Source organism: Megasphaera sp. AM44-1BH (assembly GCF_003467125.1).
Taxonomy (GTDB): Bacteria; Bacillota; Negativicutes; order Veillonellales; family Megasphaeraceae; genus Megasphaera.
This window is the reverse complement of sequence record NZ_QSFA01000001.1, coordinates 346,028-403,698: the sequence shown is the minus strand read 5'-3', so window position 1 is coordinate 403,698 and position 57,671 is coordinate 346,028. Positions and strand designations below refer to the sequence as shown.

The 57,671-nt window shown below is 50.5% G+C and carries 55 protein-coding genes, 1 pseudogene and 1 other annotated feature (2 of these 57 running past the window's edge); of the genes and pseudogenes, 40 read left to right on the top strand and 16 right to left on the bottom strand.

From position 1 onward, the window contains the following. Window positions 1-867 carry the 5' portion of a LysR family transcriptional regulator gene (locus DW949_RS01880; RefSeq protein ID WP_118021570.1) on the bottom strand. It extends 33 nt beyond the left edge of the window, so only the first 867 of its 900 coding nucleotides appear in the window; the start codon lies at window positions 865-867; the stop codon falls past the left edge of the window. A gap of 218 nt (window positions 868-1,085) precedes the next feature. On the opposite strand from DW949_RS01880, the gene megL reads away from it, so the two are divergent. Then, the gene (megL, locus tag DW949_RS01875; protein ID WP_233539451.1) at window positions 1,086-2,285 is read left to right on the top strand and encodes a methionine gamma-lyase; all 1,200 of its coding nucleotides are present in this window, start codon (window positions 1,086-1,088) and stop codon (window positions 2,283-2,285) included. 79 nt (window positions 2,286-2,364) lie between these two features. Here the strand turns inward: megL and DW949_RS01870 are convergent, their stop codons facing one another. The 6 genes and pseudogenes from DW949_RS01870 to DW949_RS01850 all read right to left on the bottom strand — a co-directional run bounded on the left by DW949_RS01870 (window position 2,365) and on the right by DW949_RS01850 (window position 7,839). Continuing rightward, window positions 2,365-2,646 carry a hypothetical protein gene (locus DW949_RS01870; RefSeq protein ID WP_118021569.1) on the bottom strand — a complete coding sequence of 94 codons (282 nt, stop codon included), beginning with the start codon at window positions 2,644-2,646 and terminating at the stop codon, window positions 2,365-2,367. Window positions 2,647-2,902: 256 nt separating this feature from the next. Continuing rightward, on the bottom strand, window positions 2,903-4,129 hold the full coding sequence (locus tag DW949_RS01865) for an FprA family A-type flavoprotein (protein WP_118021568.1): 1,227 nt from the start codon (window positions 4,127-4,129) through the stop codon (window positions 2,903-2,905). A gap of 22 nt (window positions 4,130-4,151) precedes the next feature. After that, window positions 4,152-4,805, bottom strand: a complete 654-nt coding sequence (locus tag DW949_RS13910; RefSeq protein WP_366516728.1) for an FAD-binding protein — start codon at window positions 4,803-4,805, stop codon at window positions 4,152-4,154. Window positions 4,806-4,943: 138 nt separating this feature from the next. Beyond that, window positions 4,944-6,065: pseudogene (locus DW949_RS13760) on the bottom strand (acyl-CoA dehydrogenase); the annotation flags it as partial. Between the two features lie 22 nt (window positions 6,066-6,087). Continuing rightward, the gene (locus DW949_RS01855; RefSeq protein WP_118021566.1) at window positions 6,088-6,495 is read right to left on the bottom strand and encodes an Rrf2 family transcriptional regulator; all 408 of its coding nucleotides are present in this window, start codon (window positions 6,493-6,495) and stop codon (window positions 6,088-6,090) included. A gap of 312 nt (window positions 6,496-6,807) precedes the next feature. After that, window positions 6,808-7,839, bottom strand: a complete 1,032-nt coding sequence (locus DW949_RS01850; RefSeq protein ID WP_118021565.1) for a mechanosensitive ion channel family protein — start codon at window positions 7,837-7,839, stop codon at window positions 6,808-6,810. Between the two features lie 274 nt (window positions 7,840-8,113). On the opposite strand from DW949_RS01850, the gene DW949_RS01845 reads away from it, so the two are divergent. Both DW949_RS01845 and DW949_RS01840 read left to right on the top strand, forming a co-directional pair. Continuing rightward, window positions 8,114-9,328, top strand: a complete 1,215-nt coding sequence (locus DW949_RS01845; protein ID WP_118021564.1) for a MalY/PatB family protein — start codon at window positions 8,114-8,116, stop codon at window positions 9,326-9,328. A 29-nt stretch (window positions 9,329-9,357) separates the two neighbouring features. Next, window positions 9,358-10,710 carry an acetyl-CoA hydrolase/transferase family protein gene (locus DW949_RS01840; RefSeq protein WP_233539450.1) on the top strand — a complete coding sequence of 451 codons (1,353 nt, stop codon included), beginning with the start codon at window positions 9,358-9,360 and terminating at the stop codon, window positions 10,708-10,710. 73 nt (window positions 10,711-10,783) lie between these two features. On the opposite strand, the gene DW949_RS01835 is transcribed toward DW949_RS01840, so the two are convergent. Next, entirely contained in the window at window positions 10,784-11,707 is a 924-nt protein-coding gene (locus tag DW949_RS01835; protein WP_118021563.1) for a metal ABC transporter solute-binding protein, Zn/Mn family, read from the bottom strand. A gap of 120 nt (window positions 11,708-11,827) precedes the next feature. On the opposite strand from DW949_RS01835, the gene DW949_RS01830 reads away from it, so the two are divergent. The 14 genes from DW949_RS01830 (at window position 11,828) to dnaB (ending at window position 25,902) form a co-directional block, all read left to right on the top strand. After that, window positions 11,828-12,505: a metal ABC transporter ATP-binding protein gene (locus DW949_RS01830; RefSeq protein WP_118021562.1), complete on the top strand. Its 678-nt coding sequence runs from the start codon at window positions 11,828-11,830 to the stop codon at window positions 12,503-12,505. Beyond that, entirely contained in the window at window positions 12,498-13,316 is an 819-nt protein-coding gene (locus DW949_RS01825) for a metal ABC transporter permease (protein WP_118021561.1), read from the top strand. Before DW949_RS01830 ends, DW949_RS01825 begins: the two co-directional genes overlap by 8 nt. Before the next feature lie 4 nt (window positions 13,317-13,320). Beyond that, entirely contained in the window at window positions 13,321-13,770 is a 450-nt protein-coding gene (locus DW949_RS01820) for a Fur family transcriptional regulator (RefSeq protein ID WP_118021560.1), read from the top strand. 1 nt (window position 13,771) lies between these two features. Further along, complete coding sequence (locus tag DW949_RS01815; protein WP_118021559.1) at window positions 13,772-14,542, top strand: serine hydrolase; 771 nt, start codon at window positions 13,772-13,774, stop codon at window positions 14,540-14,542. A 138-nt stretch (window positions 14,543-14,680) separates the two neighbouring features. Further along, the gene (locus DW949_RS01810) at window positions 14,681-14,995 is read left to right on the top strand and encodes a helix-turn-helix transcriptional regulator (protein WP_233539449.1); all 315 of its coding nucleotides are present in this window, start codon (window positions 14,681-14,683) and stop codon (window positions 14,993-14,995) included. Window positions 14,996-15,022: 27 nt separating this feature from the next. Further along, window positions 15,023-15,520, top strand: coding sequence for a histidine phosphatase family protein (locus DW949_RS01805; protein ID WP_118021558.1), 498 nt, complete (start codon window positions 15,023-15,025; stop codon window positions 15,518-15,520). Between the two features lie 30 nt (window positions 15,521-15,550). Continuing rightward, the gene (thiD, locus tag DW949_RS01800; protein WP_118021557.1) at window positions 15,551-16,351 is read left to right on the top strand and encodes a bifunctional hydroxymethylpyrimidine kinase/phosphomethylpyrimidine kinase; all 801 of its coding nucleotides are present in this window, start codon (window positions 15,551-15,553) and stop codon (window positions 16,349-16,351) included. A 20-nt stretch (window positions 16,352-16,371) separates the two neighbouring features. Continuing rightward, complete coding sequence (locus DW949_RS01795) at window positions 16,372-17,301, top strand: hypothetical protein (RefSeq protein WP_118021556.1); 930 nt, start codon at window positions 16,372-16,374, stop codon at window positions 17,299-17,301. A gap of 166 nt (window positions 17,302-17,467) precedes the next feature. After that, window positions 17,468-19,129 carry a ribonuclease J gene (locus DW949_RS01790; protein WP_118021555.1) on the top strand — a complete coding sequence of 554 codons (1,662 nt, stop codon included), beginning with the start codon at window positions 17,468-17,470 and terminating at the stop codon, window positions 19,127-19,129. Between the two features lie 85 nt (window positions 19,130-19,214). Beyond that, window positions 19,215-20,171: a DUF2232 domain-containing protein gene (locus DW949_RS01785; RefSeq protein WP_118021554.1), complete on the top strand. Its 957-nt coding sequence runs from the start codon at window positions 19,215-19,217 to the stop codon at window positions 20,169-20,171. 17 nt (window positions 20,172-20,188) lie between these two features. Continuing rightward, the gene (locus DW949_RS01780) at window positions 20,189-22,198 is read left to right on the top strand and encodes a DHH family phosphoesterase (protein WP_118021553.1); all 2,010 of its coding nucleotides are present in this window, start codon (window positions 20,189-20,191) and stop codon (window positions 22,196-22,198) included. Further along, on the top strand, window positions 22,195-22,641 hold the full coding sequence (gene rplI / locus DW949_RS01775) for a 50S ribosomal protein L9 (protein WP_118021552.1): 447 nt from the start codon (window positions 22,195-22,197) through the stop codon (window positions 22,639-22,641). Before DW949_RS01780 ends, rplI begins: the two co-directional genes overlap by 4 nt. A gap of 16 nt (window positions 22,642-22,657) precedes the next feature. Then, entirely contained in the window at window positions 22,658-24,565 is a 1,908-nt protein-coding gene (gene lonC, locus DW949_RS01770; RefSeq protein ID WP_118021551.1) for a Lon family ATP-dependent protease, read from the top strand. 11 nt (window positions 24,566-24,576) lie between these two features. Continuing rightward, entirely contained in the window at window positions 24,577-25,902 is a 1,326-nt protein-coding gene (gene dnaB, locus DW949_RS01765) for a replicative DNA helicase (protein WP_075581877.1), read from the top strand. Window positions 25,903-25,965: 63 nt separating this feature from the next. Here the strand turns inward: dnaB and DW949_RS01760 are convergent, their stop codons facing one another. Next, window positions 25,966-26,838 (bottom strand): epoxyqueuosine reductase, encoded by an 873-nt coding sequence (locus DW949_RS01760; RefSeq protein WP_118021550.1) that lies wholly within the window; start codon window positions 26,836-26,838, stop codon window positions 25,966-25,968. Continuing rightward, on the bottom strand, window positions 26,828-27,601 hold the full coding sequence (locus DW949_RS01755; RefSeq protein ID WP_118021549.1) for a GntR family transcriptional regulator: 774 nt from the start codon (window positions 27,599-27,601) through the stop codon (window positions 26,828-26,830). The genes DW949_RS01760 and DW949_RS01755 overlap by 11 nt, the downstream gene beginning before the upstream one ends. 159 nt (window positions 27,602-27,760) lie before the next feature. Between DW949_RS01755 and DW949_RS01750 the strand changes: the two genes are divergently transcribed. The 10 genes from DW949_RS01750 to crcB all read left to right on the top strand — a co-directional run bounded on the left by DW949_RS01750 (window position 27,761) and on the right by crcB (window position 36,346). Beyond that, a complete protein-coding gene (locus tag DW949_RS01750; protein WP_118021548.1) occupies window positions 27,761-28,270 on the top strand; it encodes a hypothetical protein in 510 nt (169 codons plus the stop codon). 160 nt (window positions 28,271-28,430) lie between these two features. After that, window positions 28,431-29,231 (top strand): amino acid ABC transporter substrate-binding protein, encoded by an 801-nt coding sequence (locus DW949_RS01745; RefSeq protein WP_118021547.1) that lies wholly within the window; start codon window positions 28,431-28,433, stop codon window positions 29,229-29,231. A gap of 17 nt (window positions 29,232-29,248) precedes the next feature. Further along, window positions 29,249-30,052, top strand: a complete 804-nt coding sequence (locus tag DW949_RS01740) for an amino acid ABC transporter substrate-binding protein (protein ID WP_118021546.1) — start codon at window positions 29,249-29,251, stop codon at window positions 30,050-30,052. A 93-nt stretch (window positions 30,053-30,145) separates the two neighbouring features. Next, entirely contained in the window at window positions 30,146-30,796 is a 651-nt protein-coding gene (locus tag DW949_RS01735) for an amino acid ABC transporter permease (protein WP_059077008.1), read from the top strand. An 11-nt stretch (window positions 30,797-30,807) separates the two neighbouring features. Next, a complete protein-coding gene (locus DW949_RS01730; protein WP_118021545.1) occupies window positions 30,808-31,575 on the top strand; it encodes an amino acid ABC transporter ATP-binding protein in 768 nt (255 codons plus the stop codon). A 114-nt stretch (window positions 31,576-31,689) separates the two neighbouring features. Next, complete coding sequence (locus tag DW949_RS01725; RefSeq protein ID WP_118021644.1) at window positions 31,690-33,129, top strand: glucose-6-phosphate isomerase; 1,440 nt, start codon at window positions 31,690-31,692, stop codon at window positions 33,127-33,129. A gap of 79 nt (window positions 33,130-33,208) precedes the next feature. After that, on the top strand, window positions 33,209-34,204 hold the full coding sequence (galE, locus tag DW949_RS01720; protein ID WP_118021544.1) for a UDP-glucose 4-epimerase GalE: 996 nt from the start codon (window positions 33,209-33,211) through the stop codon (window positions 34,202-34,204). Continuing rightward, entirely contained in the window at window positions 34,194-34,778 is a 585-nt protein-coding gene (locus DW949_RS01715) for a hypothetical protein (protein ID WP_118021543.1), read from the top strand. Before galE ends, DW949_RS01715 begins: the two co-directional genes overlap by 11 nt. Continuing rightward, window positions 34,762-35,910 (top strand): type II secretion system protein GspD, encoded by a 1,149-nt coding sequence (locus tag DW949_RS01710; RefSeq protein WP_233539448.1) that lies wholly within the window; start codon window positions 34,762-34,764, stop codon window positions 35,908-35,910. The genes DW949_RS01715 and DW949_RS01710 overlap by 17 nt, the downstream gene beginning before the upstream one ends. A gap of 58 nt (window positions 35,911-35,968) precedes the next feature. Further along, window positions 35,969-36,346, top strand: a complete 378-nt coding sequence (gene crcB, locus DW949_RS01705; RefSeq protein WP_118021542.1) for a fluoride efflux transporter CrcB — start codon at window positions 35,969-35,971, stop codon at window positions 36,344-36,346. Window positions 36,347-36,452: 106 nt separating this feature from the next. Here crcB and DW949_RS01700 read toward each other — a convergent pair whose 3' ends face one another. The 3 genes from DW949_RS01700 to DW949_RS01690 form a co-directional block, all read right to left on the bottom strand. After that, on the bottom strand, window positions 36,453-37,751 hold the full coding sequence (locus DW949_RS01700; protein ID WP_118021541.1) for a branched-chain amino acid transport system II carrier protein: 1,299 nt from the start codon (window positions 37,749-37,751) through the stop codon (window positions 36,453-36,455). A gap of 107 nt (window positions 37,752-37,858) precedes the next feature. Next, window positions 37,859-39,139 (bottom strand): O-acetylhomoserine aminocarboxypropyltransferase/cysteine synthase family protein, encoded by a 1,281-nt coding sequence (locus DW949_RS01695; RefSeq protein WP_118021540.1) that lies wholly within the window; start codon window positions 39,137-39,139, stop codon window positions 37,859-37,861. A 77-nt stretch (window positions 39,140-39,216) separates the two neighbouring features. Then, window positions 39,217-39,459 (bottom strand) — a binding site (T-box leader). Window positions 39,460-39,698: 239 nt separating this feature from the next. Continuing rightward, window positions 39,699-40,640, bottom strand: coding sequence for a carbon-nitrogen hydrolase family protein (locus DW949_RS01690; protein ID WP_118021539.1), 942 nt, complete (start codon window positions 40,638-40,640; stop codon window positions 39,699-39,701). A gap of 115 nt (window positions 40,641-40,755) precedes the next feature. Here DW949_RS01690 and DW949_RS01685 point away from each other — a divergent pair, with 115 nt between their 5' ends. The 5 genes from DW949_RS01685 (at window position 40,756) to cytX (ending at window position 46,486) form a co-directional block, all read left to right on the top strand. Beyond that, on the top strand, window positions 40,756-41,940 hold the full coding sequence (locus tag DW949_RS01685; RefSeq protein ID WP_158570612.1) for a CaiB/BaiF CoA-transferase family protein: 1,185 nt from the start codon (window positions 40,756-40,758) through the stop codon (window positions 41,938-41,940). A gap of 21 nt (window positions 41,941-41,961) precedes the next feature. Then, window positions 41,962-43,899, top strand: coding sequence for an ABC-F family ATP-binding cassette domain-containing protein (locus DW949_RS01680; protein WP_118021537.1), 1,938 nt, complete (start codon window positions 41,962-41,964; stop codon window positions 43,897-43,899). A gap of 97 nt (window positions 43,900-43,996) precedes the next feature. Then, window positions 43,997-44,830 (top strand): pyridoxamine kinase, encoded by an 834-nt coding sequence (locus DW949_RS01675; RefSeq protein WP_118021536.1) that lies wholly within the window; start codon window positions 43,997-43,999, stop codon window positions 44,828-44,830. A 92-nt stretch (window positions 44,831-44,922) separates the two neighbouring features. Then, the gene (locus tag DW949_RS01670; RefSeq protein WP_118021642.1) at window positions 44,923-45,300 is read left to right on the top strand and encodes a DUF488 domain-containing protein; all 378 of its coding nucleotides are present in this window, start codon (window positions 44,923-44,925) and stop codon (window positions 45,298-45,300) included. A gap of 19 nt (window positions 45,301-45,319) precedes the next feature. After that, entirely contained in the window at window positions 45,320-46,486 is a 1,167-nt protein-coding gene (gene cytX / locus DW949_RS01665; RefSeq protein ID WP_118021535.1) for a putative hydroxymethylpyrimidine transporter CytX, read from the top strand. Window positions 46,487-46,667: 181 nt separating this feature from the next. Here the strand turns inward: cytX and DW949_RS01660 are convergent, their stop codons facing one another. Together DW949_RS01660 and DW949_RS01655 are read right to left on the bottom strand one after the other, a co-directional pair. Beyond that, window positions 46,668-47,099: an Hsp20/alpha crystallin family protein gene (locus DW949_RS01660; protein ID WP_118021534.1), complete on the bottom strand. Its 432-nt coding sequence runs from the start codon at window positions 47,097-47,099 to the stop codon at window positions 46,668-46,670. Between the two features lie 241 nt (window positions 47,100-47,340). Continuing rightward, a complete protein-coding gene (locus DW949_RS01655) occupies window positions 47,341-48,804 on the bottom strand; it encodes a glycosyltransferase family 39 protein (protein WP_118021533.1) in 1,464 nt (487 codons plus the stop codon). Window positions 48,805-48,972: 168 nt separating this feature from the next. Here DW949_RS01655 and DW949_RS01650 point away from each other — a divergent pair, with 168 nt between their 5' ends. The 7 genes from DW949_RS01650 (at window position 48,973) to DW949_RS01620 (ending at window position 55,727) form a co-directional block, all read left to right on the top strand. Further along, window positions 48,973-50,445 (top strand): cell wall metabolism sensor histidine kinase WalK, encoded by a 1,473-nt coding sequence (locus DW949_RS01650; protein WP_158570611.1) that lies wholly within the window; start codon window positions 48,973-48,975, stop codon window positions 50,443-50,445. Then, window positions 50,442-51,134: a response regulator transcription factor gene (locus tag DW949_RS01645; RefSeq protein WP_118021531.1), complete on the top strand. Its 693-nt coding sequence runs from the start codon at window positions 50,442-50,444 to the stop codon at window positions 51,132-51,134. The genes DW949_RS01650 and DW949_RS01645 overlap by 4 nt, the downstream gene beginning before the upstream one ends. Before the next feature lie 89 nt (window positions 51,135-51,223). Beyond that, on the top strand, window positions 51,224-52,264 hold the full coding sequence (locus DW949_RS01640; RefSeq protein ID WP_118021530.1) for a 3-deoxy-7-phosphoheptulonate synthase: 1,041 nt from the start codon (window positions 51,224-51,226) through the stop codon (window positions 52,262-52,264). 31 nt (window positions 52,265-52,295) lie between these two features. Then, entirely contained in the window at window positions 52,296-52,709 is a 414-nt protein-coding gene (locus DW949_RS01635; RefSeq protein WP_118021529.1) for an amino acid-binding protein, read from the top strand. Between the two features lie 201 nt (window positions 52,710-52,910). After that, window positions 52,911-53,138, top strand: coding sequence for a hypothetical protein (locus DW949_RS01630; protein WP_118021528.1), 228 nt, complete (start codon window positions 52,911-52,913; stop codon window positions 53,136-53,138). A 336-nt stretch (window positions 53,139-53,474) separates the two neighbouring features. After that, the gene (locus DW949_RS01625) at window positions 53,475-54,371 is read left to right on the top strand and encodes an NAD(P)-dependent oxidoreductase (protein WP_118021527.1); all 897 of its coding nucleotides are present in this window, start codon (window positions 53,475-53,477) and stop codon (window positions 54,369-54,371) included. 27 nt (window positions 54,372-54,398) lie between these two features. After that, window positions 54,399-55,727 (top strand): MFS transporter, encoded by a 1,329-nt coding sequence (locus tag DW949_RS01620; protein ID WP_118021526.1) that lies wholly within the window; start codon window positions 54,399-54,401, stop codon window positions 55,725-55,727. A gap of 77 nt (window positions 55,728-55,804) precedes the next feature. On the opposite strand, the gene DW949_RS01615 is transcribed toward DW949_RS01620, so the two are convergent. Next, window positions 55,805-56,455, bottom strand: coding sequence for a Crp/Fnr family transcriptional regulator (locus tag DW949_RS01615; protein WP_118021525.1), 651 nt, complete (start codon window positions 56,453-56,455; stop codon window positions 55,805-55,807). 501 nt (window positions 56,456-56,956) lie between these two features. Between DW949_RS01615 and DW949_RS01610 the strand changes: the two genes are divergently transcribed. Then, window positions 56,957-57,671 carry the 5' portion of an NAD(P)-dependent oxidoreductase gene (locus DW949_RS01610; RefSeq protein ID WP_118021524.1) on the top strand. Its footprint extends 182 nt past the window's final position, so only the first 715 of its 897 coding nucleotides appear in the window; the start codon lies at window positions 56,957-56,959; its stop codon lies beyond the right edge, outside the window.

Here is a 57,671-nt window from a genome sequence, read left to right as displayed (position 1 = left end):
CCGTAGCGCAAAGGGACCGGGAATGGTTTTGGCATTTGTGATGTAGCCTATATTCATGTAATCGTCTACGTCGAGGCGGTGGGGGACGATTTTTACTCCGTTGAGCTGATCGCTGATGATGCCACTGCTGATGGTGTATCCGTTCAGACCGATGAGACAGTTGTAGAGAGTCCCCCTGTCGCGGACCATGATGTCTTTTTTACAATTGCGCGTGCTGAGGATTTCTTCGGAAAAATAAAAAGAATTATGCGTTCCCTGTTCGTAAGCCAGACGGGGATACGGATCCAGGTCTTCCAGTGTGACCGGGTCTTTGGCGGCCAGGGGATGGTTACTGCTCAGGAAAACATGGGGTCTGGCAATGAACAGACTATGGAATTTCAGATTATTTTCCCGCAGCGTCTTTTTCAGGATAGCTTTGTTGAAGTCATTCAGGTAGAGAACCCCGATTTCACTGCGCAGACGGGCCACGTCCTCTATGATTTCATACGTCGTCGTTTCGCGGATGCGGAAATCATACTGATCCCCGTCATAGTTCTTCAGCAATTCGATGAACGCTTCGGCTGTAAAGGAATAGTGCTGGCAGGAAACGCAGAATTGATGCTTCACCGGACCATGGTGAAAGTACTTTTCTTCAATGAGATTAGTTTGCTCTATGACCTGACGCGCATACGAGAGAAATTCCTCGCCTTCGGTAGTCACGGTGACGCCCTTGCGGGTACGGTGGAATATTTCAATACCCAGTTCTGTTTCCAGGTCCTTGATAGCACTGGTCAGGCTGGGCTGGGCAATGAATAATTCTTTGGCGGCATCACTGATCGTTCCGGTCTGGGCGACGGTCAATACATATTTCAGCTGCAGCAGTGTCATAATATCTCCTCCTGATACAGAATAACCATATGTTTGCTCATGTATCTATTATAGCAGGGAACGGATAAAATTTCTTGCGGATATAGATTTAATCTATCTTTAGAATAGGATTCATATATTTTTCTTCTTACATCATTTTTAGTATAGTAAATACAGAAATGGACAGGCCGGTCTGAAAAAATAATATTCGAATTTTTAAGGAAAATATGAGGGGATATATGATGGAACAGTTAAAACATATGGGATTTGGTACACAGACGATTCATGCCGGCGCGCAGAAAAACACCTTCGGGGCACTGCAGACACCGATTTATCAATCTTCGACATTCGTATTTGAAAACGCGGCCCAGGGCGGAGCCCGTTTTGCCGGCAAGGACCCCGGATTCATTTATACCCGCCTGGGCAATCCGACGAACCGCATGGTAGAAGAAAAAGTTGCATTTCTGGAAGGTGCCGGGGCGGCCCTGTCGGCCGGTTCAGGAATGGGCGCTATTGCCGCTGCTCTCTGGACGGCGCTCAAAGCCGGTGATCATGTCGTCGCTGCTGATACGCTTTACGGTGGCACCTTTGACCTCCTGGCTCATGGTATGACAAGGTATGGCGTACAAGTCGATTTCGTTGACATGACGGATCTGGAACAGGTCCGGGCAGCGATAAAAGACAATACGCGGGTTGTCTATGTAGAAACGCCAGTCAATCCCACACTGAAGATTACAGACATTGAAGGTGTTTCTGCTATTGCTCATGAACAACCGGGCCGGCTGGTCATGGTGGATAATACCTTCAGCTCGCCCTATCTCCAGCAGCCGCTGAAACTGGGAGCCGATGTAGCCCTCCATTCGGCGACGAAATATATCAATGGTCATGGCGACGTAGTTGCCGGATTTGTCTGCGGCTCCAGGGAATTTATCCATGAAGTGGCTGACTTTGGCATGAAAACGGCGACCGGTTCTGTCCTCAGTCCGCACGATGCCTTCCTCATTGCCCGGGGGCTGAAAACGTTGGAAATCCGTATGGAACGCCATTGTGCCAGTGCACAGAAAGTGGCGGAATTTCTGGAAGGCCATGAAGCCGTCGAGAAAGTATATTATCCCGGCCTTACGAGTTTCCCCCAGTACGAGCTGGCCAGAAAGCAGATGAAACTGCCGGGCGGCATGATTTCCTTTGAAGTACGGGGCGGACGGGAAGCAGGTGCCATCGTCATGGATCATGTCGGACTGTGCACGCTGGCCGTATCCCTGGGCGATGCAGAAACGCTCATTGAACATGCCGCTTCTATGACTCATTCTGCCTATTCTTCTGAAGAACTGAAAGCTGCCGGCATCAGTGAAGGACTGGTCCGGCTTTCCGTAGGCCTGGAAAATCCGGAAGACATTATTGCCGACCTGAATCAGGCACTGAACAGAACCTTGCAGTAAATCATGAAAAAGGGCTGTAACAACGGAATCGTGATCCGTGTTGTTACAGCCCTGTCTGTTACAGGTATACTTTCTCTGGTTATTTGGATAAGGCGATGATGGCAGCGACGGCGGCGACGCCGATAGCGATATTGGCTTTACGGTTGGCCTGATCTGCGTCTCTCTGGGATGAGGATTTATGATCTTTCTCCCAACGGCGCTGATCCCGTTCCTTCTGCAGCTGTTTCCAGTGGGCATCCCGTTCTTCATATCGCTGAGGCGGACGAGGACCAGCAGCCTGGGCAGTCAGAGCGGCGCCGCTGAAGGTCGTAAGGGTGATGACGAGGACTAATGCTATGCGTATGATATGGGTCCATTTCATATGAATCACTCTCCTTTTTTTGATTTTCTATAGTATATACAGCGGCCGTTACAATTTCGTGGCAGGGCCATTTCAGGAGAGCAACAATTCTTTTTCTTTTTCGTAAAACTCCGCGTTGATGCTTGCGATGAGGAGCTGCGGATTCTCTGTATCTATGATGCAGACGCTGGGCCCGTACCGGGGAGGTAGTCCGGTACGGGCCCAGCGCTGTATTGGATGATAGGAAGAGGTATCAATAGGAAATAAGGGGGACGCTTTATGATTGTTCCAGATTCTGGAGGCTGTCTGCCAGCGCCTGGGCCAGCTGTTCCATTTCCTGCTGCTTGTCTTCATGAAGAGCCGATGCCATGGAGACCCGTTCATTCAGGATGGTCATGTCCTGCAGATTGTCGTCCATGAATTTTTGCATGAGGTCGCCTGATTTGACGGCCCAGGAGCCATTTTCGATGATGGCAACGGTACGTTTTTGTACGTGCAGGGCTTTCATGTGTTCCAGAAAATCGAGCATGACCGGATAAATACCCAGATTATACGTCACCGATGCCAGGACCAGGTGGGAATATTTGAATGTTTCTGAGATGAGTTCGGACACATGGGTGTTGGATACGTCGCAGACACGGATGTTGGTTATACCCTTTTCACACAGACGGGATGCCAGAATCTGGGCAGCCGATTCGGTGTTGCCGTACATGGAAGCGTAGACGATGAGTACACCTTTTTCTTCGGGATCGTAAGTGCTCCAATGGGTGTATTTATCAAGCAGATAGGGGAAATCACTGCGCCATACGGGTCCATGGAGGGGGCAGATGTACTTGATCTTGTCCAGGACAGTTGCTGCTTTTCCCAGGAGATGCTGGACGTGCGGTCCGTATTTGCCGACGATATTCGTATAGTACCGCCGCGCTTCGTCAATCCAGTCGCGGTCAAAATTGACTTCGTCGGCAAACAGCCTGCCGTCGAGGGCGATAAAAGAACCAAAGGCATCGGCTGAAAAGAGGATTCCGTCTGTCAGGTCCAGAGTGACCATGGCTTCCGGCCAGTGTACCATAGGTGCGGCCACATACGTGACGGTATGCTTGCCGAAGCACTGGGTGTCTCCTTCTTTGACTTCAATCAGGTCCTGATTATCGATACGGAACCCGAACTGGCGCATGAGCATGAACGATTTTTCCGTGCTGATGATTTTGACTTTGGGATAGCGCAGGATGATTTCTTCCATGCTGGCGCAGTGGTCTGGTTCCATGTGATTGATGACCAGATAATCGAGATCCCGTTCATTCAGCACATGTTCTACATTTTCCAGGAACTGACGGCATACGGACCAGTCTACCGTATCGAATAGTACCGTGGCTTTGTCGAGGAGGACGTAGGCATTATAGGATACGCCACGGGGAATGGGGTGGATATTTTCAAACAGGTGAAGCCGGTGGTCATTGGCTCCGACCCAGTATACATCGTTGGTAATGGCACGTACACAATACATGATTTATCGACTCCTTTCACGGTCAGGCTTTGACAAAATGGGATTTTTCTTCGGCACATTCCGGGCAGACCCAGTCATCGGGCAGGTTCTCAAAGAGCGTTCCCGGGGCGATATCGGCATCTTCATCGCCGAGTTCCGGAATGTATTCGTAGCCGCAGCCATTGCAGACATAACGGGGACCGATCGGTTCTGGTCTGGGAACGACAGGGCGTTTCATCTTGACCATGGGAGGAGCTTCTTTCTTTTCACCGCGGCCGAGAGCATCAGCAAGGAGCGGCAGAACTTCGCTTACATCACCGACGATGCCGTAATCGCAGTTTTTGAAAATGGGAGCATTGCCATTTTTATTGATGGCGACAATGGTCGAAGCGTCCTTTATTCCTTTGAGGTGCTGTTTGGCACCAGATATGCCGCAGGCGATATACAGATTCCCTGTAAATTTTTGGCCCGACATGCCGACGTAGCGGTTCAGAGGAACATACCGGAGCGTTTCCGCTACAGGCCGGGAAGAGCCGATGGCAGCACCGGCAGCCTGGGCCAGGTCTTCGATGAGTTTCATGTTTTCTTTGCTGCCAATGCCTTTTCCTGCAGAAACGACGCGCTCTGCCTGGGAAATCGGCGTGTCGGCAGGAATACCGACAGAGAAATCGTATCCGTCATGCTTCAGCGCTGCCACCAGTTCAGCCACATTCGTTCTGGCATCGCCATCACGGAAAATCGTATTTTTGCGGATACCCGTGACAGGAGCAGCTTTTTTAGGAAGAGACCGGCTCCCGCTGTCGCTTTTTTTGCCAAGGCGGCCCAGAATATGGGCGGCGATGACGACGCGCTGGATCTCATTGGTTCCTTCATAAATGGTTGTGATTTTGGCATCTCTGTAGGCGCGTTCTACATCCATTCCTTTCAGGAAACCGGACCCGCCGAATACCTGCAGGGCATCGTTGGTAATTTCTACGGCGGCGTCGGAGGCGTACATCTTGGCCATAGCCGCTTCCATACTGTACGGTTTATGTTGTTCTTTCAATTCTGCTGCAGAATAGATGAGGAACCGGGAAGCACGCAGTTTGGTGGCCATGTCGGCCAGCTTGAAGGAAATGCCCTGATGGACTCCGATGGGCTGTCCGAACTGAATGCGTTCTTTGGCATAGTCTGCTGCATTGTCATAAGCTCCCTGGGCGATGCCAAGGGCCTGGGCGGCGATCCCGATGCGGCCGCCGTCAAGGGTTGCCATGGCGATTTTGAATCCCTGCCCTTCTTTGCCGAGCAGGTTTTCTTTCGGTACTTTCACATCGTTGAAGATAAGTTCTGCCGTAGAGGAAGAACGGATGCCCAGTTTATCGTAATGGTCACCGAAACTGAATCCTTTCCAGCCTTTTTCGACGATAAAGGCAGAAATCCCTTTGGTGCCAATATCAGGTGTCGTCACGGCGAAGACGACGTATATATCCGCTTTGGGCGCATTGGTAATGAAAATCTTGCCGCCGTTTAAGAGGTAGTAATCGCCTTTATCGACAGCCGTCGTTTCCGTGCCGCCTGCGTCGGACCCGGCATTTTCTTCGGTCAGGCCAAACGCGCCGAGCTTTTCGCCTTTTGCCAGGGGGACCAGATATTTCTTCTTCTGCTGTTCATTGCCAAAGGCGGCGATGGGATAGGTCCCCAGCGAGGTATGGGCAGACACGATGACGCCGGTTCCGCCATCGACGCGGGATAATTCCTCCACGGCAATGGCATAGCTGATGACGTCCAGACCGGCGCCGCCATATTCTTTGGCATAAGGCAGGCCAAGCCATCCACGGCGGCCCATTTCCATTACGATATCGGTGGGGAATTCGTTATTCTGATCGAGGGAAAAGGCGATAGGTTTTATTTCTGATTCAGCAAACTGCCGGATTTCTTTGCGCAATGCTTCGTGTGCAGCTGTCGTTTGAAATAACATATGATATTCCTCCTTTAGTGCGTCAGGTTGTTTTTCCAATAATATCCCAGAGACTTTTCGATTGCAGTTTCTGATTGATTTCTTTCTGTACGGCCATGAGATTGAGGTGAATTTTGCAGATGCCGTGGCTCTTGCGCCAGCTGCAGTCATAGTGACCATTCATACAGGCGGTCATGTCTGCTTCTCCTTCCATGATCAGAATCAGATCATAAAGACTGATTTGTTTTAAATCAGTCTGGAGGCTGCAGCCGCCTCCGGGTCCCCGTTCCAGCGAGATAATGCCGGCGCGGGATAATTGTTTTAAAATTTTGTACGTAAAAGCCAGCGGTATCTGTTCATTGCCGGCCAGTTCAGCTGCCGTATGGCGGTTTTGGTCGGTCAATGCCCGGATGATCCGCAGGGCATAATCGGTTTTTTTGTTCATGAACATGAGGGAGTCTCCGTATTAGTTAGTAATCATTTTCCTTTCTGCCACCATGGTATAATTTTGGACTAAAAAAGTCAAGAATAAACGACATATCATATTGGAAAGGAATAAGTGCTATAGATGACATTTTTTTATTATCAAATAAAAAATACATAAAAAATTAAATGGGAAGCCGGGAAGATGCGCACGGAACAGGGAGTCCCTGCTCCTCGTGCTGTACCGTATTCTTTTCCTGGATGTAAAGAATTAGTCTGTTCTGAAATAAAAAAATGACCCGGTACAATGTGTACAGGGCCAGATATTTTTGATTGAAGTTCAATCCTTACGGATAAGGAGTCCGATGTGTTCCGCATGATATGTCTTATAGATTTCTTTGATGAACTGGTGCTTCAGGACGGCTTCATCCACAATGTTCCGGATCCGCAGGACGACTTTGAAGGAAATGCCATATTCACCCAGTTCGTTATAGCGCACGAGTGGCTGGAACCCAGTGACGCCGTACTGGCTTTTATTCAGGATTGTCCGGGCGACAGCCAGCGTCACGTCTTCTACATGCTGCAGGTCGTTGCCGTAGGTGATGGTGATAGGAATGAAAATCGTACATTCTGCCAGGGGCTGTTCATAATTGGTCAGGGTGGAAGCGGCAATGCTTTTATTGGGAACGATGACCATATTTCCCGTACTGGTACGGATGGTCGTATTGCGCCAGTTCATATCGACGACCCGGCCGGCTTCCCCGCTTGCCAGACGGATGTAATCGCCGATATGCACCTGTTTGGAGACCAGCGTCGTAATGCCGGAGAACAGATTGGATAACGTATCCTGCAGGGCCAGAGCCGAGGCCAGGCTGCCGGCACCGAGTGCCGTGAGCAGCGGGGAAATGGAAATTCCATAGGAACTGAGGATAATGATGATGCCGACCATATATACGCCCAGATCGACGAGTGTTGTGAGAATCGACGTAGAGGCCGAACTGTCATCGCTCTGGGAAAGCTTTGATTTTAAAAATAACGATACCAGATGGGCACAAAAATAGGTAACCGTAATGATGACGACACTGTGATAATGATAGTCGAGGATATTTTGAAGAAAGTCAGGGATGCTGAGAAGGTGTTTGGTAAGCTGGATGCCAAGCTGGATACCGAGGAGTGTCGGAATGAAGCGGAAGGTACGGTGCCAGTTTTCCCGGCTGATCCGGGTGATGCGGCATAAGAGTTCGATGAGACAGCGGAAAAACAGATGAAACATGCCAATGCCCATGAGGATGAACAGGATGAAACCGGCAAAGTGGACGTGCGGGCCACCATGTTCCATCTCACTGGCCAGAAGGTCAATCATAGATGACATGAAAAAGACTCCTTTAGTTTTGAAAACGATGAATTTGCGTATCCAGTATACAAAACTATCGTCATCGTTTTGTCACAGAATTATTTCTGAATGATGATAATTTGGCCCTGTCTGTTCCGCCTGTTCTGTCCATGCATTGGGGCAGAGATATTTTTAGGAAAAATATCTCTGGAACATAACATAAAATATTTGCCGGAAATAATGTTTCCTGTTATAGTAAAAGCAGGAGAAATACATAAATAGTTTAAATGTGTATAAGAGGAGCGTGGTATACATGAAGTATAATTTTGATGAAATCGTCGATAGAAGACATACGAATGCTCTCAATACGGATGGATTCCGCGGCTATATTTTTCATGATTTCGAAGGGAAAAAGACTTTTCCGTTCAAAGATGATGAATTTATCCGCATGTGGGTAGCCGATATGGAATTTGCCATGTGCCCGGCCATTATCCAGGCCATTAAAGACCGGGCAGACAAGCGTATCATCGGGTACAGTCAGGTGTTTGAACCGGAATTTTTCCAGGCCTATAATGCCTGGAGTGAAAAGATGTACGGCTGGACCTATCCAAAGGAAGAAATCTGCTTTTCCCTGGGAATCATACCAGCTTTGTATACGTTGGTAGATCTGCTTCTGGGCGACCATGACTATGCCATTATCAATACACCTGCATATGGCTATTTTCAGCATCCCGTTGATGAACGGCATAAACACGCCATCCACAATAAGATGATATGTGATGATGACGGAAACTGGTCTATTGACTTCGACTCGCTCGAGCGGGATGCGGCCAATCCGCTGGCCAAGCTTCTCATCTGGTGCAATCCTCAGAATCCGACAGGCCGTGTCTGGACGGAAGAAGAACTGAAGAAGGTAGCAGCCATCGTAGAAAAATATAATCTCTGGATCATCAGTGATGAAATCCATTGTGACATACTCCGGCAGGGCGTCCACCATATACCCATGGCCAAAATCATGCCGGATTATCGAAAACTGATTACCTGCACGTCGGCTTCCAAGTGCTTTAATATGGCAGGCATGATGTTTGCTGAAATCATTATCCGCGATAAAGGACTGCGTGACCTCTATATCGGCACGACCAATGCCTATGCCATGAACGTTAATCCCCTGTCCATCGCGGCCCATCAGGCGGCCTACGAGCATGGCAGTGAATGGCTGGACCAGCTCAAGACGTATCTCGACGGGAATTTCCAGTTTGTGAAAGATACCTTTATGAAAGACCTGCCGGATATCACTTTCACGATTCCTCAGGCGACCTATCTGGCGTGGGTCAATATGAATCCATACCTCGGTGACGTAGAAGATATTCCTGATTTTATGGCCAATAAGGCCGGCGTACTGCTGGAAGGGGGAGACACGCTCTTTGTCGATAATGCCAAAGGCTATATCCGTCTCAATCTGGCCATGCCCCGTTCCATCATTGCCGAAGGACTGAAACGTATCGTAAAGGCTATAAAAGAACGATAAGAGGAAATCGGTCAGGAAGTGCCGGACAGATGGGAGATGAGCAGATGGATTATCGGAGCGAATACAGGAGTAAGTGTTGTACACCGCAGCGGGCGGTGCAGCTGGTCCGCGACGGGGACTGGGTCGATTATACTCACGGCATAACCTTTCCCCAGATTCTGGATCAGGCACTGGCAGAGCGGACAGGAGAATTGAAGGACGTAAAAATCCGTTGTATGTTTTGTCTGAAACGGCCGGAAGTAATGGAAAGAGATCCACATAACGTGTCGTTTACCTATCATACGTGGCACAGCAGCAGTGTGGACCGACGCGATATCAATGAAGGTCATGCCTATTTTACACCGGTCCAGTACAGCCAGCTGGCTGAATACTACCGCCGCAGGCTGGCACCGGTCGATGTCGTCATGATGACCGTTTCTCCCATGGACCGTCACGGTAATTTCAGTTTTGCCTGCAACCCGTCGGCTACCCAGGGGATACTGGATGCGGCGGACCGGATCATCCTCGAAGTGAACCCCAACCTGCCGGAAGCATACGGCCTGGGCGGCGATTTTATTCATATTTCCGATGTTGATGCCATCGTGGAAAGCGATGCCCCTGTGCTGACGGCGCCCAATCCGCCGGTGCGGGAGATGGATAAAAAGATTGCCTCCTATCTGTTTCCGTACCTGAAGGATGGCATGACGCTGCAGATCGGCGTCGGCGGCATTCCCAATGCCCTGGGAACGCTCATTGCTGATTCGGATCTGAAAGATCTGGGTATGCACACGGAATATCTCAGTGATGGCTATCTGAAACTGTACGAATCGGGGAAAATAACGGACCGGAGAAAAGAACTGCTGCCGGGGAAAGGCGTATATGGAACCTGTGCCGGCAGTCCGGACTTATATGATTTCGTCGATCATAACCGGGCGCTCCTGTCAGCACCTATTGAATTTGTCAATCATATGGACCGTATCCGTCAATTGGACCAGTTCGTTTCCATTAATGGCTGTCTGGCAGTGGACCTGTATGGACAGGTCTGTTCGGAATCAGCCGGCCTCCGGCATATCAGCGGTTCGGGAGGTCAGGTTGATTTTATTAATGGTGCCTTCTGGTCGGCCCATGGTCAGGCTTTTCTGACCATGCCTTCGACCTACACGGATCGGCAGGGCATTGTCCATTCCCGTATACAGCCTTATTTCTCTCATGGTGATATCATCACGACGGCACGGGCTGTCACCCCGTCCATTGTAACGGAATACGGCGTGGCAGAACTGGTGGGAAAGACGACCTGGCAGCGGGCAGAAGCGCTTATTGCCATCGCTCATCCCGATTTCCGCGAGTCTCTGATCCGGGCAGCCGAAGCCCAGCACATATGGCGTCCTTCTTGCAAACGATAATAAGGGGCCAGTCCGTACAAAAAGGGAGTAACAACATGAACGGGAAAATTCATGTTGTTACTCCCTTTCTTTTTTAGTGCGATTCCTGAAGTGATGCATAAATCTTTTCCAGATTGTCTTCCATGACCGCAAGATACGTTTCGTCTTCGTCTCCTTCTTCCAGCGTGTCGATGGATTCCAGATTGGCTCCTGTTTCCCGTGCCAGCGTTTCTGCTATTTTCGGACTTTCCATATTTTCCACAAAAATGGTCCCGATGTGGGCGGCTTTGCAGGCATCGGCCAGTTCTGTCATGTGACGGGCACTGGGTTCACCGGAAGCAAATACGTTGGTCAGACTGAGCTGACGAAGGCCGAAGTCACGGGCCAGATAAGCAAAGGCTGCGTGACCGGTGACGAATGTACGCGATGGGGCGGTATCGAATTTCAGCTGGTACCGGGCGTACAGTTTGTCCGTTTTCTGGACGAACTCCCTGTACCGCTGTGTATAATAGTCTGCATGGTCCGGGTCAGCCGACGCGAAGGCATCGCGTATGTTGCGGGCTTCCGTTTTAGCGTTTTTCAGGCTCAGCCATACATGGGGGTCGGCCTGTTTTTCCGGTTTCCTTCCGGGCAGGATCTGTTTCATCTCTACATAGTGGATGTCGGCCCCGTCTGATGCCGTGACAACCGTGAGCTGGTCATTCCCTGCTGCTTCTACGGCTTTATCGGCCCAGGTTTCCAGGCCGCAGCCGTTGACGATAAAGATACGGGCCTGGGACAATGCCGTCAAATCCGACGATTTCGGCTGGAAGTCATGGGGTTCTTCCCCTTCGGGGATGATCATATGGATATCGACCTTATCCCCGCCGATGGCACGGGCCAGTTCTCCCATGGCGTGGAAGGAAACGACAACAAGCAGTTTCCCCGTTTCCGGAGGAGGTGTTTTTTGAGTTTCCGGGGCGCATCCGCTGAGCAGGAAAAGCAACAGGATAGTGAATATATAGAAAAGACGTTTCATACAGGCAGCTTCCTATCTTGTAAATGAAAAAGATGTATAAATGCAAATCACTTGCACTTGCAGTTAGAATTAGGATATAATATATTACACTACTTGTCAATATACAGAGGAGCCTGCCTTATGATTACCTTATCCCATGTTTATTACGCGTATGAAGCGGGTACGCCCTATTTACTGCGCGATCTGAATCTGACTATCCATAACGGAGATTATATTTCTATTGTCGGGGAAAACGGATCCGGCAAAAGTACCTTCGTGAAACTGCTCCTGGGTCTTTTAAAGCCATCCCGGGGCACGCTGGTCAATGATTTCAAACGGACCAGTTACGTGCCGCAGCGGTTTGAAACGCTGAACCGGCAATTTCCCATCACCGTACGGGAAGTGATGAATACCTATCGCAAAGTCCTTCATATAAAGGATAAAGAGGCGGTCAGCCATTATCTTCAGCTCATGAAAATGGATGCCTATGGGCAGTCGCTCATTGGCAATTTGTCCGGAGGCCAGTGCCAGAAAGTATTTATTGCCCGGGCGCTCATGGCACACCCGGATCTGCTCATCCTGGATGAACCATCAACGGGCATTGATGTCAAGTCCCAGGCAGAATTATATCCGTTCCTGAAGCAGCTCAATACAGAGCATGGCATTACCATCGTCACGGTGGAACACAATCTGCGGGCGGCTATGCGCAATTCCCGGTATATGTATCACGTCGCCGGCGGCAGCGGTCATCTCTGCTCGCCAGACGAATATATCCGTGAATACGTTTCTGAAAATACAGGGAGTGAATCATATGTTTGAATATACGTTTATGCAGAATGCCTTTATCGTGGCCCTTCTCATTTCTGTCGTCTGCCCAATGATTGGTATGTTTCTCGTCCTGCGCCGCTATTCCATGATCGGTGATACACTGGCTCATGCCTCTCTGGCCGGGGTAGCCGTAGGGCTCCTCATCGATGTGAACCCCATCATCAGTGCCTTCTGCCTGACCAGTTTTTTTGGCGTCCTCATCGAGGTGCTGCGCAATATGTTTCGCCGTTATGCCGAACTCGTACTGATTATTGTCCTGTCTCTGTCTGTGGGCATCGCGATTACCATCATCAGTGCCGGACTGGTCCATACGAATGTAGAGTCGTTCCTGTTTGGCAGCATCCTTACCGTTTCAGCGGCCGATGTATGGTCCGTAGTCATCCTCAGCATCATATCCCTCGGCACCATTCTCTGGCTGTATCCACAGCTGGTCATGATTACCTTTGATGAAGACGGGGCTCACATTGCAGGCATCCGCTGCAAGGCCATCAATTATATTTTTGCTATCCTCGTAGCTGCGACTATTTCTGTTTCTATCCGCATCGTCGGCATCCTGGTCATCAGTTCTCTCATTGCTCTGCCCGTAGCGACGGCACTGCAGCTGCAGCAGGGGTTCCGGCGTACACTGCAGTGGTCTGTCGTATTCAGTTTCATTGATATCTTATCCGGGCTTTTTGTATCGTACTGGCTTGATGCGGCTCCTGGCGGCGTGACGGCTATTACTTCTGTGTTCCTGTTGCTTGTGGTGATTGCCGGCAGGCAGTTGCGGACCGCGCTGGAAAAACGGCCGGAAGGAGTGTGACAAGATGGCGGAATTACAAAAATATGATCTGTGTCTCCACAAATACGGAATGAAAAATACGCACCCCCGGCGCCGTGTACTGGAAGTGCTCCTGCAGCAGGATGGGCTGGTGACGGCAGAAGAAATTTATCAGAAGCTCCTGGCCGGGGGCGCATCGGTCAATGTCTCCACAGTATACCGCGTGCTCGATTTATTTGAAGAGAAGAAACTGGTCGAAAAGGATTTCCTGCCTGAGGTGCGCCGCTATGGCTATTCTCTGCGCGTACCTGGTCATATCCATCACCTTATCTGCATCCGATGTCATAAAAAAGTAGATATTTCTGCCTGCCCGCTTTCAGCTTTTGAAAAGCAGGTCGCCGCGGAAACGGGCTTTGAACTGGTAGGCCACCGGTTGGAATTGTACGGATTGTGCCGCGATTGCCAGGAAAAGGAAAAACGGGAGGGGAAAAGGTAATATGAATAGTCAATGGATTGAGGAACATCTGACGCCATATCTTCCGGCCGGTACGGACTTGTCCGTATATTGCCGGCCTCTGGACAGGGAAGAACCGGTCGTTTACCATGAACGGGTGCTGCCATCGGCCAGTCTGATCAAGCTGCCTGTCATGAGTGCTTTTTTTCGTAAGGAAAAAGAAGGGGCTGTATCTTTTTCAGAAAATTTGCGGATTACCAGTCCCGTAGAAGGCGGTTCATATTATAAATGGGGCGGCGCCATGGCTACGATTTCAGAGCTGATTTTTCACATGATCGTCGAAAGTGATAATACCTGTACCAATGTTCTCATAGACCGTCTGGGCATGGAAGCCGTCAACGAAGAAATCCGCTGTCTGGGACTGACTCATACGGTCATGCAGCGCAAGATGATGGATTTCAATGCCAGTCGTGACGGACGGGAAAATATGACCACTGTATCGGATATGGGACGCTTTTTTTCGCTTCTTTCAGAAGGACGTGCTGTCGATGCCGTGCGCGACCAGCGCATGTTGGATATCCTCAGCCAGCAGGAAGACAACTGCATCCTGCCGGCCCAGCTGCCCCATACGGTGCGGGTGGACCACAAAACGGGAGAACTGGACGGCATATATCACGACTGCGGCCTCATTTATGCCCCGTCAAGGCCATTTATTTTCTGCCTGATGGCCGATGGCGTATCCGATGAGCCCCGGTTGTTTTATGGCCTTTCCTATTTTACCCGGGCCGTGTATGATGAACTGGCCCGGTCATAGGGCTGAAGTACGCGGATATATTATAAATTTTTAGAATACTTTTCTACTAAAGGCTGTAGAAATCATGCGTATATGATATAATAAGATATTCAATAGTATGTGGCAGTCATATGCCAGACGGGATAGGGGAGAGAAATCGTGGCAGAAAAGGAAATACCGCAGCAGACTCCGGTGCCACAGGAATATATCGTGCCTCTGGCGGGCATTTTTAAAGTCCTGGGCGATCCGACGCGCCTGCGCATCCTTCAGGCACTGATGGGTGGAGAGTGCTGTGTCAGTGATCTGGCGGATAAACTGGTTATGGAACAGTCTGCTGTATCCCACCAGCTGCGCGTCCTCCGGGATGCGGCACTGGTCCAGTACAGGCGGCAGGGAAAGACCGTGTACTATTCCCTGGCGGATGAACATGTATATACCCTGCTGGAAGTGGGATTGGAGCATGTGGCTGAATGAGCATTTACAGAGGAAGAAGGAACGACTATGTATGTTTGTCTGATGCGTCATGGCAAAGCGGAACCGTACCGGGATGACCGGGATGACAGTGGACGGGCGCTGACCAGCCGGGGCATACAGGATGTCCGTGATATGGCGTCACTGGTCCGGCGCTGGTGGCCGGATGGAACGACCCGCATCTGGACGAGCCCGCTGGTCCGGGCCTGCCAGACAGCGGAAATTATGAGCCAGTCCCTGCAGCCTGCCGCCATCCGTACGGACCGCTTCATAGGAGATGGCGACCTTTCCGGCCTGTATGAAGAGCTGCGGGCTCTGCCGGATGCGGATACGCTGCTGATTGTCGGCCATCAGCCATATCTGGATCAGTGGACCGCAGCCTGGACCGGTGCCCCTGCAGGGTTTAAAACGGCCAGTCTGGCATTGTTTTCGTATGATCCGTATGACGGAGCCTATGGAAAAGGAAAACTGCTTTTTTATCTGCACCCCGCCGGTGCGCGATTGTTCCTGGCACGGGATACACACTGATGTGATTTTTACTCTTAGGAGGTTTTATATATGAAGCATGTACTATCAATTGCCGGTACGGATCCGTCGGGCGGTGCCGGCGCGGCGGCAGATTGCAAGACCTTTTGTGCCCACGGCTGTTTTGCTCTCAATGTCATTACGGCCGTCGTTTCGCAAAATACACAGGGCGTGCGTGGCTATATGGATGTGACGCCTGATCTCATTGCAGATCAGATTGATGCCGTTTTCGAAGATATCGACGTCGATGCCGTAAAGATCGGCATGGTAAGTGTTCCGGAAACAATCCGCGTCATTGCGTCCAAACTCCGGCAGTATCAGCCGCGCTTCGTCGTCATCGACCCGGTCATGGTAGCTACCAGCGGCCACCGGCTCCTCGTTCCCGAAGCCGAACAGACCCTGAAAGAAGTCCTGCTGCCGCTGGCCGATGTCCTCACGCCCAATATTCCTGAAGCAGAAGTGCTGACGGGAAAGACGATAGAAAATTTGTCTGATATGGAAGAAGCGGCTAAAGCCATCGGTGCCATGGGCGCCAAAGCCGTCCTGGTCAAGGGAGGACACCGCGTGGAAGATGCGACGGATATTTTGTTTGACGGTCAGAAGCTCCACTATTTCAAGGGGAAACGCGTAGAAAGTACGAGCACCCACGGCACGGGCTGTTCCCTGTCGAGCGCCATTGCCTCGGATCTGGCCAATGGCATGAGTCTCGTCGATGCCGTGGCGGAAGCCAAGCAGTATGTATATGAAGGAATTGCCCATGCCGAACCTATTGGCAAGGGGCACGGACCGATTCATCATTTCTATGAATTATATAAAAAGGCGGGCCTGCAATAGTCCCGGTATGAGGTGATACTATGTTTACAAAGACCTTGAAGAAGGCCGCTCTGGCGACAGCAGCTGTTTGTACGATCGGCGGGGCAGCCTTTGCGGCGACGCCACAACAGACCTATGTCGATGCGGTGAATACGATGAGTACTCATCCGGAAGGAACCTATACGACACAGGTGAAAATGGTCATGCCCTTTGTGGGTGACGTTACGGGCCATCAGCAGGCTTTTATCCAGCTGGAACCAGAAGCAAAAGCCCGTTTTGATACGTGGGCGACGAGCAGTCAGGGCAGGGACAGTGAAAAAGTGTCCGGCTACATGGAACAGGACGGGGCCCGATTCGTCGTGTATTATCCCCAGACAGAACGCAATAAAAATAAATCAGCTAAAACGGTATGGAAGAAAGCGTCTATACCTCTCAAAGACAGCCGCCCTCTGGTAGAAGTCATCCGCCAGGAACAGCATAAAGGCGTTCTGAATGGTGTCAAATCGGTAACGGCTCTCGGTGGTGACCGGTATAACGTCGTTTATGATATGTCCCGTATTTATAAAAACGGTGATGAAAAGGAATGGGAAAAACAGGGACTCACGAAGGCAGAGGACAGGGAATTGCTGAAAACCGTTCTTCTGGCACTGAAGGATAGCGGCGATGTATCAGCCCAGCTGACCATCGATCCCCGCTCCCACCGGATTACCCATGTTTCCGTACCGCTGACGGCACAGATGCGGTCCGTCGCTTCTGTCATAGCCGATAAGGCAGCCGATTATGCGCCGGATAAGAAAGCGGAACTGGCCATGGCCAAGCAGTTTGCCATGAACAGTACCGTGTCTTTTGACTGCGACTGGTCGCTGCTGCCCCAGGGAATCGATTTGAGCGTACCGGAATCGGTCAAAAAACAGGCTGTTGAAGATAAAGACGGTAACATTCTCGTATTTCAGGTCGGCGATCAGAAATAATGTATGCCTCTTGTGAGGTAAATAGTGTATTTTTTAACGTTATTTTGAAAAATTCTTGTCAAAGAAAATCGTTAGTTATTGACAGATAGCCCAAAATAAAAGAAAATAATAGTAAGTAGTTTGAGCGGATAAAGCACGAACCCAAATATGTATAGGAGGTAAGAAATTGGCTAAGAAGGAAAAACTTCTTGTAATTCCTCTGGGAGGCCTGGGCGAAATCGGTAAGAACATGACCGTTATCCAGTACGGCGATGATATCATTGTCATCGATGCCGGTCTGGCATTTCCTGACGATGACATGTTCGGCATCGACCTGGTCATTCCGGATATGAGTTACTTGATTGAAAACAAAGATAAAGTGCGGGCTATTGTCATTACCCATGGTCATGAAGACCACATCGGCAGTCTGTCTTATCTGCTGAATGAAGTCAATGCGCCTGTATATGCGACGAAACTCGTCTGCGGTCTCATTGAAGGAAAATTAAAGGAAAATCACATTACGAATTATCAGTTAAATGAAGTGCATCATGGAGATGAAGTGCAGATCGGCTGTATGAAGGTGGGGTTCATTCATACGAATCATTCCATTCCCGATGCGAGCGCTCTCTACTTCCGGACGCCTGTAGGCACCATCGTCCATACCGGGGATTTTAAGATGGATCTGACACCTGTAGACGGACTGCCTATGGATATCCACAAATTTGCCGACCTGGGCCGGCGCGGTGTACTTCTTCTCATGTCGGACAGCACCAATGCCGAACGGCCCGGGTATACCGAATCGGAAACGACGGTCAGCGTGGCGTTCCGCAAGGCCTTTGGTGAAGCAAAAGGCCGGATTATCCTGGCGACATTTGCGTCCAATATTTCCCGTATCCAGCAGGCTATCAATACAGCCGTTCTGTTTAAGCGTAAAGTTACCGTCCTTGGGCGCAGCATGGTCAATAACGTGCAGATTGCCATCGAACTGGGCTACCTGGAAGTACCGGACGGCGTGCTTATCGAACCGGATGAACTGAACCGCTATCCGGCGGACCAGGTGTTGATCCTGACGACAGGCAGCCAGGGCGAACCTATGGCCGGTCTGTCCCGCATGGCCTCCAATAATCACCGCAGCGTCAGCATTATGCCCGGTGATACGGTCATCATTTCGGCAACGCCAATTCCGGGCAATGAAACCGGTGTGGGCAGGACCATTGATAACCTGATGAAGCTGGGAGCTACGGTCATTGCCGGACGGGATAAGAAGATGCACGTCTCCGGACACGCCAGCCAGGAAGAACTGAAGATTATGCTCAGCCTGATCAAGCCGAAATACTTTATTCCGGTCCACGGCGAATACCGCATGCTGCGGAAACACGGGGAACTGGCTGTACAGATGGGCGTGGCAAAAGACCATGTTCTCATCGGTGATAACGGACAGATCTTCGAATTTTCCAACCGTTCCGGCCACAAGACGGGCCATGTCAATGCCGGCCGCGTCTTTGTCGATGGTCTCGGCGTCGGCGATGTGGGCAATATCGTCATCCGGGACCGGCAGCAGCTGGCTATGGAAGGCGTCGTCATCGTCGTCATGACTCTGGCAAAAGGTACGAGCCATGCCTTGGCAGGCCCGGATATCGTATCCCGCGGGTTTGTCTATGTCCGGGATTCGGAAGAACTCATGCGTGAAGCCCATGAAAAGGTGGCAGCTGTGTTGGAACGCTGCGAAGCCGGGAATATCCGCGAATGGGCAGTCATCAAATCACAGGTCCGGGACACACTGAGCCGTTATCTTTATGAAAAAACGCGGCGTCGTCCCATGATTCTGCCTATCATCATGGAAGTATAGACTAAATTGCATACAGCTGGCAGCGGAGGTTTATGCCTCCGCTGTCGGTTTTGATAGCCCTTTTATCTGGAAGGAGTGGAACTCTATGGAGCAGACACGTGCCGGTTACTGGACAGCAGCCATTTTTTTTGCTGCTCTGCTGCTGATCATGGCGCTGCTGGCCCCGCTGGTGCCGGGACTGCCCTTTATCGGAGGTTTGATTCTGATATTTTATTTGCCCGTTTTATGTGTCCAGTATGGTCTTGCAGTGGCACTGATACTGGCGGCCGGCCCTGCGCTGGTCCTGGCTTTTATGGCCTCTCCTGTATTGGCGGCCCTGCAGTGGGGCATTCCGGCTGCCGCATCGTTTGCCGTAGGAGCCGGGTACAGCCGCCATGTTGCGCCTGTGCGTATCTTTGGTTTTGTAACAGGCGGCATCATTGCCCTTTCCCTGCTCTCCTGTCTGGGATTGATTGTCATCGGACAGGTGCCGCTGTACGATATGCTCCAGCAGATTGTCAATGAGGCTGCTGATGAAGCCGTGGCGTATTATATACAGAGTAATCCGGCCTCTGCCCAGATTATAGCCGTCCATCAGGAAGTGGAAATGCTGAAAAAAGCCATTCCCGTCATGGTGCCGCTGCAGATCTGCCTGGGAATCCTCATGACCGTGTATCTGCAGATCCGTGTTACCCAGCCGCTCCTGGCACGCAAAGGCTATGATATTCCTCCGTTTCCACCTATCCGGCTTTGGGAAATTCCACGGGCTATGGTATACTTATATATACTGGCTATGGTCATGAAATACTGGGGAACGTCCCGCCATATTGACTGGCTGAATATGATGGCAGTCAATGCGGACCAGCTGGCCTCATTTTTTATCTGCATCGAAGGGCTGGCCTTCATGCTTTACCTGCTGCAGCACCGGTTTGTACTTAAATCGGCTACCCAGGCCATGATAGTCATCCTCGTACTCTTCGTCCCCATATTCCAGATAGCGGCGTTTATTTTCGGGCTCGCTGATATGCTGCTCAATTACCGCAAAAAACGGGAAGCCATGTAACCGCAGGAGGCGGGAATATGTTTAAAAAATTACTAACCAACCGCAATGAAGAGACGTTTATCGGCGTCGTACTGATACTGCTCCTGATCATTGCTTTTTATAACTGGATCATTGCGCTCCTTGCCTGTATTGTCATCGGTGGTGTTTATGTTCTGACCCACAAGACCAATACGGAACGGAACCGGGAAATCAGCCAGCTTTTCGATGCCATTTCCCAGAGTGTCGATCAGGCTTCGACCTATGCTGTCCAGAATCTGCCTATCGGCATCGCCATAGTCGATATGGAATCGAGCCTGTGCTGGGCGAACAGCGTATTCCGCGACTGGGTCGGTGATATCGAAGATGATCAGCGGCTGGATTATATCATGCCGAATCTCAATATAGATAAATTCTGGGGAAAGTTTGGCTATTTTTTTGAACATATTGGTAAACGGTATTATCGTGTCGTATATAAATATCTGCAGACAGAAGGGTCAGAAGAAGATAACTATCTCATATTGTATTTTGAAGATATCACGGAAACAGAACAGCAGAAACTGAATTGTCTGGCTGCGATGCCTGTTTTCTGCGACATTGCCATCGATAACATGGAAGAAGTCGGAAAAGGGATGACAGCCGTACAGCAGGCTACACTCTGGACCAATGTCAATAACTGCCTCATCGATGCCCTGACGGCTCATAACGCCTTTGTCCGTTCTTATGGCAATGACAACTATATTGCCTGCCTGAGCCGGGAAGCACTGAATGCACTGAAGGAGGATAATTTCTCTTTCCTGGAACAGATCCGTTCTATCCATACGGTCAACCGCATTCCTGTCACGGTCAGCATGGGCATAGCCGCATTTCCCGAAGATATCGTCACAAAAGGGAAAGCCAATTTCAATGAACTGGCTGACAAGGCCCACTCTGGTCTTGACCTGGCCCTTGGGCGCGGCGGCGATCAGGTCGTCGTCTATGAAGAAGATGGATCGGCCCATTTTTATGGCGGAAAGACCCGGTCCGTGGAAAAGAATACCCGCGTCCGCGCCCGCGTTGTTTCCCAGGCTATCCGGGAACTCATCGAAACGTGCGACCTGGTGCTTATCATGGGCCATGAACGGGAGGATTATGACAGCATCGGGGCGGCTATCGGCGTAGCCCGGATGGCTAAAATCGGCGGCAAACCGGTACATATCGTCATCAGCCGCCAGACCGAAGCCATCAGCCGTATCGAAAAGGAAATCCGCGATGTGCCGGAATTTGCCGATCTGCTCATTACGGCCGATATGGCGGAAGTAGCCTGCAACGATCAGACGCTGCTGTTCATCGTCGATACCCACCGGCCCGATATGACGGTAGCACCACAGCTCCTGGATAAAACGGAACGGCGCGTCGTCATCGATCATCATCGCCGCAGCAGTGATTTCATCAAGAAACCGCTGCTCGTATATACGGAACCGTCGAGTTCTTCTACGAGTGAGCTGGTAACAGAGCTCCTGCAGTATTTCGACGAAGATCCGGAATTACAGAAGATTGAAGCGACGGCTCTCTATGCGGGCATCGTCGTCGATACGAAGAACTTTTCTGTTCAGACCGGCGTGCGTACCTTTGATGCGGCAGCCTACCTGCGGCGTTGTGGTGCTGATCCGGACATTGTCCGCGAACTGTTCAGCTCCGATTTTGATTCAGTCAAGCTCAAGGCGCGGCTGTTGTCAGAAGCGCGTATTGCCGATGGCATCGCTATGACGAGCTGTCCGAAGGACGTGCCCAATGCCCAGATCATATCTGCCCAGGTGGCCGATATGCTGGTCAATATCACAGACGTGGAAGCGTCCTTTACATTTTATGAATTGCCCGATAATATTATAGGTGTCAGCGCCCGTTCCAAGGGTGATATCAACGTGCAGCTCATCATGGAAGCAATTGGCGGCGGCGGCCACCGCACAGTCGCCGGTGTACAGCTCAAAGGGCGCACGCTTATAGAAGCACAAAATGAAGTCATGGATGCCATCCATGAAGTACTCGATAAAGGGAGAGATACTGTATGAAAGTAGTATTATTACAAGATGTAAAAAAATTAGGTAAAAAAGGCGATATTATAGAAGTATCCGAAGGTTATGGCCGTAATTTCCTGCTGCCCCGCAAATTGGCGGCACCGGGCACATCGGGCAACATCAACGATGCCAAACAGAAAAAGGCCGCAGCCGTCCACAAGGCACAGGTTGCTTCCGATGAAGCTCTTATCCTGGCCAGCCAGCTGAAAAAGGTAGAACTGACCATTCCCGTGCGCGTCGGGGAAGGCGGAAAGATTTTCGGTGCTATTACGGGAAAAACAATCAGCGAAGCGGCCAAAGCGCAGTACAATATCGATTTAGACAAGAAGAAAGTAGAAATCAAGAATCCGATCAAAGCTCCGGGAACGTACGATGTCATCATCCACGTCCACCCTACTATTTCCAGTGAAATCAAAATTCATGTCGTAGAAGAATAATTCCTGAGGTCAGCCTATGAAAGAACTACTGGATAAGCTGCTGCAGCGTCATAAGTATCTGGAACCGACGGCAGAGGAAGAACTGCGCCGTCAGGTAAATGTCCTGTATGGTGCATTTACCGGTCTGATCGGCCCGGAAAAGATGGTCCTCCGGGCCAGCAAATATTCGGCCCTGTCGTACGTGCACTCCGAAGACCCCCGGCGCCGTATCGTCGGCTTGCAGCGGCTGGTCTATGAAGATGCGTCTTATGATAAGGTGCCTTCCGATGAAGAAGTCGTCGATGTCCTGAACGAACTGGAGAATGTGCTGGCAGAAATGCTGGCCCGCCAGGCTGTGGAAGAGCGGCTGGAAAAGAAAATCAGCCAGCGCATGGAAGAAAAGCAGCAGGAGTACGTACAGGAAATCAAGATGGAGCTCATCAAAGAGGAACTCCACGATGTGGAAACGCCGCAGACGAAAAAGAAGCTGGACGATCTGCAGCATCTCGATTCCATTCACCTGACAGAATCGATCATGCAGCGTGTCCGGCCCAAAACGCTTTCGGCTATTGTCGGTCAGAACCGGGCCGTCGAGGCCATGGAAAGCAAGCTGGCATCGGTATATCCCCAGCACCTGCTCCTCTACGGGCCTCCTGGCGTGGGGAAGACGACGGCTGCGCGGATCGTTTTGGACGAAGCCAAGAAACTACCTTTTACGCCATTCGGACCCAATGCCCCCTTTGTAGAAACCGATGGGGCGACGTTGCGCTGGGATGCCCGGGATATGACCAATCCGCTTATTGGATCCGTCCACGATCCTATCTATCAGGGCGCCCGGCATGATCTGGCTGAAACGGGGATTCCCGAACCGAAGCCGGGACTGGTGACCGAGGCTCATGGCGGGATTTTATTTATCGATGAAATTGGCGAAATGGACCCCATGCTTCTCAATAAACTCCTGAAAGTACTGGAAGATAAGCGGGTCCGCTTTGAATCGGCATATTATGATGAAACTGATCCCCATATCCCGGCGTATATCCGCAAGTTATTTGCCGAAGGAGCGCCGGCTGATTTCGTACTCATCGGGGCGACGACGCGGGACCCGTCGGAAATCAATCCGGCAATCCGGTCCCGGTGCGCAGAAATATATTTTGAGCCTCTCGTGCCGGCCGATATCCAGCAGATTGTCACCAATGCGGCACAATCCCTGGGCGTTACTATGGAAGACGATGTAGCCGAACTGATCAGTACCTTTACCATTGAAGGAAGGAAAGCCGTCAATATCCTGGCCGATACATACGGTCTGGCTGTCTTCCGTTCCGGCAGTAACGAACATGTGGTACTGACAAAGGAACTGGTGCAGCGGGTGGCCCAGATCAGCCGCCTTGTACCGTATGTGACAGAAAAAGCGTCATCCCGTCCGGCCGTGGGCAAAGTATTCGGTCTGGGGGTGGCCGGTTTCCTTGGCTCTGCCATCGAAATAGAAGCGGTTGCCTATCCGGCCCGTACGCCGGGCAAAGGGTATTTCCGCTTCAACGATACAGCCGGTTCCATGGCCAAGGACTCCATGTTCAATGCCGCAGCTGTTGTACGCCGCATTACCGGTAAAGAATTATCGGATTACGACGTCAATGTCAATTTTGTCGGAGGCGGCAATATCGACGGTCCTTCGGCAGGATGCGCCATCACGACCGCACTGATTTCGGCAGTTACGGGGAAGGCAGTCCGTCAGGACATTGCCATGACGGGTGAAATTTCTATACAAGGACTGGTCAAGCCCGTCGGCGGTGTGTTTGAAAAAGCATACGGAGCCCGGCAGGCGGGTATGAAAGGAATGGTAATCCCCGAAGAAAATCAGCGGGATATACCGGAACATCATCTGAATCTTCAGATTTATAGTACCCGTACCATTGAAGAAGTCCTCGATATCATGCTTGTAAAATAGGGGAGAATAGTATGGAACAACGGATTCCGCCGCAGAATGTCGAAGCTGAACAGGCCGTACTCGGCGCTATGATGCTCGACCATAATGCTGTCATTACGGCTATGGAAGTCCTGCAGCCTCATGATTTTTACCGGGAAATACACCGGACTATTTTTGAGGCTATGGAAAACCTGCACCGTGAAAATAAGGAAATCGATCTGATTACCTTACCGGAAGAGCTGCGCCGTATGAAAAAACTGGATGCAGCAGGCGGTCTGGAATACGTACTCAGTCTGCCCAATCTGGTTGCGACGGCAGCCAATATTGAATATCATGCCAATATCGTCAAAGACAAAGCCATGACCCGCGATCTCATTACGACATGTACGGATCTGACGACAGAGGCCTATGATGGAGAAAAAGAAGCAGACGAACTCATAGACGATGCAGAACGAAAGATTTTCCATCTGGCTGAAAATAAAAAAAGCGGCGATTTTGATCCTGTCGGAAAAGTCGTCGAAGACACGCTGGACAAAATTTCAAAGCTCTATGAAAACAAGGCCGGTCTTACTGGTCTTCCTACGGGATTCCGGGACCTTGATAAGCTGACGTCGGGACTGCAGCCATCGGACCTGATTCTCATTGCGGCCCGGCCGAGTATGGGTAAGACTGCTTTTACACTGAATATTGCCCAGAATGTCGGCGTACGCCAGCACAAGACAGTCGCTTTTTTCTCCCTTGAAATGAGCAAGGAACAGCTGGTACAGCGGCTGCTCTGTCAGATTTCCCATATTGATTCCCAGAAACTCCGGACAGGCCAGCTCAATACGGATAAAGACTGGGCCCAGCTTACCGATGCATGTGACAAATTATATCAGGCGCCGATTTATATCGATGACACGCCGGGGATTTCCGTATCGGAAATGCGCTCCAAGGCGCGGCGTCTGAAATCGGAACATGGACTGGACCTGATTATCGTCGATTATCTGCAGCTCATGCAGGGGCGGAATTCGGAAAGCCGTCAGCAGGAAATATCGGAAATTTCCCGTTCGCTGAAAGCACTGGCAAGAGAACTGAAAGTTCCTCTCATCGCTCTTTCCCAGCTCAGCCGAAGCGTGGAAAGCCGTCAGGATAAAAGGCCTATGCTCAGCGACCTCCGTGAATCGGGGGCACTGGAACAGGATGCGGATATTGTCGCATTTCTCTACCGGGAAGATTATTACGATAAAGAAACAGAAAACCAGCACATTACAGAAGTCATCGTGGCAAAACACCGCAATGGCCCTACGGATACGGTAAAACTGTACTTCCGTGGCGAATATACGCTGTTCCTGAATCTCGATCCGACTCACGAATAAGCCGGTTCTGTTATTATTGGCATACGCAGACGGGGCTGTAACAACATGGTTCTTTCCATGTCGTTACAGCCCCGTTTTGGCATGTACGATATCCAGATTGCGCAGGAGAATCTTTTTCCCCCGCCAGGAAAAAGGCCGGTTTCCATAAGCTGCGCGGAACTGGCGGTTCGTAAGTGGTTCCAGGTCGTCTTTCTTCAGCATCGTAAGGCGGTTCTGCCGGAATTCCGGTATAGGAGTAATGGGAATATCCTGGTTATGAGGACAGACACGCTGGCATTCATCGCAGCCGAAGATGAGCGGCGTACGGGCTATGACAGCCTTTTCCGTATCGGTAAGCTCTTCTTTCTTCTGGGTAAGATAGGATTTGCAGAGACGATAGTCATACGCCCCATCTGTCAGACAGCCGCCGGGACATATACGCCGGCAGGCACCACAATGGAGACATTCCCTGTCCATAGGTGTATCCGGAGCCAGCGGCAGTGTCGTCAGGACGGCGCCGATAAAGCAATAGGAGCCATACATGGGATGGATGAGACATTGATTGTCTCCCATAAATCCAAGGCCGGCTTCCACAGCCAGCAGTCGTTCCGTCAGCGGTGATGTATCGGCAATGCAGCGCTGGGTTCCGCCATAGGATGACAGGACGGCAGCCAGTTTCTCCAGATAGGCCGGGACGACGAGATGGTAATCTTCGAGCTGGCAGTACAGGGACAGGTTCGTCTTCTCTGCATCGGGATTATAATAGGGGAACAGGACGACGACAGCCGCCTGGCAATGGGGCAGCAGAGCCGTCAGGTCATAGCGTTCCCTTCCTTTTCCCGATGCCAGCGGGCAGACGGGCTGCTGTGTTTCCGGAACGGGCAGATGGGCACTGGCGATGCCGGTACAGGTAAGGCCGAGCCTGCGGGCGGCGTCTTTTATGAAATCAGTGTTCATGGACTGCTTCCGATACAGGTTCTTCCAGTTCCGGCGGCAGGATCATCCCTTCCATGGGCAATGATTCTGTTGGAAGAGTATCGGCGGCCAGCGCCGGCGTGTGGCGGAGGATATAGTCATGGGCCGTTATATAGCAAATGCCCAGATGACTATCCATAGCCTGGCAGGCTTCGTGGGTGTCCTTATTTTCCAGAGCCCGGACAATCCGCCAATGTTCTTCCGCCGCTTCGGCACAGCGGCTGCGGCGGCTGTATAACGAATTGATACCGGTCCTTTTGATTTTGTCGCGCATTTCTTCAATGAGTCGGCGCAGCATCAGGTTCCCGCTGGCGATGATGATCGTATTGTGGAACTCCGTGTCGGACCGGATGAATTCCTGATAATCCGGTGCGGCCTGGGTCTGCTTATACTTAAATAGCTGCTGCTGTACGGTCTGGCGCAGGACTTCCATCTGGTCGGCCGAAATATGCTTGCAGGCCAGCCGTACGGCGAGTATTTCCAGGGCCGTGCGTATCTGGAAGATATTTTTCAAATCCTGCATACTGAGCCCCTTGACCAGGATCCCCCGTTTGGGGATGTACTGGACCCAGCCCTCCTTCTGCAGCTGAAGTGCGGCCCGGCGGACAGGTGTGCGGCTGATCTGAAGTTCGGCGGCCAGTGTGCGTTCACTGAGCATCTGGCCGTTGACGTAGGTCTGGTCGAGAAGACGTTGTTTCATCGTGCGGTAGACCTGCATCTGTAAGGACTGATTTTTGTATTCCATGACTGTATCAACCCCTTTGTGTTTAATGAGCTATCTGTATTATAGCATATCCCCCGATAGTTTGTTAACCAGTGACATTTGTCTTTTTGGCATATCCAGGGCAGGCCGGCTATGGTATAATAGGGGCGTCGGGGGAACGTGGGATGGGAGGTTGGAATCATGACCAGAGAAGAAATATCGCAGCATTTCGGCTGTGGTATGGTGGAACAAACCTATGAAAATTCCAAATGGTTTTCTGTCTTTATGCAGCTTCTGTTTACAGGCGTCGGTATTTATTTTTTCTGGCTCATGCTGGCAGAAACGACACTGGCGGCCAAGCTGGATAATATAGCCGTCCTGATTTTCTGCCTCTGGCGCATCGACCGGCAGCGCGATATTATTTGTTATGTCACGGCGAAAGGACTGATCGTCCGGCGGCAGTTCATGTCCCTGGAAGAATTTTTGGATGAACAGCTCCATCCGGACCGAAATCTCGTGTTTATCCGCTATGAGGATATTTTTGAAATTTCGGATAATTGGAGGGAAATACAGCTCGGCGCGGCGGAAGAAGGCGGCCTGGCTGTACTGCCCGTCCATCTGCAATTCCTGCCCCGGCGGTATAAACAGGAGATTATGGAACGAATCAAAAAAGAACAGGAAAAAGACGATAAAGATGATAAGAAGGAATAGCAGTTCCTGCCGTCCAACTATGTGTTATTGCACTACTCATGCCTGACCTATGATAATTCTGTATACCTTTTTTACTTTATTATTTTAATAAAATAAAGTAAAATATAGGCATTGATGTTTTACTAAATCGTCCTTGGACAGGATATGGGGGAGCGTTCAGATGAAAAATTGGCAGAAATATGCCGCTATCGGCATGACGGCTGTACTGGCAGCTGGTCTTATGACCGGTTGTGGCAGTGATAAAAAAACGGAACAAGGCGCATCAGGAGAAAAGAATAAAATCGTTATCGGCCTCGATGACAATTTCCCGCCTTTCGGATTCCATGATGAAAGCGGGGAACTCGTCGGATTTGATATCGATATGGCAAAAGAAGCAGCCAAACGTCTGGGTATTGAAGTAGAATTCAAGCCTATAGACTGGGACAGCAAAGAAACAGAGCTGAACAGCAAGAAAATCGACGCTATCTGGAATGGTCTTTCTATTACGCCGGAACGGGAAAAGAATATCCTCTTCTCCCGGCCCTATGAAAACGGACCGCAGATTCTCCTCGTGCGGGCTGATTCCCCCATTCAGGGAAAAGCAGACCTGGCCGGCAAAATCGTAGGAACGCAGCAGGGCAGTACCGGTCTGGAAGCAATTAATCAGGAACCGGAGCTGCGCGATTCGTTCAAAGAACTCAAGCAATATTCGGATAATGTGACGAGCTTCATGGATCTGGAAGTCGGACGGATTGATGCCGTCGTCGTAGCCAAGACGACAGCGGCGTATTTCATGCAGAAGAACAAAGCGAACTTCCGCATCATTGACGTAGGATATCCGGATATACCCAGCGGCGTCGGCATGCGCAAAGACGATACGGCACTGAAGGCGAAACTGGATAAAGTACTGGAAGATATGCACAATGACGGCACGAGCAAAGCCATTTCGGAAAAATGGTTTGGTATTGATATTTCGATGTAACAAGGAGGATATGAATCATGAACTGGAAAAAAGCAATGCTGGCAGGTACGCTGGCAGTTACAACGGCAGCACTGGTTGCCGGCTGCGGAGGACAGGATAAAAAAGCAGCAGACCAGAAGATGCCCGATAAAATCGTCATCGGTCTTGATGACAATTTCCCGCCTATGGGATTCCGCAACGAAGGCGGTGAACTCGTCGGGTTTGATATCGATCTGGCAAAAGAAGCAGCCAAACGGCTGGGGGTCGAAGTGGAATTCAAACCCATCGACTGGGACAGCAAAGAAGCCGCTCTGCAGAGTAAACAGGTGGATCTTCTCTGGAACGGGCTGACCATCACCAAAGACCGGTCAGAAAAGATTGCCTTTTCCAAGCCGTATATGAAAAACGCCCAGCTTCTCGTCGTACGGGCTGATTCCCCCATTACCGACCGGGCCGGTCTGGCCGGTAAGATTATCGGTACCCAGGAAGGCAGCAGTTCCATCGATGCCCTGGATAAGAATAAGGAATTCGAAGATTCCCTCCAGGAAGTCAAGAAATATGGCGATTTCGTCAACGCCTTTATGGATCTGGAAATCGGCCGTACGGACGGCGTTCTCGTCGATAGCGTAGTCGGCCGGTACTATATGACCAAGAAAGAAGGAAAATTCAAAGTCATCGATGACAAGATGGGCGATGAACAGTTCGGTGTCGGCATGCGCAAGGACGACAAGGTCCTTCAGGATAAGCTGAACGATGTCTTGAAACAGATGACGGAAGATGGTACAATGACTAAGTTGTCCGATAAATGGTTTGGGGAAGATATAACGATTCCCGTCAAATAACGTATAATTTTGCTGTATCTGGTGGAGGGGCCGCCTGTGTCTGGGCGGCCCGCTTGTTTGTCCTGACACCGGTACATAGTAAGGGAGTGCCGTATGGAGTATTTATTGCATATTGTGCCTGCTGTAGCCGTTGGGCTTCAGGTTACGCTGAAAATTTTTATCATTACCATCGTGCTCAGCCTGCCCCTCGGGGTGGTCATGGCCATAGCCCGTATTTCCAAAATCAAGCCACTGAGCAAGTTCATGGGAGCCTATATTTATATCATGCGCGGTACGCCGCTCATGCTGCAGATCCTGTTTATCTATTACGGGCTGCCCTTTATCATTGACGGCCTGAAGCTGGCGGATTTTCCGGCGGCCATCATCGCCTTCGTCTTTAACTACGCCGCGTATTTCGCTGAAATTTTCCGTGGCGGCATCCAGTCCATTGACAAAGGACAGTATGAAGGGGCGAAAGTCCTGGGCATGACCTATGTCCAGACTATGCGCCGCATCATCCTGCCACAGGTCGTAAAGCGCGTACTGCCGCCTGTAGCCAATGAAACTATCAACCTGCTGAAAGATACGTCTCTGGTCTATATCCTGGCCATGAATGACATCCTGCGCATCACCCGGTCGATTGTACAGCGTGATTTCGATACGACAGCCTTTATCGTAGCCGCCGTCTTCTATCTCTTCTTTACGTTTATCCTTACGAAAGTATTCAGTTATCTGGAAAAACGCTTTGCCGTATACGATGAATAGGAGGCACTACGATGAGCTTTATTGAAATGAATCATATCCGTAAACAATTCGGGAACCTGGAAGTATTGAAAGATGTGACGCTGCATATGGAACGGGGCGAAGTCATTTCCATTATCGGGCCTTCCGGGAGCGGCAAGAGTACCTTCCTGCGGTGTCTCTGCCAGCTTGAAACGATCAATCGCGGAGAAATCATCGTCGATGGACAGTATATGGTGAAGACGCCGGAAGGCAGCCAACGTGCCGTCTACGAACCAGCATCCCAGGTACGGGCTATCTGCCGCCGCATGGGCATGGTATTCCAGCATTTCAACCTCTTTCCTCATATGACGGTTCTCGATAACATCCTCGAGGCCCCGCGAATCGTAAAGGGAATGAAAACCAATGAAATCCTGCCCGTAGCCGAATCTCTTCTTAAACGGGTCGGCCTCTGGAGCAAGAAAGACGCCTATCCGTCCCAGCTTTCGGGTGGCCAGAAACAGCGTGTGGCTATTGCCCGGGCTCTGGCCATGCAGCCCGATATCATGCTCTTTGACGAACCGACGTCGGCACTGGACCCGGAACTGACCGGAGAAGTACTGCGGACAATCAAGCAGCTGGCCGATGAAGATATGACTATGATCATCGTGACCCATGAAATGGCCTTTGCCAAAGAAGTTTCCGACCGGGTCCTGTTCATGGCAGAAGGTATTGTCCAGGAAGAAGGGAGTCCGGAACAGATTTTTGAACATCCACAGAATGAACGGACCCAGAGCTTCCTCAAATCGATGCTGCGGTTCTGATACAAGCTGCACTGTATATCCGATATATGGTGCAGTTTTTTGTTTCCCACGAATTACTGTATTTATGATATAATGGAGGGGTAAACAATACGAACGAAAGGCTGTGGTATTATGATGAATCGGATTACTTTACCGTCTGGTCTTGTACTGGATATGTCCCACCTTTATGGGCCGGATGCCTTGATAACGGAACAGGAAGTTGCGGATTTTGCGCCAGTCTATCAAAAGGCCCATAGGGTCATGATGGAGCTGCGCCAGAAAGGAACGGTTGCCGGCCACCTTTCCAAAGACGGTGAACCGGAAGCGGTCCTTTTCCCGCAGCTGCCGTATATTGCCGAAGGCAATATCAACAATCCCGAACGCATTGTAGCTCTGGAAGAGCTGGGACGGACGGTGCGGAACCGCGTCGATGCCGTCGTGTTCTTTGGCATTGGCGGATCGTATCTGGGCGGCAAGGTGTTGTTTGATGTCCAGTGCGGTGAATTCTGGAATCTCAGGAGCCGGGAAGAACGGAATGGTTATCCCAAGGCATTTTTTGCCGGAAACAACGTCGATGCCCATAAGCTGTCGGGCCTGATCCAGACTTTGCGTGCCGAAAGTTCACAGCAGCCGGGCTATACGGTCATGGCTGTCGTCATATCCAAATCGGGATCTACCATCGAACCCATGTCAAATTACATGATTTTCAGAAAAGCCATGGAAGATGCTGCTATTTCTCTGGAAACCGTAGCTGTTACCGATCCCCATGACGGAGAAAAGGAAACACTGCTGCACACACTGGCCCGCGAATCGGGATGGCCCATCTTCTATGTGCCGGACGGCATCGGTGGCCGGTTCAGCGTTTTTTCCGAAGTAGGACTCATCGTCGGTGCCCTGACCGGTTTTGACATCCGTTCCTTCCTTGCCGGTGCCCGCGAAGCCGATCAGGCTGCCAAGAGCGATGATATCACGAAGAATCCGGCCCTTTTAAACAGTGTCCTTAAATTCCTGGCCGGAAGCCGTCACGGAAGAAATCTGGAAGTCCTCATGCCTTATGCCGATAATCTGAAATCCTTGTCAGAATGGTATATCCAGCTCCTGGCAGAATCGCTGGGCAAACGGCTGAATAAAGAAGGCCAGGTAGTCCATTATGGCCGGACTCCTATCGTCGCTGTCGGCACGACGGATATGCATGCTCAGACGCAGGAACATCAGGAAGGCCCCCAGGATAAGGTCGTCCAGTTCGTTTCTATCGAAAAATGGCCTGATGATCTTGTCGTTCCCCATACATATGATTCCTTTGCCAAGCTGGCTGCCTTCAGCGGCCTGCCTCTGAGCCAGATCCTGGAGGCGGCGCGCCGGGCCAATGAAGAAGCTCTCATCGGGGACGGAAGGCCCAGTGCCAATTTCATTCTCCCCGAACTGAATGCGTTTTATCTGGGTGAGCTCATGTTCATCCTCTGCTGGTCTATTGCCTATGAAGGGGAATATGCCGATGTCGATGCCTTCAATCAGCCAGGGGTAGAAATATACAAACGCTATCTGGGACAGCATCTGGCAGAAATGAAAAAATAAGTCTTTTCAGCCGTGGTATGTCTTTAGAGGACAACCGATGGCTCTGGTTTTACTTTTGTAGTGAAAGGTTGCATTACTTATGAATATTCTTGTTACTGGAGGCGCCGGATATATTGGCAGCCATACCGTAAAAGCATTATTGGAAAAAGGTCATTCCGTGACCGTGCTGGACAATCTGTCACGGGGACACCGTAAGGCCGTGCCGGCCGATGTGGAACTCATCGAAGAAGATATCCATCATCTGGACCGGGTAAAACAGATCCTGACAGACCGGAACATCGAAGGGGTCATGCATTTTGCTGCCCATAGCCAGGTGGGGGAATCCATGGTCAATCCGACTATCTATTACGATAATAATATAGTCGGGTCCTATTATCTGCTGGAAGCAGTCCGGCAGGCCGGTGTACCCTATATGGTTTTCTCATCGACGGCAGCCGTGTATGGCGAACCGGAACAGACGCCTATTACGGAGGACATGCCGTACGCGCCGACCAATGTCTACGGCCAGACGAAATTGATGATTGAACACATGCTGGCCCAGTTCAGCCGTGCCTATGGCCTGCGGTATGTAGCCTTGCGCTATTTTAATGCGGCCGGAGCCGATGCCGGCGGTATGATCGGGGAAGACCATACGCCGGAAACACACCTGATTCCGCTGATCCTGCAGACGGCACTGGGACAGCGCCGGAGTATCAAAATCTTTGGTACTGATTATCCGACGGCCGATGGTACCTGTATCCGCGACTATATCCACGTAACGGATCTTGCCGATGCCCATGTGCGGGTTCTGGATTATCTGGTCCATGGCGGCCAGTCCCAGTATTTTAATCTGGGGACCCAGCATGGCATGAGTGTGCGCCAGATGATTGAGACGGCTAAAAAGGTAACAGGCCGGGATTTTGCCGTAGAAGAAGCCCCGCGCCGTGCCGGTGATCCCGCTGTGCTTATCGCAAGCTCTGAAAAAATTCAGGCTGTGACTGGCTGGCGCCCTGTCCATAGTGACGTGGAACACATCATTGCCGATGCATGGAACTGGCACCGCACGCATCCGGAAGGATACGGGGATGGGAAATAGGCTGTCCGCTTATGGTCACCTTGTTTGGAACATTTTAGTTCATCACGCGAAAACATGGCTCCCGTATGGAGTAATCCTGGCATGTCTGACAGGAATCTGGTTTTGGTGGGATGGACCGGTATCAAAACAAAACGCAGTAATACGGGAGACGAAGAATCATCATGATTCTCCGCCTCCCTCTTTTTTACAGAAAAAGACCGGTCCGTCTTTAAAGAATGGAGGAACATGCCGGTACAGTCTGACCGGTACACGGCGGACGAAACCGCTGGCCGATTTATTTGAGCCCTCTGCTGGTACGCCGGCTGTGGGAGCTGAAGGAAAAAAGGAAAAAGGCCCGGAAAAACAGGAAAAACAAAACCGTAAGGACAGGCAGATGCCATCGCAGTCTATACGGGTGCCGCAGGTATGCGGCACGATGGAAGAAAAGGGCCGGCGTCTTATCCTGCTCAGTAATGGACAGAAATCACAGGCCTGCGCGGCAGGAGATTCCTTTGATTCCTGGCAGATCGTGTATATTTCTCCCGGCGTGGCCGGACTTTCGAAAGAAGGTGTCATTCATGAAGTCTATTTTTGAGATGCACCGGTTGTGGCGGCAGATGGGATTCCTGATCATAGGGTTGGTGCTGGCCGGATGGCCGGTACCGGTTGGGGCTCTCGATGTCCGCGTTCATGAGGCCCCGGTCCGCACGGTCCTCTCGGGGCTGGCCCGTAGCGCCGGCATCAATTTGATCATTGATGATACCGTAGACGGTGCCGTGACGATGGAACTGCAGGATGTATCTGCCGAAGAGGCAATCCGCGTACTGGCAGATAGTCAGAATCTGCTGTACAGTAAGGAAGGCCCTATTGCCGTCATTACTGCCGGACGGGCCCATGACCAGGCCCGGAGCTGCTATACCTGGAAGCTCCGTTATGCCGATCCGGATAGCGTGCGTCAGGCGGCAGAAGCCGTGGCAGGGTCCGGCCTTGTCCGCTATCACAGCGATACGAACTCCCTCGTTCTCCACGGTACGGCCCGGACAGCAGCCGCTATAAGCCGGCTGGTACAGTCCCTCGATGTGCCGGTGCAGCAGGTCGATGTGGAAATAGAATTCCTGTCCCTTCAGACCGATGCTGTCAAAGACCTGGGTATTTCCTGGGACTGGACGGTCATGGAAGGAGGCCCGGGCCATCAGGCTTTCCTGTATACCGGCCAGCTGCGGGCACTGGAAAGCAAAGGCAAAGCCCGCGTCCTGGCGCGGCCCCATCTGATGGCGCAGAATGGAAGGGAAGCGCAGATTCTCATCGGGGACCGCATCCCTGTCCTGACCGAACACGTGACCGATGGAGAAGTATCCCGCACGACAGAATATGAAGATGCCGGCATCAAGCTGAGCTTTACGCCGCGGATTCACGACGACCACAGCGTGACAGCACATATCCGTGCAGAAGTCGGAACGCCTATCCTGGTACCGGAACTCAAGGCCTACCGGATCACGACGCGCCGGGCTGATACGGACGTCTGTATGCAGCCAGGACGGGATCTGCTCATTGGCGGTCTCATCAGCCGGGAAGAAATCAATAACCTGCGTAAAGTCCCCATACTGGCAGAAATCCCCGTTCTGGGAAAATTATTCCGGTACCACTATACATCGAAGAAAGAAACGGAACTGGTCATCCTCATCCGCTCCCGCGTGGCGCCGCCTCTCTCCGGGTCCGCACGTTGACAGGCTGCGGGGAATCTGCTACCATAGATGTGTTTTCAGCAAAAGGGGGACATAAGCGATGGAAAAAATACTATGTGTAGCTTTGGGTGGCGGAATCGGGGCAGCCTGCCGGTATGTACTGACGGAATTGTGCAATATGCATGGCGGGGCCTTTTTTCCCTATGGGACGATACTGGCTAATGTCATCGGATCGTTTCTGATTGGCATCCTCTTTGTCTTTTTCAGCAGTCATTCATCTCTTTCGCCTCTGGTCAAGCTGCTCTTTGTGACGGGGGTTCTCGGAGGGTTTACGACGTTCTCTACATATAATATGGAACTTCTGACTATGGCCCGGACCGGGGAATTTACCTTTGCCCTTCTCTATCTGGGGTTCAATGTCATCGGCGGCTTTGCTGCCTGCTGGCTGGGGTATGCTGCGGGCAATGCCATCGTCTGATTTTGTTACAAAGCGTTTCTATATATGACCTGTTCAGTGGCATTTAAAAAGGACTGGCTACCGGAGACAGTATGTCTCTGATAGTCAGTCCTTTTGCGTACAGGTATCAGGCCTTTGCCGGTTCTTTTTTCCCTCTGGCAGCGTAGAAAAGGGAACCGAGGATGAAGCCGGCGATAAACGGGATAATCCAGCCGAAACCGTATGCCGAAAGCGGCGTAGCGGCTACGATGGCTTTGGCAAAGCCGAGACTGGATAGACCGGGCAGGGATTCGAGGAGTGCGTATATGGTCACCAGATAGACCGATCCCTTGTAAGCACCGTCATTGGGGATGATGCGGACGAGAACGCCCAGGACCAGCAGGGCCAGGCAGGGCGGATAGCAGACGCCAAAAATCCAGCCGATATAGGTGACGATACCGTCCACCCCAAGGAGTGCCGTAAGAGCAGACAGAATGCAGCAGCCGATGGCCACCTGACGATAAGAGAAGCGCCCCGTGGCCTGACTGGTGAATTCGGCTACGGCGGCAATCTGTCCGATCGCCGTCGTCAGGCAGGCCAGCACGACGGCGATCCCCATGGGAATCATGACGGCGCCGCCTACGCGCTGGATAATCGCTACCAGAAGTTCTGCCCGTCCGATGGACTGGGGATAGTCACCGCTGACACAGGCCCCCATGTACAGGAGGGAACCGTAAATGATGAACAGCAGGACAAAGGCGATGATGCCGCAGCCAATGAGACAGCGGTTACGCTGGGCGACTGCCGTATATCCCTTGGCGTTGATGGAACTGATAAAAACGGCGGCCATGATGAAACTGACCAGCACATCGCCTGTATTGTATCCGCCCAGGAAGGCATTGACGAACGGATTGGGGACGGCCGGACTGACCGGCGTCCCGATAGGGCTGGCGACGCCTATGATGGCGATGACGACCAGAATGAGGGCCAGAAGAGGCGTCAGATATTTGCCCATCCGGTCCATGACGTTATTCTTATCAGCAGCAAAGAAAAAGGAAATGATGAAATATACGATGACGAGAGGAATGAACGGTGCTGATGGAATATTGCCCTGGATGCCGAGCTGGATGGCCGTGGCACACGTACGGGGAATGGAAACAAAAGTGCAGACCAGCATCAGTGCGGCCAGCAGGATATGGTATGTGTATTTTCCGACATGATCGGTAATGGAATGTACGTCGCCATTGAGACCGATGACGATAAGGGTAAAAATGGGCAGGAAAATACCGGACAGGGTCAGGCCGGAAAGGCCGGAAAGGTAAGCGGACCCGCTGTTCAGTCCCAGCTGGGGCGGGAAAATCAGGTTACCAGCGCCAAAGTACGTAGCAAAGAAGGCAAAATCCAGAATGCATACATCGCGGAAACGGATGGAATGGGGAGCAGACATGATAAAACCTCCTGAAAAAAAATATACAAAGAGAGCCGGCAATTGCACCGTGTACAGGCATTACCGGCCCCCATTGGTCGAAATTATGCGATTGTCACTATCGTATTTTATGCTTTATCCAGAGCCTGTTTCAGATCATCGAGAAGGTCATCGACATTTTCCAGGCCGACGGAAATGCGGATCGTGCCGCTGGTGATGCCGGCAGCCTTCAGGGCTTCATCATTCAGCTGCTGATGCGTCGTCGAAGCGGGATGTACGAGCAGCGATTTGGAATCGCCTACGTTGGCCAGATCGGAGAAAATCTGTGCGGCGTCGATGAAACGGCGGGCTGCTTCCCGGCCGCCCTGGAGTTCGAAGGAGAAGATGGAACCGGTGCCCTTCGGGAAATATTTCTGAGCCAGTTTATAATAAGGAGAGCTCGGAAGGGACGGATAGTTTACTTTCGTAACTTTCGGATGGTTTTCCAGAAAATCGGCTACTTTCTGGGCGTTGGAAACGTGGCGTTCAATGCGCAGGGACAGGGATTCGAGGCCCTGGATGAGCAGCCATGCATTGAACGGGCTGAGCGATGCGCCGAGGTCGCGGAGGTATTTGGCGCGGACGCGGGTTACAAAGCTGGCACCGGGGACGTCTTTGACAAAGCTGAGGCCGCCGTAGGATTCATCCGGTTTGACCAGTTCTTCGAACCGTCCCGAGCCTTCCCAGTCGAAATCGCCTTTTTCTACGATAAGACCACCCAGCGTCGTGCCGTGGCCGCCGATGAATTTAGTAGCCGAATGGAGAACGATATCGGCACCGTGTTCAAAGGGGCGGAAGAGGAACGGTGTGGCAAAGGTGTTATCTACGAGAACGGGGATGCCGTTTTTGTGGGCGATTTCAGCGATGGCTTCGAAATCAGGAATGTTGATGGCCGGATTGCCCAGGCTTTCCAGATATACGGCCTTCGTCTTGTCTGTAATCAGTACGGCAAAAGACTGGGGATCGTCGGGATCGGCGTATTTGACGGTAATGCCGAGGTGTCTGAATGTATCGGTGAACAATTCGATGGTGCCGCCGTACAAGGTCGGAGCGGCGATGATTTCATCACCGGCACCGGCGAGGTTGATGAGGGAAAGGGAAATTGCGGCAGCGCCGGTAGCCGTAGCCAGGGCAGCTGTACCGCCTTCCAGTGCGGCAATCCGTTTTTCCAGTACATCCCAGGTCGGGTTGGCCAGGCGGGAATAAATGAAGCCCGGTTTTTTCAGGCCGAACTGATCTTCGCCATCCTGTGTGTTTTCAAATACATAGCTCGTCGTCTGATAAATAGGAACGGCACGGGCGCCTGTTGCCGGATCGGGAACCTGACCTGCATGCTGCTGTAATGTTTCGAATTTGTAATTTGTGCTCATAATGAATTCCTCCTGTGATGTAAAAATAATTTTTTTACTTGAAGGCGTGTTGTAATAAAAAAAGCTTCCGTCCCCTCGTAAGGGACGGAAGCACCGTGATACCACCCAATTTCGCCTGACTCTCACAAGCCAGGCCTCTTCAGGTACGCAGACCGTAGTCTTGAATACCATAGCACGATAACGGGTGCAACCGGACGGTCTAATTATTCGACCAGTCTGCTCTGAGGCCATCTTCCACGGAATTCCCTGCGCTCCCTTTCACCAGACGGAAGCTCTCTGTGCCATTTCCTTCCATGTACTCTTCTCTTCATTGCAACACTATCAAGTTGATGACGTAAGTCTACCATGGAAAAATGAATTTGTCAAACCCTTTTTTGCCCAAAATTGAAAATTTTTAGAATTAAGTTCTATTGGAATACATCTGGTCAAAGGCCGTAAATGTATATATTATATATGGAAAAGGGGAGTAAAAAAAATAATAAAAATATCGTTCTATATAGCCTGCAAAAAAGTAGGACAACCCCGTATGAGTTGTCCTACGTCCGCTTGATTTGTATAATTATTCAAATTCTTCATCGCCGTCGTTAATGTAGAATTCTAAGATATCCGGACGGGAATAGTGGCCGGTGGCATCAAATTCCATGCGGCTCATAGGGACTTTGTCCATGTCGAGGTCGGCATAGATGATGGCTTCTTTGTTCCAGACTGGTTCGGTCACATAATGACCATACGGATCGATGATGCAGCTGCCACCGGTACACGTTTCGTCTTTCAGACGGCTGATTTCTTCCTGTTCCAGAAGCGTAGACGGATACATGTCTTTAGTGAAATACTGATCGACATTGAACACGTAGCAGTGTCCTTCAATGGCGATATGCTTGATCGTATCCTGCCATTCGGGATTGTCATTGGTGTTGGGAGCCAGATAGAGGGCCACTCCTTTTTCATATAAGGCGACGCGGGCCAGGGGCATGTAATTTTCCCAGCAGATGAGACTGCCCATGCGGCCCCATTCCGTATCGACCATGGGAAAATACGTTTCCGGCACATGGGAATCGGCCCAGATATAGCGTTCAGCACCGGTCGGCTTGATTTTGCGGTGCAGGGAGACCAATTCACCTTCCGGCGAAAAGATCAGATTGCTGCAGTATAAGGAGCAATTGATAGGATCCCGTTCGGTAACGCCTATGCTGACGTAGGCATGGGCTTTTTTGGCAGCGGCGGCGATGCTGATGGTATCGTCAGGGACGACGACGGCATTGTCATAATAGACTTTCCAGTCCTTGCGGCCAGCTTCATTCCGGCTGCCGACGGTGAAGCCAAAGGTCAGTCCGTAGGGATAGCAGGGGATGAGCGATTCCGGGAAGACGATGAGTTCGGCCCCGTTCTGGCCGGCTTCCATGATCTGGCGCACGACTTTATCGATAGTCGCTTTCTTGTCGAATAAGACAGGGGATGCCTGGACGATAGCCGCCCGCAGCTGCTTTTTCAGATTTTTCATGCAACGATTCCTCCGTTCATAATTTCATAATAGTATAATTTATTATAACATAGATTCCCTGATGCGCTCAAAGAAGAATCTATGTTATACTAGAAGCCGTGAGGTGAAATGTATCATGAACAATCCTTTTGAGAATGTGACTATATTAGATTTTACGCATGTATATTCCGGCCCTTACTGCACCATGCTCTTTGCTGATCTGGGTGCCAGAGTTATTAAGGTGGAACGGCCGGGAAGCGGCGATGATACGCGCCATTACCTGCCGTTTAAAAACGACGAAAGCGGGTATTTTGCTTACCTGAACCGCAATAAAGAAAGTATTACCCTGGATTTGAAATCCCCGGAAGGGAAAGAAATAGCCCTCGGCCTGATGAAACAAAGTGACATTGTCATCGAAAATTTTTCTGCCGGGACGATGAAAAAACTGGGCCTGTCCTATGAAGAAGCCCGGAAGGTACGGCCTGACATCATCTATGCCTCCATTTCCGGATTCGGCCAGACGGGGCCGCTCTGCCATAAAGCCGCCTATGACAATATAGCCCAGGCTATGGGCGGGCTGCTGCGGGTCACGGGGTATCCCGACCAGGCGCCGGTCAAAGTGGGTGTATCCATTGCCGATGCCAATGCCGGCATTCATGCCGCGTTCTGCCTGATGGCCGCGCTCTATTACCGCGAACACACGGGAAAAGGGCAGTATATCGATGTGTCCATGATGGAAACGACCATGTCCGTACTGGAAAATTTTGTCATCCAGTATACTCTGAACGGTGTCGTGCCGGAACGGATGGGCAATGAACATTCTGCATCGGCTCCTTTTGATGTCTATGTGACAAAAGATGACTATATCGCTGTGGCAACGGCCAGCAACCGCTTGTTCAGCCGCATGCAGGATGCCATGGGACTGGATATCATGTCGGACCCGCGGTTTGCGGAAAATACGCTGCGCCGCAAAAACTATGCCGAGCTGAAGCCGATTATAGAAGCGTGGATGAAGGAACATACGACGGCAGACATCGTCGCCTTGTTCGATAAAGCCGGCGTGCCGGCGGCTCCGCTCCTGCGCATCGATGAACTGGTCCATCATCCGCAGATACGGCAGCGGGGCATGATGGAAACGCAGCATCATCCCGTCATCGGTGATTTTGAAATGCCCGGTTTTCCCGCTCATTTTTCGGAAATACAGACACCGGTCCGCAAGGCAGCCCCTCTTCTCGGCGCCGATACGGATGACGTCCTCTCGGTTATGCTCGGCTTCAGCAAAGAAAAGATACAGGAACTGAAAGACCGGGACATCGTTTAGAAAGAAAGGAATTATATACAATTGGGTAGTATAAAAGTACAAAAATTAGAGAAGTCGTTCGGCGTACGGAATATTTTCCACGATGTATCCTTTGAGCTGCGCCGGGGAGAACGGCTCGGGCTGATCGGGGCCAACGGGGCAGGCAAATCGACACTCCTCAAATGCCTCATCGGGGATGAGGATTATGACGGGGGAACCTTTGTCATTTCCGAAGGAGAATCCGTAGGATACCTGCAGCAGGATATCACCTATGAAGACGATGTAACCCTGAGGGATACGATGACCGCTGCCTGGCAGGATGTCCTGCGCCTGGAAGGGCAGTTGAAAGATGTAGAAAAACAGATGCAGAGCCAGCCCGATAATGAGGAACTGATGAACCGCTACGCTCACATGCAGGAGCGGTTCGAATGGCTGGGGGGATTTGAATACGAATCGATGAGCCGCAAAATCATCCAGGGACTGGGCTTTGGGGAAGACGATATGGACCGGCCCGTACAGAGTTTTTCCGGCGGTCAGAAGACGCGCATCAATCTGGCCAAAGCCCTCGTACGGCGTCCGGACTATCTGTTTCTCGATGAACCGACGAACCATCTCGATATGGATATGCTGGAATGGCTGGAAGGTTACCTCCTTTCCTATGGCGGAGGAATTCTCATCGTATCCCATGACCGGTATTTCCTCGACCGGGTCGCTACAGGGATTCTGGAGCTGAGTCATGGCACGGTTACGAAGTATAAAGGAAATTACACGCGGTATGTGGAACAAAGCCGCGTCCGCCGCAAGGCACTGGAAAATGCCTACCGCAAGCAGCAGGAACACATCCATGAAACGGAAGAATATATCCGCAAATACAAGGCCGGAATCAAGGCAAAACAGGCACGGGGACGCCAGTCCCAGCTGGACCGGCTGGAACGGATCGAACTGGCACCGGAAGAAGCGACACTCCATTTCCATTTTGCCCCGGCCGAAGGCTGCGGGGAAAAAGTGCTGGTTCTCGATAATGTCTGCGGCGGCTATGGCGGAAGAAAGCTTTTCGATCATCTGAGCCTGCTCCTGCGCCGCGGTGAGTCGGCAGCATTGATCGGCCCTAACGGGACGGGCAAGACGACGCTGCTGCGGATGATTATGGGAGAGAAAGAACCGGATAGTGGCCATATTACCCTGGGAAGCCGGGTCCACATCGGTTATTTTGCCCAGGAACATACGGAACTGCACGGGGCCTGGAGCGTACTGGAAGAAATCATGAATGCCTTCAGCTATGGAGAAGATGAAGCCCGCAATATCTTGGGCCGGTTCCTGTTTACTGGTGACGATGTGTTTAAAACCATTGACAGCCTGAGCGGCGGTGAACAGGCACGGCTGGCCTTATTGAAATTATTTCTCGAAGGCCCGAATTTCCTCATCCTGGACGAACCGACGAACCATCTGGACATTCCGACACGGGAAATCCTGGAACAGGCACTGCTCGATTTTGGCGGCACGTACCTGGTCGTATCCCATGACCGGTATTTCCTCGATAAGATCACCGGGCGGACACTGGTCCTGGAAAACAAGAAGCTGAAAGAATTCCTGGGCAATTATACCTATTACCGGGAAAAAGAACGGGAAGCAGTGGAACTTCAGGCTCAGGAAGCGGCAGAACAGGGCGCAGAAAAAACGGGAGAAAAACAGGAAGAAAAACGGATGTCTTCCGAAGCGCATGTAGAACCAGATAAAAAGGATGCCCCGCCGGCAGTGAAAAAAAAACCATCCTATGGGACGGCCCGCAAGCTGGAACAGATAGAAATGAAGATAGCCGAACTGGAAGCGACGGTCAAAATGTATGAATTTCAGCTGAACCAGCCGGAAAATCAGACTAACCCGGATAAAGCACTGGAACTGACCGGGCTGTATGAAACGACGAAACAAAAGCTGGACGAGGCCTATGATACGTGGGCGGAGCTATCGGAAAAAGAATAAAGATGGATTCTTTTCCTTGCAGTCAGCACCAATGTAATATATACTAGCAACTAGAATGATATCGTGTTGACAAATATAAAGCAGGGAGTTAATGTACATGAATGAAAAAATTTTGCTGATTAATGATATCCCCGGTTACGGAAAAGTGGCACTGGCGGCGATGATGCCCATTCTGGCCCACATGAAATACGACGTATATAATCTGCCTACGGCCGTCGTGTCCAATACGCTGGATTATGGAAAGTTCGATATTCTGGAAACGACGGAATATATGAAAAAAACTCTGAAGGTCTGGGAGGAGCTGGGCTTTTCCTTTGATGCCATTACGACAGGGTTTATTGTGTCCCAGGAGCAGGCGGATATTGTGACCCGTTTCTGCCGGGAACAGGCCAGCCGGGGTGTGCGTATTTTTGTCGATCCCATCATGGGTGACGAAGGCCATCTGTATAACGGCGTAGGAGAAGAAACGGTAGAGCGGATGCGCGATTTGTGCCGCATCGCCGATTATATCATGCCAAATTATACGGAGGCGGCCTATCTGGCCGGCCTGGACTGTAAGGACGGCGACCTGGATGAAGAGGAAACACGGCAGCTCATCGATGCGCTCCGGGCCATCTGCCCCCGCTCGGTCCTCATTACCAGCGTGCGGACTGATGGCACTTATGTCGTGCTGGGGTATGACCATGAACGGAATACCTATTTCCAGTTGCCGTACAATCTGATTCCCGTCCGCTTTCCCGGTACAGGCGATGCCTTTTCGGCCATCCTGACCGGGCAGGTACTGCGCGGTCATGCGCTGGAGACGGCGGCCCTTCTTTCCATGGAGAGCGTGCGGAATCTCATTGCTGCCAATATGGGCGTGAAAGATATCTACAAAGGAATCCCCATCGAGCAATGCCTGAATCTCGTAGAAGAGGTACAGACTGATTGATAGGAAAAGCGCTGAGGCCGGAAGGCAGCAGTGCTTTTTTATGGGTAGTGTGTCAGCAGGATGTCTGGCACCAGCAGAGGAGTGATGATACGATGTATACGATACAAATCAAACGGATATATGAGCAGCCGGAAGATACGGATGGAACGCGGATTCTGGTAGACCGGCTCTGGCCAAGGGGAATTTCAAAAGAAAAAGCCCATCTGGACCGCTGGGCCAAAGAAATAGCCCCGTCACCGGAACTTAGGAAATGGTATTGCCATGATGCAGCATTGTACGATGAGTTTTCAAAGCGCTATCTGGCAGAACTGGATATGAATGAGGCAGGAGCCTCGTTCCTAAGCGACTGCCGGGTCTATTTGCAACAGGGAAATGTAACACTCGTGTATGCGGCGAAAGACACGGCACACAGTCATGCCCTGGTCCTGCAGCACTGGCTGCTGCAGGAACTGCAGCTCCAGGGGAAATAGAAAGGATGGATGTTTTTTCATGAATGAAACGAAGACTTCGGTCTTATCGAATGGACTTTTATGGTTTGGTGCTGGCATTTCTATTGCAGAAATACTGACGGGGATGCTCCTGGCACCGCTGGGATTTGGCAAGGGACTCCTGGCCATCATTATCGGCCACGTCATCGGCGGTGCCGTCATGTTCGGAGCCGGCGTCATCGGCGGCCGTACGGGACGGAGCGCCATGGAAACAGTGCAGATTTCCTTCGGCCGGCAGGGAGCTAAATTGTTTGCCGGACTGAACGTCATCCAGCTCATCGGCTGGACCGCTGTCATGATTGCCAGTGCTGCCGTGGCGGCCAATACGATTGCGGCTATCGGCACGGCCTTCTGGAGTGTCATCATAGCAGCCCTCATTGCACTGTGGATCGTGCTGGGTCTGAAGAACCTGGGTCGGGTCAATGTCATCGTCATAGCGGCCCTCCTGATTTTGACACTGGTCCTGAGCGCGGTTATTTTCAGCGGCGGCGCAGCTCCGAAAGCAGATGGCACCATGACCATGGGACAGGCCATCGAACTGACCGTAGCCATGCCCCTTTCGTGGCTGCCCATTATTTCCGATTATACACGCACGGCAGAAAAACCGATCAAGGCGACGGCAGCCAGCTGCGGTACCTATTTTGTGGCGAGTACGTGGATGTTTGTCATCGGCATGGGGGCGGCTTTGTATACGGGACAGGATGATATTGCCGCTATTATGCTTCAGGCCGGGATGGGACTGATCGGCATCCTGATCATCCTTCTTTCCACGGTGACGACGACCTTCCTCGATGCTTTTTCTGCTGGCGTCAGTGGACGGAGCCTGTTTCCACAGCTTTCCGATACGGTCCTGGCCCTCATCGCCTGCGCCGGGGGCATGATTCTGGCTATTGCCGTCGATGCCAGCCGGTTTGAAGATTTCCTCTATCTGATCGGGTCCGTCTTTGCGCCTATGACGGCCATTCTCCTTTCAGATTACTTCATCCTGCGCCAGGACCACAGCAGTCAGAGCGTATGCTGGCTGAACCTGATCCTGTGGGTGGCAGGGTTTGCCTTGTACCGGGCACTCCTCGATGTACAGACGCCGTGGGGGATTACCTTTCCGGTCATCATACTGGTCATGCTGGCTAGTGCCATCATCCATAAGCTGCTGCCGTCCCGGGGATAATACTGGCAGGAACCATATACCGATTCGTCAATGAACAAAAAGGGCCGTCGTATCATGGACAGAAATTCATGATACGACGGCCCACTGTTTAAGTATATTTCGTGTACGTCTGGAAACCGCCTCTCCCGTGCATCAGAAAAGGGCCTGGCACACAATTGTGTCAGGCCCTGGACAAAGGGGGTTATTGAATATCAATCGTGCCTGATTGTTCCTGCGTCTGGGGGTTCAGTTTCGGCAGGCCGATTTTCAGGACACCATTGCGGAAAGCTGCTTTAATGCCGGATTTATCAATATTGTGAATGACAAACTGGCGCTGGAACGCTGTGTTCATGCGTTCTCTGCATACATAACTCGTCTGATGCTGTGCATCGTGCTGGTCTTCTTTATGCTGGGCGGCGATGGTCAGGACATTGTTATCATAGGTGACGCTGATGTCTTCTTTATTTACGCCGGGCAGATCCGTCGTCACAATATAAGCTGTGCCCGTGTCTTCAATATCGCATTTCGGCATGCTCATCTGCGGCATGCGGGAGAAAAAGCCGTCATTAAAGAAATCATCAAATACACTGGGAATAGCAAAATCATTGTTTAATACTGGAAATAAGTCTCTCATAATAATACCCTCTTTCGTAATTGGTAATGCCTGAGATCATTATTTACAGGTCTGTGCATTGCTTTTGTTCTTTTGACCTTTCCTTGTAATCTTCTCTCTTCCGATTACACTTGTATTATACGTCTTATTAGCCACTATGTCAAGAGAGTGCTAAGAAAAATTCTTATCTTTTGAAAAATATCCCTGCAGAAACCAGAGGTCGTAGTTTCTGCAGGGATATACCATATAAAGGAGGATATCATTATGGAGTGGTGCGGTCGGCAGACCAGATAGTCGTATTGCCGGGAAGAGAAATGTAATCCGGCATTTGTCCATACAGTGCATAATAGCGGCTGGCTACGGTATTATCATGTTTCTGGTCGATGATAATCAGCCTCTGGTTTTCCTGCATGAGTGTATCGATAGAAGCCATAGGCATGACGTTCTTGGCATTCCAGTCCATTTTGCCGGGCTGTAATTTTTCTAATTCGTCGGAAGGTACAGCACGATATATGGTTTTGCCGCTATAAAATACGGCGCTGGTGCTATAGCCTTTGTAAAAACAGATGGCCGCATTATCTGTATCCATGCGGGCCAGGGTCTGGCCGATGTCCTTGCCGGACTGGTGCAGCATGATGGGCGGTGCCGCTGTAAAGGCCAGAACCGTATACAGGACGCCGCCGGCCAGGGCGATTTTCCGGACAGGCAGATGGAAGTGCTGGAGCATACCGGCGCTCAGGATGGAAAGAGAAAAGAGAGCCGGATACGTATAGGTCGTGTATTTCGTGGCGACAATGGTAAAGAAAATAAACGTTACGGCAGCGTACAGTGCGAGCAGTAATGCACAGGAGTCACTTCCTGCAAAGGGCATACGGCGTTCTTTCCTGTATTTCCAGAGAGCCCAGGGCCAGGTAAAGCTCCAGGGCGCGAAACCGACGAAGAATATAATGATATAGAAATACCATAAATTCTTTCCGCCGTGTTCCGGAACGGTAGCGCGAAGAAAATTATGTACACCGAAGAAGTTCAGGAGAAAATCATATCCGTGGACTTTATACATGAAGCCGTACCAGAGACCGGCGATGACGAAGAAGAGAAGCATGCCGCTCAGCAGATGAACGTGGAACAGTTCCTTCAGGTCATGGCGCATGATGAGAAAAATCAGGGCTGCCAGTGCGGGCAGGGCCAGGCCGACAGGGCCTTTGGTGAGAACGGCAAGGGCGGCCATGACATAGGCGGCCCAGTACCAGCGGCGGTTTTCCGTATAGCCGAGGTAGAAAAAGGCCAGACAGGCACTCATGAACAGAAACAGTGTCGCATCGGTGATGACTGCTTTTGACAGGAGCCAGCATTCGACGCTGGTCATGAGGATGATGGCGGCAGAAAAGGCAAGAGACCGGCCGTATACGCGGGCAGTGAACCAGTACGTAAACAGTACGCCTGCTGTTCCCATCAGTGCCGAGGGAAGCCGTGCCGCAAATTCGGTAAAGCCGAACAGGGAGAAGGAAAGGGCCAGTTCCCAGTAATAGAAGATCGGCTTGTCATACCAGTAGTGACCGTATATCTGGGGAGAGAGCCAGTCACCGGAGAGGACCATTTCCTTTGCCGTCAGTGCGTAATTCGATTCGGATGAGTCGGTGATGGCCAGAAAAGAATTGGCCGCCAGAAACAGGACGAGCGCGCAGAGACCGAGAAAAACATAGGGATGCTTTTCGATGTATTTCATGTAATTACCCTTCTTTCTGCAAGATAGGGTAAGGATACCAAAGAAATGTTATGAAAAGCGTAAGGACCCTTAAAGAAACTATAAGAAGTGTTAAATAAAAATTAAACAGAAATTTCAGCCATTGCGCCTTGCACATCCGGAGAGTAAGATAGAACCGGAGGGATGCTTGTGACTATAAAAAAACGTCTGATTCTATCGCATATTCTCGTATTCGTCGTGCCTATACTCATGACAGTCGTCCTGTTTCTTATGGCAGCCGGCGGCATCTGGCTTTTTACGCAGAGCGGCAATCACGTCTACGTTGAAAGTTCTACCCAGTTTAACCGGGCCAGTGAAGCCGTCCATCATGTTGTCTTCCGGTCACTGCGCAGCAGCGGTGATGATCCGGAACACTACAAATGGATCATCGAAATGCTGTCGCCGGAACAGAGTTATGTCGTGCTGGAAAAAGACGGCAGCCGCATCTATGAATACGGCAATGGACACCTTGCCAGTATGATGGAAGCCATTCCCAGTGATATCCGGGACCGGTCGTTTTCCCGTCAGAAACGGGATACGTACGTCCACGCCGATACGGGGCGGTTTTATTATCTGGAAAAACAATATATCCATGACTCCCTGTATCGTCTGTATTTTGTCAGCCGGCAGATGCCTCATGGGACAGATGAAGCCGTGGAACATGCCACGCAGGGCACGCTCATGGCTATCTTCCTGGCCTTTTTCCTGGTTCTGGCCGGGACTATTTTCTTCCTGACGCGGTTTGTGCTGCGCTATATTTTACAGGCTCTCAAATTGCTGCAGACCGGATCAGATCAGGTACGGCAGGGTAATCTTACGTACCGCCTGACCTACGGCCATGATGATGAAGTGAAGCCTGTCGTCGATACGTTCAATATCATGACGGAAGAACTGGAACAGTCCCTGCAGGAGCGGACGAGGCAGGAAGAAAACAGAAAGGAACTCATTGCCAGCATGTCCCACGACATCCGCACGCCTCTTACGGCTATCCGCGCCTATGTCGAAGGACTGGCTGACAACATAGCGGATACGCCGGAACGGCGCCGGCACTATATTGAAGTCATCCAGAAAAAGACAGAGGATATGAACCGCATGATAGACCAGTTGTTCCTGTTTTCTAAAATTGATCTGGGAGAAAAAGCATTGCCTCTGCAATCACTAGAGCTAAATGAAGTAATTTCTGATATAATAGAGGAAAACAAAGAAGGATGGCAGTATCGTCAGGCTCTGGTAGTATGGACTCCTTCTCCGGAGGCACTGCCTCTTCTTGGAAACCGGGAGTTATGGCAGCGGATCATAACGAATCTGGTGACCAATAGTATAAAATATAAAACAGAAGAGTATGTACATATCGGTATTCGTTCATGGAAACAGGAGAATATGGTCTGCCTGGAAGTCGCCGATGATGGCCCGGGCGTACCGGAAGAAGCACTGATGCGGCTGGCAGAACCGTTTTACCGTACAGACAAGGCACGGAGCCGGACGGGTGATGGCAGCGGACTGGGCCTTTCTATTGTTGCCAGAGGAGTGCAGCTCATGAAAGGTATCGTGACCTTTTTGCCGGTCCATCCTCATGGATTGTGTGTGCATATGGAACTGCCTTCCGAGGGGGATGTCAAATGAATGAACGTATTTTGATAATAGAAGATGATCAGGATATCGCTTTTATTGAGAAAGATTACCTGGAAATGAGCGGCTATGCCATAACGATTGCTTCCGACGGCCTGACCGGGCTGAAAGAAGGATTGAGCGGTTCCTATCAGCTGGTACTGCTCGATGTCATGCTGCCCGGCATGGATGGGTTTGAAGTCTGCCGCCGCCTGCGGGATAAAGTGGATATCCCCATTATGATGGTGACGGCCAAGCGGGAAGATATCGACAAAATCCGGGGCCTGGGATTCGGCGCCGATGATTATGTGGAAAAGCCCTTTTCACCGAGCGTCCTTGTGGCCCGGGTCAAATCCCAGCTGGCCCAGTATCAGCGCCTGAAAGGGACACAGATACATAAAAAATCCCGTATTACCCTGGGAAATATCTCTCTCGATCCGGACACGCACCGTGTTTTCGTCGGTGACAAAGAAAAAGTCCTGCCCAATAAGGAGTTCCAGGTATTGGAATTTCTCATGGTCAATGCCGACATGGTCTTCAGCAAAGAAACGATTTACGACAAAATATGGGGCATGGATTCCCTGGGGAATACGGCGACTGTGCCGGTCCATATCAACCGGCTCCGTGAAGCCATCGAAAAAGACCCCAATAAACCCCGCCATCTCCTTACCATCTGGGGGGGTGGCTATAAGTTTAAGCCATAATGTGCACTGAATGAGTGAAAAATGCTGGATGAACGATTCCCTTCTGTGATATAATTGAACGTACCATTTAGTTTTGGGGGGTATAGTATATGGAACTGGAAATGGAGTTCATCAGGAAACTGCCATCGCCGCAGGAACTGAAAGAAGATTATCCGGTCGAACCGGCTATTTATGAAACAAAGCGCCGGCGCGACAAAGAAATCAAAGATATCCTTACAGGGAAAGATCCGCGATTCCTTCTCATCATCGGGCCCTGTTCGGCTGACAATGAAGAAGCTGTCGTGGATTATGCACACCGTCTGGCCCGCGTACAGGAACAGGTCAAAGACACCATTTACATCATTCCCCGGGTATATACCAATAAGCCACGTACTATCGGCGTAGGGTATAAGGGGATGCTGCACCAGCCGGATCCAGAGGGTAAAGAAGACATGCTGGCCGGCATCATCGCTATCCGGGATATGCACATGCGCGTCATCAGGGAAACAGGGTTTACCTGTGCCGAAGAAATCCTCTATCCGGAAAACCACCGGTATTTATCGGATCTGTTATCTTATGCGGCTATCGGAGCCCGTTCGGTAGAAGACCAGCTGCACCGCATGATTGCCAGTGGCGTGGGTATTCCTGTCGGGATGAAAAATCCGACATCGGGCGATATTTCCGTCATGCTCAATTCTATCGCTGCAGCCCAGCATGAACAGCAATTCCTGTTCCGGGGCTGGGAAGTAAAGACAATGGGGAATCCGCTGACCCATGCCATCCTGCGTGGCTATGTGGATAAATTCGGCAAGAGCCTTCCCAACTATCATTATGAAGATCTGCAGCGCCTGTTTGAAGAATACGGCAAGCGGGAACTGGAAAACCCGGCTGTCATCATCGATGTGAACCATGCCAATTCGGGCAAGAAATATCTGGAACAGATCCGCATTTCCAACGACGTCCTCTACAGCCGTCATATGAATAAGGATATCAAGAAGATGGTCAAAGGACTGATGATTGAAAGCTATATTGAAGATGGAAACCAGAAAATCAGCGATGGCGTGTATGGTAAATCGATTACCGATCCCTGCCTGGGATGGGAAAAGACAGAAGCCCTGATTTTGGAACTGGCAGACCGCGTAGACTATTAAACTAAATTTCAGATATAAGGAGATACCATCTATGCTCAAACAGATTTCTCTTTTCACAGCGAATACCAATGGAGCCCTGGGCCGGGTTACGGACGTGCTGGCCAGGGCCAATATCAATATTTACACCATGCTGGCCAATGACAGTGCAGAATTCGGCATCCTCCGCATGATTGTCGATGACTCGGAAAAGGCGCAGGATGAACTGGTCAAAGCAGGCTATCAGTGCCGCATCGATAAAGTACTGGCCATCGATATGGCATCGGACGAACCGGGCACACTGAACAAAATCCTGTCCAACCTGAGCCGGGCTAACGTATTCGTCAAATATTGTTATATTTCCTTTGACCGGGAAACATCCTCCCCGATAGCTGTTCTCAAAACAGATGAACCGGAAACGGAAACCTTTCTCAAAGGGAAAGGCTATCGCCTGCTGGACCGCTTCTGATGCAGCGCATGAGCCTGATACAACATACATCCTGACAGGACGATTCCTGTCAAAAAAAAGACGCAGTCTCCGTATGGGCTGCGTCTTTTTTTGGAACAGGGCTTTTTATTTTACGGTCTATCGTATATAATAAAAAGCAACAAAAGAGAAGAGCGGGTTGTTTGTATTATGTATATTGATGTGGTATAAGGAGGGGCTGACATGGCTAAACAACGTAAGTCGAATCGGTATTATACAGGAATGCTGGCGTATACGGAAACGCCAAAAACAATGCGACGCCGCCGGATTTACAGCAAAATCTGCCTTATTCTGGCTATCTTGTGTATGGGCGGATTTTTCTATATGCTGGTCACGGATTCTTTTCCCGGTACGGTAAAAAAATCGGCGCAGCAGTCAGTGGCCATTATGTGTGAGAAAGACATGGGGTAGAGTGTACAAAAAGTAAATTATGGGTCTCATAAAGAAAGATTATAAATAAAAGCCATATCTTTGTTGCACTTTATACAATTAAAGAGAGGAAAGAGCGGTATAATAAAACCATCAAACAGCTCTACTTCTCTTGCAAACACCTCACTACAAAGCAAAAATGCCTGCAGTTTAAACTGCAGGCATTTTTGTGTTTGCAACGAAAAAAATAAAAACGTATCAGATTATACAAACTAATAAAATAAACAGTGTTATAATTTAATGATAAAAACACATGTGAACAATGCTTAAAAAGAATAGGAAAAAGCAGAACTTTGTTCAAAAAGGAGGTAAAGCAGTATGAATGGGGATGTGAAAACGAAAGTTGGTTTTCTGGGACTCGGTGTCATGGGATTGCCCATGTCGGAGAATGTCATCAGAAAATCAGGGTGTGAGGTCTATGGATATGACGTGGTATCCGAAAAACTGGAGGCATTTTCCAAGGCCGGAGGCCATGCGGCAGCCAGTGCGGAAGAAGTTTACACGACCTGCGACATCATTATGCAGATGCTGCCGACTCATGCGATTATCATCAATTCTGTCGAACAAGCCGTCAAATACGGTAAAAAGGGAAATATCATCATTGATCTTTCCTCAGCGGCACCGCACATTATCCTGGAATTATACCCGAAAGTAAAAGAAGCCGGGATGTATTTTCTCGACTCCCCTGTAAGCGGTGGCAATCCCAAGGCCAAAGATGGGACGCTGGCCATCATGACTGGCGGCGACAAGGATATCTTTGAAAAAGTCAAACCGCTTCTTGCGTGCATGGGCGAACCGGTATATACCGGCGGTCCCGGCAGCGGTGACGTGACAAAACTGGTCAATAATACCATTGGCGGAGCCTATCTGGCTGCGATTGCGGAAGGCTATGCTTTTGCTGCGAAAGCTGGCATCGACCTGCAGACGACCTTCGAAGCGACGCGGTGTGGTTTTGCCGGCGGCCCCCTGTATGACAACAAGGTACCGAAAATCATTTCCCGCGATTACGAACCGGGTGCCCGCATTGCTGTCCATCGAAAAGATATTCTCAATGCCAAGAGCTATGCACACAAACTGGGAATTGACCTGCCGGTGACGGATGTGACACTGCTCATCATGGACTGGATGAATGACAATGGTTATATCGATATTGATCAGGCCGGTATGGTTAAATATTTTGAAGACAAAATGGATGTGACTGTTGGTAAAAAATAAGTGAACAGAAAAAGAAAGGTGATGACAATGAATGGTACAGGAACTGTCAACGTAAGTGCATTATATAAAAAAAGAGGCTGGCATATCATATTTCCCGTATTCCTCGTCTCTGTCGTAGCATTTCTGGATCGCGTTAATATTGCTTATGCCGGCATGACTATGACCCAGACGCTGGACTGGTTGTCACCGGAAATTTTTGGTGCCGGTGCTGGCATGTTCTTTATTGGATATTTCTTTTTTGAAATTCCCGGCTCTCTGGTGGCAGCCCGCTTCGATGCCTGCCGATGGATTGCCCGTATTATGTTTTCCTGGGGGCTGGTCTGCGGTCTCATGGCGTTTATGCAGAGCCCGTTCCAGTTTTATCTCTTCCGGTTCCTGCTGGGTGCCTGTGAAGCCAGTCTGTATCCGGTTATCTACGCCGTACTTTTTCCGCGCTGGTTTATGGCAAATGAACTGGCCAAAGCGACATCTCTCATGCTGACGTCGCTATTGATTGCTGCTATCATTGGTGCGCCACTGGCTGGCGTGCTCCTGGAAATGCAGTTGTTCGGCCTGCTCGGATGGCAGAGCCTGTTCCTGCTGGAAGCCGTACCGGCCCTGCTCCTGACTTTTGTATTTTATTTTGGCATTCCCGACCGGCCGGAAAAAGCAAAATGGCTGACAGAGGATGAAAGACGGTACCTCGTCGATACCTTTGCGGAAGAAACACAGCGGAAAAACCGGGCTAAGTCTTATTCTGTGTGGCAGGCGTTTACGGATAAGAAAGTATGGCTCTTATGTGTCATTTATTTTGGTCAGGCTTTGGGGTTCTGGGGCTTTAATTTCTGGATGCCCCAGGTATTGAAAGGGCTTTCCGGCTGGTCTACTTCCATGGTCGGCGGTATTATTGCGATTCCCATGACCATAGCCCTCGTTTTCCAGATTTTCTGGGGAATCCATTCGTCAAAGACACGGGAAAAACGCTGGCACGTAGCAGGATGTATGTTCCTGGCTGCTTTCGGACTGGCGGCGGCGCCGTTCTTTACCAATCCGTTTATCAGCCTGGGCCTGATTACGCTGACTTGTATTGGCGTTTATGGCCAGCTGGGAATCTGGTGGACCGTGCCGACTACGTTCCTGAGCGGTGCTGCTGCAGCCGGAGCCTCGGCGATGATTAATTCCATTGCCAATCTTGGCGGATATGTGGGACCATATATGCTGGGTGTAGTCAAGACTAATACGGGAACGTACGATCTGGGCTATTTTATCCTGGCGGGATCGCTGGCTTGTTCCGGGCTGCTGATGCTTACCCTGAAAAAGACAACGGCTCTCCAGACGGAAGATATTCCTGATGCATCTTCTGAAGAAGCCGGATGATGAATATTATGAAATGAAAAAGACCTGTTGTATGAATAGATTCTGCTATCATACAACAGGTCTTTTTGGTGAAGAACTCAATAAAATTCTTTATTTTCGAAGATTTCACGCAGTGTCTGTTTATCCAGTATTTCCAGGCTTTTATATTGCATGGCAATAATGTTTTTCTTTGCCAGAGAATCGAGAATACGTGTTGCTGTTACGCGGCTCATGCCGGTTACTTCAGCAATTTGCCCGTGGGTCAGTTTGATCGGGGAATTGGAAGTAGACGATATGGTATATAAGAGGCAGGCTATTTTTTCTTCGTTACGCTGAAACTGGGCATAAAAAATCCAGCTGTGGAGCAACGTAATTTTACGCATGAAAAACGTCAGGATGCCCAGCGTTAAATCCGGATTGTGAATAGCTTTTTGCAGTAATTCTTTGGCAGAACAACGATACAGGACGGATTTATTCAGTGTATCAGTGCAGACAATGCGCCGTTGGGGAAAATTGAATGCGTCTTCTCCGATGATGGTGTTGCGGGGGAAATAGCATAATGTTCGTTCTGTGCCGTCAGGATAGGGAATATAGACCCGTATCATGCCACTCTGGATATAATACAAATTCTGGGCTTCTTCGTTTTTGGTAAATATGATCTGCCGTGGGTTGTAAATCTCGCGGACGCCGTATTGCCGGAAGACAGTAATGAGTTTGCTATTTAATAGGACAAATTCATTATTTGTCATTTCTATCTCCTCCTGTATTAGATAATTGTATGAAAAATATACTGCATATTATGGATGTACATAACAATTAGATATTGCATTTAGTTTACAATGAAAATGACTTCTTGTCAACTAAAACGATTGATGTGTAATACTTTATACACATTCTAAAGTTGCATTTAAATTATATGAACCAATTAAATGAATATTAATGCACAATTTTCGATAAAAACAAAACAGAATAAGGCATAAAAGGAAATCTAAGTGGGAAAAAATATTAAGTGAAAAATGGCACTAATACGATGAAAATAAAAAATAACATTATATTTTTTTGAAATTAAAACGATATACGCAAAAACAAAAGTAAAAAATTTTCCCCAAAGGTATAAACTGATACAAACGGATATAAGTTACCATGTTAAAATATGCATAACAAGAAATGATACATGATATGAGTTAAAGGAATCAAGATGCTTTAAAATAGAATATGCGAATGCTAAGTTAGCAGAAAGGATGACGGAAATGGAAGATCAGAAGAACGTAAAAATTGGTTTCCTCGGATTGGGCGTCATGGGGCTGCCGATGGCAGAAAATGTCGTCAGGAAATCAGGTTGCGAAGTGTACGGATATGATGTAGTTCCAGAAAAGCTGCAGGCTTTTGCCGATTTCGGCGGACATGCGCTGGGAAGTGCTGAAGATGTGTATAAAACAAGCGATATCATCATGCAGATGCTGCCGACCCATGCGATTATCATCAATTCTGTCGAACAAGCCGTCAAATACGGTAAAAAGGGAAATATCATCATTGATCTTTCCTCAGCGGCACCGCACATTATCCTGGAATTATACCCGAAAGTAAAAGAAGCCGGGATGTATTTTCTCGACTCCCCTGTAAGCGGTGGCAATCCCAAGGCCAAAGATGGGACGCTGGCTATCATGACTGGTGGCGACAAGGATATCTTTGAAAAAGTCAAACCGCTTCTCGAATGTATGGGTGAACCGGTATATACCGGCGGTCCCGGCAGCGGTGACGTGACGAAACTGGTCAATAATACTATTGCCGGTGCTTATCTGGCCGCAATTACAGAAGGCTATGCCTTTGCTGCCAAGGCCGGCATCGACCTGCAGACGACTTTCGAAGCGACGCGGCGTGGTTTTGCCGGTGGCCCCCTGTATGACAACAAGGTACCGAAAATCATTGCCCGCGATTACGAACCGGGTGCCCGCATTGCTGTCC

Excerpts from the sequence above, each read along its gene's own strand:
- megL (WP_233539451.1), top strand. The coding sequence starts at position 1,086 with ATGATGGAACAGTTAAAACATATGGGATTTGGTACACAGACGATTCAT.
- DW949_RS01870 (WP_118021569.1), bottom strand. The coding sequence starts at position 2,646 with ATGAAATGGACCCATATCATACGCATAGCATTAGTCCTCGTCATCACC.
- DW949_RS01865 (WP_118021568.1), bottom strand. The coding sequence starts at position 4,129 with ATGTATTGTGTACGTGCCATTACCAACGATGTATACTGGGTCGGAGCC.
- DW949_RS01855 (WP_118021566.1), bottom strand. The coding sequence starts at position 6,495 with ATGTTCATGAACAAAAAAACCGATTATGCCCTGCGGATCATCCGGGCA.
- DW949_RS01850 (WP_118021565.1), bottom strand. The coding sequence starts at position 7,839 with ATGTCATCTATGATTGACCTTCTGGCCAGTGAGATGGAACATGGTGGC.
- DW949_RS01845 (WP_118021564.1), top strand. The coding sequence starts at position 8,114 with ATGAAGTATAATTTTGATGAAATCGTCGATAGAAGACATACGAATGCT.
- DW949_RS01840 (WP_233539450.1), top strand. The coding sequence starts at position 9,358 with ATGGGAGATGAGCAGATGGATTATCGGAGCGAATACAGGAGTAAGTGT.
- DW949_RS01835 (WP_118021563.1), bottom strand. The coding sequence starts at position 11,707 with ATGAAACGTCTTTTCTATATATTCACTATCCTGTTGCTTTTCCTGCTC.
- DW949_RS01830 (WP_118021562.1), top strand. The coding sequence starts at position 11,828 with ATGATTACCTTATCCCATGTTTATTACGCGTATGAAGCGGGTACGCCC.
- DW949_RS01825 (WP_118021561.1), top strand. The coding sequence starts at position 12,498 with ATGTTTGAATATACGTTTATGCAGAATGCCTTTATCGTGGCCCTTCTC.
- DW949_RS01820 (WP_118021560.1), top strand. The coding sequence starts at position 13,321 with ATGGCGGAATTACAAAAATATGATCTGTGTCTCCACAAATACGGAATG.
- DW949_RS01815 (WP_118021559.1), top strand. The coding sequence starts at position 13,772 with ATGAATAGTCAATGGATTGAGGAACATCTGACGCCATATCTTCCGGCC.
- DW949_RS01805 (WP_118021558.1), top strand. The coding sequence starts at position 15,023 with ATGTATGTTTGTCTGATGCGTCATGGCAAAGCGGAACCGTACCGGGAT.
- thiD (WP_118021557.1), top strand. The coding sequence starts at position 15,551 with ATGAAGCATGTACTATCAATTGCCGGTACGGATCCGTCGGGCGGTGCC.
- DW949_RS01795 (WP_118021556.1), top strand. The coding sequence starts at position 16,372 with ATGTTTACAAAGACCTTGAAGAAGGCCGCTCTGGCGACAGCAGCTGTT.
- DW949_RS01785 (WP_118021554.1), top strand. The coding sequence starts at position 19,215 with ATGGAGCAGACACGTGCCGGTTACTGGACAGCAGCCATTTTTTTTGCT.
- DW949_RS01780 (WP_118021553.1), top strand. The coding sequence starts at position 20,189 with ATGTTTAAAAAATTACTAACCAACCGCAATGAAGAGACGTTTATCGGC.
- rplI (WP_118021552.1), top strand. The coding sequence starts at position 22,195 with ATGAAAGTAGTATTATTACAAGATGTAAAAAAATTAGGTAAAAAAGGC.
- lonC (WP_118021551.1), top strand. The coding sequence starts at position 22,658 with ATGAAAGAACTACTGGATAAGCTGCTGCAGCGTCATAAGTATCTGGAA.
- dnaB (WP_075581877.1), top strand. The coding sequence starts at position 24,577 with ATGGAACAACGGATTCCGCCGCAGAATGTCGAAGCTGAACAGGCCGTA.
- DW949_RS01760 (WP_118021550.1), bottom strand. The coding sequence starts at position 26,838 with ATGAACACTGATTTCATAAAAGACGCCGCCCGCAGGCTCGGCCTTACC.
- DW949_RS01755 (WP_118021549.1), bottom strand. The coding sequence starts at position 27,601 with ATGGAATACAAAAATCAGTCCTTACAGATGCAGGTCTACCGCACGATG.
- DW949_RS01750 (WP_118021548.1), top strand. The coding sequence starts at position 27,761 with ATGACCAGAGAAGAAATATCGCAGCATTTCGGCTGTGGTATGGTGGAA.
- DW949_RS01745 (WP_118021547.1), top strand. The coding sequence starts at position 28,431 with ATGAAAAATTGGCAGAAATATGCCGCTATCGGCATGACGGCTGTACTG.
- DW949_RS01740 (WP_118021546.1), top strand. The coding sequence starts at position 29,249 with ATGAACTGGAAAAAAGCAATGCTGGCAGGTACGCTGGCAGTTACAACG.
- DW949_RS01735 (WP_059077008.1), top strand. The coding sequence starts at position 30,146 with ATGGAGTATTTATTGCATATTGTGCCTGCTGTAGCCGTTGGGCTTCAG.
- DW949_RS01730 (WP_118021545.1), top strand. The coding sequence starts at position 30,808 with ATGAGCTTTATTGAAATGAATCATATCCGTAAACAATTCGGGAACCTG.
- DW949_RS01725 (WP_118021644.1), top strand. The coding sequence starts at position 31,690 with ATGAATCGGATTACTTTACCGTCTGGTCTTGTACTGGATATGTCCCAC.
- galE (WP_118021544.1), top strand. The coding sequence starts at position 33,209 with ATGAATATTCTTGTTACTGGAGGCGCCGGATATATTGGCAGCCATACC.
- DW949_RS01715 (WP_118021543.1), top strand. The coding sequence starts at position 34,194 with ATGGGAAATAGGCTGTCCGCTTATGGTCACCTTGTTTGGAACATTTTA.
- DW949_RS01710 (WP_233539448.1), top strand. The coding sequence starts at position 34,762 with ATGAAGTCTATTTTTGAGATGCACCGGTTGTGGCGGCAGATGGGATTC.
- crcB (WP_118021542.1), top strand. The coding sequence starts at position 35,969 with ATGGAAAAAATACTATGTGTAGCTTTGGGTGGCGGAATCGGGGCAGCC.
- DW949_RS01700 (WP_118021541.1), bottom strand. The coding sequence starts at position 37,751 with ATGTCTGCTCCCCATTCCATCCGTTTCCGCGATGTATGCATTCTGGAT.
- DW949_RS01695 (WP_118021540.1), bottom strand. The coding sequence starts at position 39,139 with ATGAGCACAAATTACAAATTCGAAACATTACAGCAGCATGCAGGTCAG.
- DW949_RS01690 (WP_118021539.1), bottom strand. The coding sequence starts at position 40,640 with ATGAAAAATCTGAAAAAGCAGCTGCGGGCGGCTATCGTCCAGGCATCC.
- DW949_RS01685 (WP_158570612.1), top strand. The coding sequence starts at position 40,756 with ATGAACAATCCTTTTGAGAATGTGACTATATTAGATTTTACGCATGTA.
- DW949_RS01675 (WP_118021536.1), top strand. The coding sequence starts at position 43,997 with ATGAATGAAAAAATTTTGCTGATTAATGATATCCCCGGTTACGGAAAA.
- DW949_RS01670 (WP_118021642.1), top strand. The coding sequence starts at position 44,923 with ATGTATACGATACAAATCAAACGGATATATGAGCAGCCGGAAGATACG.
- cytX (WP_118021535.1), top strand. The coding sequence starts at position 45,320 with ATGAATGAAACGAAGACTTCGGTCTTATCGAATGGACTTTTATGGTTT.
- DW949_RS01660 (WP_118021534.1), bottom strand. The coding sequence starts at position 47,099 with ATGAGAGACTTATTTCCAGTATTAAACAATGATTTTGCTATTCCCAGT.
- DW949_RS01655 (WP_118021533.1), bottom strand. The coding sequence starts at position 48,804 with ATGAAATACATCGAAAAGCATCCCTATGTTTTTCTCGGTCTCTGCGCG.
- DW949_RS01645 (WP_118021531.1), top strand. The coding sequence starts at position 50,442 with ATGAATGAACGTATTTTGATAATAGAAGATGATCAGGATATCGCTTTT.
- DW949_RS01640 (WP_118021530.1), top strand. The coding sequence starts at position 51,224 with ATGGAACTGGAAATGGAGTTCATCAGGAAACTGCCATCGCCGCAGGAA.
- DW949_RS01635 (WP_118021529.1), top strand. The coding sequence starts at position 52,296 with ATGCTCAAACAGATTTCTCTTTTCACAGCGAATACCAATGGAGCCCTG.
- DW949_RS01630 (WP_118021528.1), top strand. The coding sequence starts at position 52,911 with ATGGCTAAACAACGTAAGTCGAATCGGTATTATACAGGAATGCTGGCG.
- DW949_RS01625 (WP_118021527.1), top strand. The coding sequence starts at position 53,475 with ATGAATGGGGATGTGAAAACGAAAGTTGGTTTTCTGGGACTCGGTGTC.
- DW949_RS01620 (WP_118021526.1), top strand. The coding sequence starts at position 54,399 with ATGAATGGTACAGGAACTGTCAACGTAAGTGCATTATATAAAAAAAGA.
- DW949_RS01615 (WP_118021525.1), bottom strand. The coding sequence starts at position 56,455 with ATGACAAATAATGAATTTGTCCTATTAAATAGCAAACTCATTACTGTC.